This window comes from Fibrobacter sp. UBA4297 (genome assembly GCF_002394865.1).
Taxonomy (GTDB): Bacteria; Fibrobacterota; Fibrobacteria; order Fibrobacterales; family Fibrobacteraceae; genus Fibrobacter.
Genome location: NZ_DGUZ01000014.1, coordinates 1 through 57,671, shown reverse-complemented (window position 1 = coordinate 57,671; position 57,671 = coordinate 1). Strand labels below are relative to the sequence as shown.

Below are 57,671 nucleotides of genomic sequence, written 5' to 3'. Positions count from 1 at the left end.
CTTTCTGTGTTTGAATCCGAAGGCGATGGAGTCCTTAAAAACTTCAATTACGATTTTGAACAACTGCCGGTGGAGGAAGTATGATCCAGCCAAAGAAAGTATTCAGGACAAAAGAGGGCAAGCTCGGTTTTGAATGGAATGACGGCAGCCGAGGCGCTTGCGATGCCCGTACGCTCCGCTTAGCTTGTCCGTGCGCACTTTGTGTGGACGAACATACAGGCGAAAAACTCCTCGACGATTCGACTGTTCCCTTGGATGTAAAGCTTGAACATGTCCAGTCGATAGGCCGTTATGCTGTCGGTCTTTCTTTTAGCGATGGTCATCGTTCGGGTATTTACCCGTATGATAAACTTAAGGAATTGACGAAATCCGCATAAAAAACCATATTTGAAAAAGTCGAAGACGGTTTGTCCGAGATAAGAAGGTGTTGCTTTATGAGTGATTTTAACGAAGCTCTTTATTTTCGTGACTTGAATAGGTATCCTACGCTGACTCCGCAGGAGGAATCGGCGCTGTTGAAAATTATCAAGAACGGTGAAACCGAAGAAATTCGAAAGTCTGCCTTGCAGCGCCTTATCCGTGGCAACTTGCGATTTGTGGTGAGTGTCGCCCGCAAGTACCAGGGGCGCGGCCTCTCGCTTTTGGACCTCATCAACGAGGGTAACCTCGGGCTATTCAAGGCGGCTAAGCGCTTTGACATGGACAAGGACGTGAAGTTCATCAGCTACGCCGTGTGGTGGATCCGTCAGTCCATCCAGAAGGCTTTGTTCGAACAGGTGGGCGCAGTCCGCATTCCGCCTAACAAGCTTGCCTTGGTGAACCGCTTCAAGCGCGCCTTGATGCAGAATGGCGGTGACTACGACAAGACCATCTCGATGGAAGAATTTGCTCCTTACGAACGCGACATCGTCGAAGTTATGGAAAAGATTGTCGATATTTCCCTTGATGCTCCGATTGGCGACGATGCCGGAGTCTCCAGTGCCGATTCTGTGAGTACGCTTATGGATGTGCTCGGCAGCGACGGCAACCAGGACGAGGACATGGAACGCGAAGAGCGCAAGAAGCTCATCCAGGAAACGCTTTCTTCACTCCCGCAGCGTGAAGAAGAAATCCTCCGCATGTTCTACGGCCTCGATACGGTCGAAGACACGACGCTCAAGGATATTGGCGAAGACTTGAAGCTCAGCCGTGAACGCGTCCGCCAGATCAAGAACAAGACGCTCCGTCGCTTGCAGAAGAGCAAGGAACACAAGGAAAAACTGGCCGACTTCCTGGAAATTTAATTGGAACTCTAATGTCGAATCCTTCATCTGCGCCTCGTACTGCCGCGTACCTCTTTTTGATTTTTTTCTTTGGGGCGCTGCTTGCGTATGGCGGATTCAAGCTTTATAAAAAATATGGACCGTCCAAGACGGTCGTAGGGGAAATCCCGTTCGGGCTTGATGCGGGGACCTCTGTGCCGAATGGCGATGCACCGAATTTCAAGGCCGATGTCGAAAGGCTGCCGGTGCAGGCTCAGGCCGAATTCCGCCGTGCAGGCGAACTCTCGCGTAGCGGGGCGATTAAGGCCGCTTATGAGATTTACGATGCGCTTGTGCTTTTGTACCCGAATGTGGATGCCGCAGTCTGGGGCGAAGTCAATACTTTATTCCACATGGATTCCGTAACGGAAGTGATGCGTGACCGCGCTGAACTCTTGATCGGGCGCCTCATGGCGCGTTACCCGAATACGGGCATCAGCTTTTACTTGGACAGCCGTAAGTCGCTCCTTGCAGGGAACTTGACTGTAGCCGTTGAACTTGCAAAGATGGCAAGCTCGCGTGCTCCATCCATTTATGAAATCAGACTTTGGTATGCGGAGCTCCTGCTCAAGAATTCGAACATGAAGGATGCTGCAAACGAATGCCGTGCCGCTATCAGCCTTTCTTCGGGCGATTCGCAACGTGCGTTTGAGCTTTTGGCGAAGGTTTACCATGACGAAGGTGTGTTGGATAGTGCCGCGCTCGTGATTGATTACGCTTTGACGCAGTTTCCGCTCTCTTCGGAGCTGATGCTTTTGCGCGGTTACCTGGCCGAATACAATGGCAAGTTTGACGTTGCCGAAAAGACGTACCAGCGCATACTCGCTTTCCGTCCGGATTACGAAAAGGCGCGCCGTGCGATGGCGACGATTGGCGAAAAGACCGCCCCTGGCAAGAACGGCCATTATGCGGGATCTTCTCGTGACCGCGCCCAGGTCGCTTGCGATATTCTCGCGCCGCTGGTGGAACGTTATCCTGAAAACTTGCCGCTCCGCGAAGCTTTGGGCACCGCCTATATCAAGGCCCACATGTTTGACATGGCCCGCCGCGAGTTCAACTACATCCTCAAGAACGACCCGGAATATCCGGACATCAAGTCCCGACTGAACGAGCTCGAACAAGTGCGCAAGGCTGCCATTGAGGAATACAACAACGGCTTGACTGCGAACCTGAACCGCGCCGTTGATAGCCTCCGCGGCACGATGATGCCCGAAAAGAAACACGACTTTTCGACTAAATTAGGTCATTATCTTGTTCGCTATGGCGCCTCTTCGCAGGAATTCTTTAGAAAGTATTCCATGGCTAATTTTAAACAAGTGAAACGATTTGTCTGGCAGGAATCATTCTATGAAAATCCTTACCATCACACTTACACGGTCGTCTTTGATTCGCTGAACCGATTTAAGGAAGTCCATGTGGTCGTTTTTGATTCCGCTTCGAATTCGAACCATCTCGGCGTTGCCCCTGAAATCTTTACGCGACTCTTGAAGCAAAATTCCAGAATTTCTGGCATTAGCAATAACACGGGCGAGACGGATTGTGGCGATGGCGTTATCATGGATGCTGCCGTCTGGGAAACTCGCGACAACTTTGAAATTCTCGCCCGCATCGTCGGAAAGCCTGCCGAAGTGCGCATGGTTCGCCTCGATCGCAAGACTTTGCCGCCTTCGGGCCTCAAACTTTGCGATTATCTGCCTCTTCTTATGGAATTTTAGCTCGTAAATATCTATTTTATAGCTATATGTTCCGTGCTCGTTTTTTAGCTTTAGTTCTGTTGGCTGCATTGTTGGAAGGCTGCACTTGCTGCGCCTACCTGAATCACATGTTCAATGCAGAACGCCTCTATGACGAAGCGACTGAACTGCGTACCGCACGCCTGGACAGTGTCCCGGATGAAATGCAGTCTTATGCCAGCGGTGAAGAAGCGCAGAAATACGAAAAAATCATCGAAAAGGGCTCCCGCGTGCTGGAACGCTTCCCGAAAAACAAGAAGCGCACTGCCGAAGCCGTTTTCCTCATTGCGGAATCTTACAGGCACAAAGCGGACTGGCCAAAAGCCATTACCAAGTACGACGAATACGAACGTTACTTTGCCGATAACGATTCCATGCGCGCCGTGGAATACCAGCGTGCCTATTGCCTCTATCGCAACCAGGAATTCAACATCAGCCGCTTTGCGTTGGAACCGGTAATTGCTGATAAAAATCACCCTTACTATTTCCAGGGACTCAATCTTCTCTCACTTTTGGACGAAAAGTCCGAGGCTCCGGAACAGGCTATTGCCGCCCTTGAAGCCGTGCTTGCCGATACGAGTGGAACCCCCTACCTGAAGGGCAAGGCTCACTTCCGCCTTGCAGGTCTCTATTACAAGATTGAAAATTGGGACAAGGCGCACGAACATTACAATGCCAAGGAAATTGAAAACCTGAACGAACGCGAACGCCAGACGGCGGGCGAGCAGTCGGCGGAATGCCTTGTGAACAAGAAGGAATACCTCAAGGCCGCAGACGAATTCAAGGCTCTCTACAAGGTCGAGGCTTACGAAAAGGACCGCTCCAAGTATCTGGTCCGCATTGGCGAAACGACTCTTTTGGCGGGCCGCAATGCCGATGCTTACGTGATTTTCAACAAGGTGAACACGGAGTATCCGAAGACCGAACAGTCCTCGCGTAGCTACTTCGACATGGGCGACTACGAACAGACCAAGACCATGAATTACGAGCTTGCCATGTCGTATTACGATAGCAGCTACATCGCAAGGTCTATCAGCGAGTATGGCCAGAAGGCTCGTGACCGCCGCACGGCATTGAGGCGCCTGGTCTCGATGCGCGACCGCAGCGAAGAAATTCTCGCAAGCAAGGATTCCGTCCCCAACATGAAGGCGTTTTTCAAGAATGAATTCATGATTGCCGAGTTGTTCCTGCTTAGACTCTCCGAAGCGGACAGCGCTATTGCTAGGCTTACGAACGTGATTGAAAAATCCGATGATACGGCTAGCGTCATGCGAGCCTCTTATGCAAGGGCTTTTATTTATGACGAGTTTTTGCACGACCCGGATACTGCAGAGGAACTTTATAAGGAAGTTATCGAAAAATATCCGAATACCGATTACGCCAAGCAGGCCCAGGCGAATATCGGCATGCGTGTGACGATGAAGACTCGTGAAGACGAGGCGCGCGAACGTTATATGGCCGCAGAAAGTTTGTGGACAATTGCTTCTGAAATGCCGGTGAGCAAGATGGATCAGGTGGATTCCGCATACGCGAATGCCTTTGTCGCATTTGACAGCGTCTATAAGGATTATCCACAGACGCAGTCGGGGGTGCAGGCACTTTATATGAAAGCGATTTATTTCCAGATGTCGCCGGAACGTCAGGACAGCGCTATTGCAATTTACCGAACACTTCGTGACCGGCATGGACAAACGGCGTGGGGTAAGCGCGCCGCCTATGTGCTCAATACACGACTTACGATGACCGAAGATGATTTGGCCAGGTTGCGCACTCGTACGGCAAAGACCATCGAAAACTTGGAAAAAAATTCTGCAAGGTATTACGAAGAATTACGCGCGAAGCCCGAAGAAAAGAAGGCTGAAATCATCAGTAAAGAAGACGAAGTTCTCGAAAATACGTACAACAGTATGTACGACTTTGAATAAGCGTATGAAATCTCGTTTTTGGGCTGTTGCGTTTTTGGGAATCCTGCTGGCTTGTTCCGGATGTTCTGGGGCTACGCACCGCAAGGGCTATGTCCGCGTGACGAAGGCAACGCGCGTGCAAAAGAAAGCGGAAATTGGCTACACGTTTACGGGAGACGCAAGTTATTACGGTAAGGGGTTTGACGGCAAGAAAACTGCCAGCGGAGAAATCTTTGACCGCGATGCTTTTACATGTGCGCATCGGTCGCTTCCGTTTGGGACAAAGCTCAAGGTGACTCGCATAAAGACGGGCGCCTCTGTCATTGTACGTGTAAATGACCGCGGCCCTTATGCGAAAAGGCGCGTACTAGACTTGAGCGAAGCGGCTGGCAAAAAACTCGGGCTTGATAAGGCGGGGCATGCCGAAGTCAAGGCGACTGTTGTAGAATAGTTGTTGCGAGCGTAAATGCCGCGACTTGTCATGCCTGCCTCTGAGCAGGCATCACCTTTTTTTTACGACATTTCTTAAAATGTCATCTTCTGACATTTGACGATTCTATATTAGTGCTCGTAAGAACACTAAGTCCCAAAGGTAAAAAATGAATCGCAAAGTAAAGGTGAATAAGCATGTAGTCGAAATTCCGGAACAGTCCCAGTGGGATCCGTCTCCGTGGGATTCCGGCTTTTCCATTTTTAAGCGTCGCATTGGGGAACTGATGCAATTAAGCGGTAACAACGATAGTGCCATCGATGACGATGACTTGATTCCGTATTACCGCATGGGTGAAAGCGAAACGTTCGTGCTCTCTGCCCTCGGCTGCGCTGTGTGCTAAAACACGGCTAGAGCTGCGGGAATCTCCGTTGCTGTCATTCCCCACTTGATGGGGAATCTCCAATGTTGTCGCTACTTTGCTTTGTAGCTTACAAAACGGACGTTGTTGCAGAAGTCCTTGTGGATTCCCGTGAATTCGAGCCACGGATACTTTTCGGCTTCGGCTTTGAGCATTGCACCCTGTTCCGACCCGATTTCGAGCAAGATAGATGCGCCCGGCTTGAGCTTGCCTTCTGTCTGTTGCAAAAGTTTGCGTACAAGGTCAAGTCCATCGGCACCGCCGAACAGTGCGAGTGCGGGGTCGTATTTTGCGACTTCAGGCTGGAGCTTGTCCTTTTCGCTATCCGGAATGTAGGGGAGGTTTGCAATAAGGCAGTCAATTTGCGGATTGGCTAAGGTCGCTGAGTTCCTGTCCTCGCTTGATGAGGATGCCGAAGCGCCGACGACATTTGCAATAACATCTGCGGTGACTGCGTTCAGCAAGTCGCCCTGTGCGAATGTCAATGTGCTGGAGTTGCTTGTAGCGCCTGTCGAAGCGCCCGATTCGGTTTGTGAGCTTGTCGAAGGGGCCGAAGCGGTAGAGGCTGTCGAGGTAGCTGCGCTTTGTTCTCCAGAATTCCCTGCGAGGTTGTTCGCTTCTGCGTTTGTACGTGCTAGTGCAAGTGCGTCTTCGGAAATATCAGTGGCGAGAACGCGTGCTCCCTTGATTTCCTTAGCGCAAGCAATCGAGATGGCGCCTGTGCCAGTGCCGATTTCGACGATGAAGGGGTTGTCGATGCCCTTGAGGCAGTCTGCCGCCATGTCCACGAGCGATTCTGTTTCCGGGCGCGGGATAAGTGCACGGCGGTCGCACTTGATGATGAATCCTCGGAAGCTTGTATCGCCGATGATGTGCTGCAGCGGCTCACGCGTTGCACGGCGTGCAACCATCGTGCGAAGCACGTCCAGCTCCGCTGGCGTGAGCGGCTTCTCGAAGTTCAGGTACAAGTCCATGCGGTTCTTCATCTTGAGACCGTAGCTGATGATGTACTCGGCATCGAGACGTGCGTCGGGAATGCCCTTCTTTTCAAAGAAGACCTTGGTACGGTTCAAAATTTCAAGAACGGTCATCTGCGGTTGTGGCATTGGACTTACCTGACCCCTTACGCGTTGAACTTTCCGAGCTTTTCCTGGGCGTTTGCCATCTGGAGACCGTTGATGATTTCATCAAGATCGCCTGTGACAACCTTGTCCAAGTTGTAAACGGTGAGGCCAATGCGGTGGTCTGTCACGCGGTTCTGCGGATAGTTGTAAGTGCGGATCTTGGCAGAACGGTCACCAGTACCCACGAGGGCCTTGCGGTTTGCCGCTTCTTCCTTTTCCTTCTTCGCGATGACGGCGTCAAGAATCTTGGAACGCAACATTTCCATAGCGTGGAGTCTGTTCTGCAACTGGCTACGTTCGGTCTGGCAGCTCACCACCACACCCGTCGGGATATGCGTCAAACGCACGGCGGAGTCCGTCTTGTTGATGTACTGACCGCCAGCGCCCGAAGAACGGTAGGTGTCCATGTGGATGTCTGCTTCGCGAATTTCCACGTCGACTTCTTCAGCTTCCGGGAGAATAGCCACCGTTGCTGCAGACGTATGCACGCGGCCCTGCGTTTCCGTTTCCGGCACGCGCTGCACTCGGTGAACGCCACTTTCGAACTTGAGCGTTCCATAGACGCTGTCGCCTTCGATGAACACGCGGATTTCCTTGTAGCCACCCACCGTGCCTTCGCTCAAGTCTTGGATAGTCATCTTCCAGCCCATCTTGTCGCAGTAGCCGCGATACATGCGGAACAAGTCGCCTGCGAAAAGTGCTGATTCGTCGCCACCCGTGCCGCCGCGAATTTCGAGAGTCGCATTGCGGTAGTCCCACGGATCCTTCGGCACCATCAAAATCTGGAGTTCGTCCGTCACTTCGGGGAGCTTCTTTTCGATTTCCGAAATTTCGGCCTTGGCCATCGCGACCATTTCCGGGTCGGAATCGCCGAGAGCGGCCTTGTATTCGTCAAGGTCGTCCATCATTTGCAGGTATTCCTTGGCTTTTAAAACAGCCTTTTCGATACCCTTGTACTGCTTGTGAATCTTGTTGTAACGAGCCTGGTCGCCGAGAACATCCGGGTTGCCGAGTTCCGATTCCAGTTCTTCGTACTTTTCAATGAGTTTTTTAGCTTTATCTTTCATCGTGCGCAAATTTAGAAAATTTCAAGATAATCATACTGTTTGCAAGGCTTCAAGAGCCGATATTGCAGGTGAAGTTCCCTTGCTCTATGGAGAACGCAAATGGAAGAATTTGCTCTTGTTTTGTTGATTTTTCAATCCAGCTTTTTTATATTAACGTGTTATCGGGTATGGCGCTTTTGGGCTGCAAGAGAGGATTGTAAATGTTTAAGTTTGGTGTTTTTGCCGGATTTGCCGCATTTTTGAGCATGTCAGTCTTGGGGTGCTCCGAGGATTCGCCTACTCAATCTAAGGATAACTATAGCGAGCAAGCGGAAAATCATCTGTCATCTTCAAAAGAGGAATCGCCAGATTCCGTGGATTCGCAATCTTCAGATTCTAAAGAATTGTTGGAAGTAGAAGCTGTAACCACCTCTAGTTCCTCTTCTCGCATGTCGCAAGATAAAATTGAGAGCTCGTCTTCGCGTACATCGCAAAATAACGTTGTAAGTTCTTCTTCTCGTAATGCCTCTAGTTCTTCATCGAGCCGTGCTGCAAGTTCATCGAGTTCTAGTGTTGATGACAAATCCTACAGCTTGTATGGCGGAGCTTCGTATAAAAGAGTGAATGTGGTTGCTTCCAATGCCGATGAATTGGAATGTGATGACAAAACGAAAATTGAAGATTTGAAAGGCTTTGACGTTGCGTACGAATTTAATTCGCCCTATGACTTGGGACGTGATTATCTTGGCGACAACAACGCATACCAGGACGATAAGGTGTCGGCGATATCGGCAGAATGTGGAAGCATTGTTTTCGATGGGTCCAATGGTTTGCATATCCCTTTAAGTGAAACTTTTGAAAGTAGCAGCTTTGTTGTCGAAGTGCGTTTTATGCCGACTAAAGCCGGAAACATGGCGAATATCTTTGTTGCTGAACCACCGGGAAGAGAAAAGGACGGCTGGCAGTTGCGTTTGGATGGTTCTGATATTTATTTCCATATTCGCGATGTCGAAATTCGTGATACTTGGGAAGAGATGAAGGTTGGCGCCGTTTCCATGGATGAATGGCATGTTGTTCGCGTTCGGTTTTTCCCGACAATGTCGGCTGTAACGAAAAAGACGGTTTACTCGTTGAATGTCGCTCTTGATGGCAAAACTCGTATTGCAACAGAAATCAAGAGCAAGATGGATATTGGATATGGCCTTGGTATTGGCTATGATTCCATGTATCAGGACTTGCATGCCGACCGATTCTTTACCGGAAAAATAGACTACATCCGGTATGGAAGGATAGCTGAAGGCAAGTAATTGCAATGACTCCTATCGGTACGTTTTACGGCGATGCCGTTTACAAGTATGATGCTCCTCGCCAGGGGCGTCTTTTTGCTGGGCATCCGGGCCGTATTGAACTTTCTTCGGGGCGAAATTTTGAGATGGCGCTCCGCGACTTGGAAGGCTTTGAACGCATCTGGGTGATTTTCTTGTTCCACGAAAATGAGGGCTGGCGTCCAACAACACGCCCGCCTGTACCGCCCAAGGGCAAAGACCGCGTAGGCACTTTTGCAAGCCGCAGCCCTTACCGCCCGAATCCGATTGGACTGAGCTGTGTGAGACTCCTCAAAATTGATGGACTTACGTTGTTTGTAGATGAAGCCGACCTTTTGAATGGAACGCCCGTGCTCGATATCAAGCCGTACATCCCGATGGCCGATGCGTTCCCGAAGGCAAAGGCGGGGTGGGTTGAAGAACAAGTGGGGGAGTTGTGGACGGTTGAAATGTCAGCTGAGTTTGCTGAACAAAATCGTTGGATTGCAGAGCATAGTGCATTTGATTTGGAAAGCTTTGCTCAGGTGCAGTTATCTCGCGGAAATTTCTCCAAAGATGTCTTTGACAGCTCCCGCCGTCGCTTGGCTGTTGATGAAAATTCTAAAACGGGTGTGCTTGCCTACCGCACGTTCCGCATTCACTTTAGCTATGATGAAACGGCACGCAAGGTTTTGCTTTTGCGTGTTTCAAGCGGTTATTCCGAAGCTGATTTAGCTCCCGGTGCTGAAGATAAGTACGGTGACAAACAACTTCACCGAGACTTTATTGCGAAATTTTAATCGTGATGTCATTCCCGCCCCCTTGTCATTCCGGACTCCGTTCCGGGAGGAATTTCCGTCTTATTGAATTTGTTATATTTAGCTCAAACTAAACGTTTTTTATAAGAAATATGAAGAATAAACTTATTGCACTCTTTATTTTGTGCGTTGCTGTAATTGCAAACGCTCAGTCTGTCCCTACAATCGGCAAATCCGCCCCGCGTGAACACCGTGGGTTCTACAATAGCACGTCTTTTGGCATTGCCTATAACTGGTTTGACAATAGCCTTGACGATACAGATAAATACCAAAATCGTCAGCGTCATGATGTTGAAATCTATGAGTACAATGGATATTCTTTTGCGCTCGGTGAATTCAAGTTCGGTGTCGCCATTGCTGATTTGGTTGCTTTCCATACCGTTTTTAATGTTGGGCTCTTTATGGGAACTGTGGATTACAGCAATGAAAGGTATCAAGAATACTGCACTGAAGCCGGGTGCGTCAATATGGCTCAAATAGATGGTATAGATGATCCGACTTCTAACGATGCATACAACTTTAGAACGTATTTTGGCTTTGGTGCGACCTTCTATCCGTTCCGTGACAAGAATTCTCCGATGAACGGATTCTTTGTCGGCGCCTCGTTGGGGTATACTTTATTTGTGGCTGTGATCAATGGTGGCAATGATAGTGCTACCGGTAATGGCGGCTTTGGCTTTGAATTGGAAGCGGGCAAGGAATGGTGGATCAATGACCATTATGCGATTGGCTTTGGAGTTGGCTTTGCCCATAGTAGCTTGGTTTGGGAAACCGTCAAATCCCATAAGTCCGATAATGTACTGTCGCTTTCTTTCCGTATGACGCGTGGATAATTGACGATGAAAATGTTTAAAGTATTAATCGTTGCATTAATTGCCGCGTCGGTGGCTTGGGCTCAAATGTCTGAAGTAAATAAGCCCGCGGTTCCTTGCGAACATCGCGGTAGCTTTTTCAGCGTTGGCCTTGGCTTATCTTATATGAGTTTGTCCAAAGATGAATATGTTTCGCATCGTAGTGAAGATGGAGATTGGGATAATCCTTCGCATAGATATGTTGTAAAAAGTGTTAAATATTGGGGACCTAAAAGACATTGGGAATTTAGCGGCGCTGAAGCTCCTTCGCTAGATTTAAGGTTTGGCGGAACAATTGGAAATGTCGTCGCCTTGTATTTTACTTTTATGGGTGGTCTTTATAGGGGTACAGCGGTACGTGAAGAAAATAATATTGAACAATATTATCTCCCCGATGCAAATGGCAATTTGATTTTTCAGTCGGAGAATAGCAAATCTTATTACAGGCGTGAATTTGATGCGATAGCCGCTTATGGCTGGTTTGGTGTCGGTTTCTCCGTTTATCCGTTCCGCGATCCATCTTCGCCGTTGAGAGGACTTTATTTTGGATTCTCCGGTGGTCTTGATGCTTTAGGTGTTCGTGTAGAAGACAATTATGATGACGTGGCGACGGAAAGTTATTTCTTACGCTATGAAGTCGGGAAGGATTGGTGGGTGAGCGAAACGTGGTCGATTGGCGTTGCGCTCTCATTTACGAATGTTGTCGGATTTGAAGACGACTACTATGGTAGCGATGGCGGCGGCCGCAAGGCGGTTACGCTTTTGTTCCGCTTAACTCGTGGATAAACCCTGTATCTACGCCGTTCACAAGCAGGTTCGTAATAGCCTCGTCGCTCCCCATCTTGCTTTTGTCTGTGATATTGCGACCAAAAGTCTTGTGCCAGTCGAAACTGTCGGGGACGAGCCTGTCGAAAGCGGGCCAAGGCTTGATGAACCCTGGCGGGAGGAGCTTGTAAAGCTTGCTCGAATCAATGCTGATGTCGCCGACGCGCGGAGGCATCGGGCCTCCTTCGATGCGCGGCACTCCGTGGAGGAGTTCGGCTGGGTAGCCTCCGACGGCGTTCACGATTTGCCCGACATTGTAAAGCGAAACGCGACGCGGACCGCCGCAGTTGTAAATGCCTGCGGGGAATTTGTGCTCCAGAATGTATTGTACGGTGCGACAAAGGTCCGGACCCGAAAGCGGGTTGCGGTATTCGTCGGTGAACAAGGTCGCCGGGCGGCCGGGGCGGAATCGGTACGTAATCCAGTCGATGGCGCCGGCGCATCCGCCGGGAGCGTAATCCATCGGGAGCGGCACGCGGAGAATCACCGCGTCTGGCTTGATGGCGGTAATTGCATCTTCGGCTTCGGCCTGGTGCTTGCCGTAATTGTGGATGGGGTCTTTCGGGTCGGTCTCGACGTAAGGGCGGCTCGGTTTCGTCTTTTCGTCGCCGCTAAAGACCATGTCGGCAGAAATGCGGATGAGGGTCGCGTTGTAGCGGGCAGCGAACGTGGCTGCATCGACGCCTTGGCTGTAGTTCAAAAGGCGGCTGCGGGCGGGGTCGCATTCGCAGGCCTTCAGGGCGCAGTTGCCACTCGCGTCAATGACTGTGCCGAAGTGGAACCGTTCAAAAAGTTCGCCCAATCGTTCTGTTTCTTCGGCATCTACGCCAAAGACGTTTTCGCCAAAAACGCAGGGATGCTTGATAGGGCGAACGCCGATAACGCCCGGCACATTCTCGCGAACGGTCACGCTGCCGTACAGTTTGTTGAAGTGCCTAAAAAGCGCAAAGCCGGGAACGCCGTTTAGCCCGAGGATTAAAATCGGGAGGCGGATTGCGATAATTTCCACTTGAAGTAGCCTGCAATTTGAAGCGGGTGATTGAACGTGCCGTCGGCGACTTTTGCCTGAAATTCTTCGTCCGTGTACAGGAACGTCTCGATGTCTTCCGTATCGTCAAAGCTCGTTTTGCCCAAGCGTTCCACGCCATCGATAAACACCACATGAAACTTCCCGCGATGCCTATCCGGATTCACAGGAAACGAACCGATATAAGTTACAGAATTTGCTGTGTCATTCTGAGCGGAACGTAGTGGAGTCGAAGAATCTAGACTCGTTCGACTCCGCATCTTCGGTGCTTCGCTCAGGGTGACACTCTCGTCTCTCGTCTGTAGCCGCATTGCGGCGTTCTCTCGTCTCTCGTCTAAAACATACCCGCATTCCTCTTGCAGTTCCCTGACTGCAGCTTCTTCCGGCGTTTCGCCTTTGTCTATAATCCCCGCCGGAAACTCTAGCGCAATTCTACCCGTTCCGTGGCGGTACTGCTCTGTCATGACCCACTTGCCTTCCTTTGTGCGAGCAAGAATCAAAACCCAGTCGGGTTGCCACAACGTATAAAAGTCTTCGATGACCTTGCCGTTCGGCAGTTCGCACGTTTCTTTAGCGACCTTCAGCCACGGCGCATTTACTAAAAATTCCGAATCCAGCAGTTTCCACGGTTTCATACCCTCAAATTTAGAAAAAGCATTGTCATTCCCGCCAGAGCCTGTGCTGCCTGCACTGAGTTTAATCGAAGTGAGCGCAGTCGAAGTAAGCGGGCACCTCCTTTTCGTTATACACTGTCATGCCCGCCACTGAGCGGGCACCTCCTTCTCGTTATACACTGTCATTCCCCGCTTGACGGGGAATCTCCTTCTCATATTACATCAGGATTTTATCAAAAAACAGTTGACTGATAGCCACTAACCAGAAACTATGGCCATCCGCCAGTGATTCATCTGTAATTATAAGTGATTCATTAAATTTTAAAAATTTTTGAAATTTGCAAAATTTGCATATTTCTGTGAAAAATCGAAATTTTTGTATCATTTTACCTATTGCGTGGTACTGATAAATGACGTATATTTGAGTTTGTAAGGAGGTTAAAACATGAAACCGATAACAGAATATCAAGATTACCGAAAGTACATGCTTGATTATTTTGACTGGCGAAAAAGAAGTTCTGCGTTCTCATGGCGCGAATTTTCCAAGATCGCCGGATTCTCGTCGCCATCATACTTAAAACTTGTATGTGATGGCAAGAGCTCGCTGAGCCGTGTGGGCGTCCCGCTTGTGGCTGCCGCGATGGGCCTGAATGAATTTGAACAGGAGTATTTCAGGCTCATGGTCGAATTCACGAATGCCAAGGACGATGACAAGAAAAAAGAGGCGTTTCTCAAAATGAAGGGGCTTGCAAACGAACAGCGCGCTAGAGTGTTGGATGCTGATGCGTTTGACTATTACGAATCGGCGGTGAATTCCGTTGTTCGTGAACTCGCTCCGCTGATGCCGGGGGCGCTCCCGGGTGAACTTGCCAAGAAGATTAAGCATACGTTTACGGCGCAACAAGTCCGCGATTCGTTAAAACTCTTGGTAAAGCTCAACATTCTCAAGGCGATTGGCGAGAACGTCTACGAACAGACAGACAAAGTCATTACTGGTTCGGGCGATGCGCTTAAGCTTGCGCTCCGCTCCATGAATGGTCAGATGATTGACCTTGCTCGCGAAGCCATCGAAAAAATTGCTCCGGGTGAACGCAACATCTCGGGCGTGACGATTGGCGTTGACGAAGCTACGGTAATACGCATCTCTGAAGAAGTGGACCGTTTTCGCAAACAAGTTATTGCTATCGCTAGCGAATCCAAGAAGATCAACCAAGTTTATCGTTTAAATTTACAGCTTTTCCCGCTGACGGAAAAAGTGTAGGGAGGAAACCTATGAATATCAAAAAAATCATTCCGCTTTCGTTCACTGCGTTGAGCGTGATGGGGGCCTTTACCGCTTGCTCCGATAATAAAGTGGTTGGGGCTGACGAACAAGCTAACACAATGGCAGAACTTTCTAGTTCGTCTGTAGAGTCGGGCTCGTCGAGCTCGAGTATTGAACCGGGTTCTAATACTGATATAGATATTGCTGCTAGATTAAAGGCTATTTACAGACCGAATCTTGCTGCGGCTGTAATCGTATCCAATGAAAAAGTTATTGAAGATACCATTAATGCGCATGAAACATTTGAAAAAGCAATCCAATCCATAATTGATGATGATTCGTATAAAGCGACGATTGCTGATACTGCAGAGTGGAAAAAATTTGAAGATTTTGATGGCAAAACATCGTATTACAAGATGGATGATGTGAATGCAATGGTGGATGAAAATGGTATAGTTCATGGTCCGTTGCATCGTTATGTTCATGCTTACCCTCCTGAAGGTAGAGCTCATAAGTATATTGGCTGTTCTTCATCGGGTATAATTTCTCCCTCTAATTATCAAATGAGTGCTAGCGATGAAGAAAGATGGTCGCTTTTTGAATCTACAGATTCTGTTGCCCTTGAACAATTTAGACAAGATTGTGCTGCGGAAAATGGCGTTATGCAAGAAGGTGTTGGTGCAGGAAAATATGGAGACATTGCCTTTTCTTTTACGGGTATTGGTTGCAGTATTTTCAAATCTCCTGGCGATACAACGCGTGTTGATCGAGATCCTTATTGGAAAAAGTATGCAACGATTATTGTTGAAAGTTGTGTAACAACTGAAGATTTCGATGAATTGTTTGGTTTAGGCGACTAAATATATAAAAGGTTATATCTTTAAAAACTTTATATAAAGGAAAAGATTATGAACTTCAAAAAAATCATTCCGCTTTCGTTTGCTGCCATGAGCGTGGTGGGCGCCTTTACCGCTTGCTCCGATGATAAAGTGGTGGGGGCTGACGAACAGGCTAATACGATGGCTGAACGTTCTAGTTCGTCTGTAGAGTTGGGCTCGTTGAGCTCAAGTAGCTCTTTGCAAGGTTGGAAAATTGATCGAGAAGGCGCTTTAGCAGCTCTTAGAAGTGTACGTAAAGAAACGGCGATTGCTTATACTTATCTGGCCGGAGATTCTGCTGAACAAATAGATTCAGTTAATGCTTATGAATCTTTTGACAGAATTGTTCAAATAATCTTCAATAAAGATGGTTCTATAATCTTTGATGAGAATGCTAGAGGGTATGATGATAATTATCGGACTTATGCGGTGATGAAGGACGAAGAGGGCTTTGTTCATGGAGGATTATTGTTTGAACATGGGTTTAAAAACGTAGAACCTGGTTCGTCTCTCGAATTGACATGCACCGGATTGAATAATTGGTATCATGTATACTTTAGATTCGTAGATGTTTATGGAGTCCCGGACTCTGCTGCTATTAAATATTTCAGATCCACAGATTCTACGATGAGGGAACAGTTTAGACAGGATTGTGCTCTTGAAAATGGCGAATTGGGGGATTATCCTAAATTTTATCCTGATTTAGGCTGTAGAATTACACCCAAACTAGTAGATGGTGTCCTGACGTATAAAGATCCCTATTGGAAAAAGTATGCTACGCATATTGTCGAAAGTTGTGTATCGCCCAAAGAACTGTCTTATTATGAATTCTAATGTAAATAAATACCTTTAACAAGAAGCCCGCTCCAATCGGAGCGGGCTTTCCCTAAACCACAAACTTTTTTAGAACTACTTGATCTTCAAAGACCAGGCTTTATTGCCGATTTTTACCACGTATACACCCTTGGCGCCGGTGTAAACTTTCTGTTCGAAGCCGAGGCCTTTGGTTGTGCGGACAACGTTACCAAGGCTGTTGAACACGGTGATGTTCATGCCTTGTGCACCCTGAACGACGATGTATCCACTTGCGTCTACGTAGGCGGCGAGGTGGCGACCGTCAAATGCTTGCGTTGGGAGCGCTGTTGTGCTGCTCGAAGATCCGGCGACTTCGCTAGAACTGGACTGCGGCGGTTCTGCGCTGCTAGAAGATTCCGGGGCTGCGTCGGCGTTCTTCACGACAATCTTGCCTGCGTTCGGGACTGCATCAAAGTAAATGTAACCGCCGTCGACCTTGGATTCGAGCTTTGCGCCGTCCTGCGTGACTTCGACCTTCTTCCAGTCGCTCTTTACGCGAATAGAAAGCGGATAATCGTACTTGGAAATGTTGTCTGCGATGCTGTGCTTGAGTTCAAAAGCCATCGTGTTTGCAGCCCCACCGTCCTGCGGTTCGATTTTAGAGGCCTTGCGTTCCTTGATGTACATGGCGACGTAGCCCATCGGAGCAACCCAAATGTCCTTATCTTTCTGCTGAGCATACTGGAGGGAGCTTTCCATTCCTTTCGCATCGGTCGGAGAGTAATTCGCAAAGCCATTTGATCCCGTTGTAAATCCATGCGTCAAGAATGCAACCCAACCGCCTTGATTAACAGCCTTATCCATATTGCCCTTGAAGTCGCTGGTGCCCTGATTGCCCGTCATCATGGCGGCAACTGCAGCCCAGTTATTTGGACCGTCCTTGCCCATAATGTCGGATCCGCCGCTCCAACTTGCGTTGCAAATTCGTCCGACAACATAGTTCTTCAAAACTTGGGCGTCACCGGGAGTATTGCAGTTCGGGTAAGCGAGAGTGATGACACCGTATTTCTGTTGAACCTTTTGGTTGAGCGTTCCCTTGGACGAAGCGATCTCGCTAGATGGCATAGCGCCGTTTTGGGGGTGGCTGTCGCTATGGCTTGCAATTTCGTGACCAGAGGAGGCTAATTTTTTCACTCCATCCCAGTTGAGCATTCCACTGTTACCACCGTTAGCCCAATTGGTGACGATATTGAAGGTCGCCTTATAGCCGTACTTGTCGAACATGGGCAAGGCGATATCGACATCGCTTTGCGGGCCATCGTCAAAAGTGAAGGAAACCGCCGCCTTGCGGAAACCCGACCAGGTGGCAATTTCTGCATTCTGAGCGAAAGCAGCGCCTGCGGCAAACATTCCAACTGCGACAGAGGCAATAGAAATTTTTTTGTAGTTCATTATCCACACCTTGTTAATATTACGCAAAAATAATTTACCCCCATATATAAAGAACCGTCCCATGTTAAATTTCTTTTTGTTGTATAGTAGTGCAACAGTACGCATTGTCATTCCCTGCCACTGACACTGTCATTCCCCACTTGATGGGGAATCCCCCTCACGCTGTCATTCCCCACTTGATGGGGGATCTCCTCTTGTTCCGAATTCTGCACTGTCATTCCCCACTTGATGGGGAATCTCCTTCTTGTAACATTTATTTATCAATAAATCTTGATCAATATCTCTGAAAAAAGCGTGTTAAATAAGTAGACATTAGGAGAAACAATGAACGACAACTATTACGTTTACATATTGACGAATAAATACAAGACCGTCTTTTATACAGGTGTAACAAATAATTTGTATAGAAAAACACTTGAACATAAAATGAAGCTGAATGAAGGCTTCTCTGAAAAGTATAATGCCGACCGCCTTGTTTACTATGAGCTTTTCTTCAATATTGCAGATGCTATAAAGCGAGAAGAAAGACTAAAGCGTTGGAAACGTAAATGGAAGATTGAATTGATTGAAAATTTTAATCCGCAGTGGAAAGACTTGTTTGGCGAAATAGGAGATGCCTGCTCGGAGGCAGGCATGACAGTCTCAACACCTAAATCCTAATAACTAAACATCTACCAGCCCGCATCAACTCGCTAACTTCTACCAACAAACATCTACCAGCCTGCATCAGCTAGCTAACTTCTACCAACAAGCATTTACTAGCCTACATCAACCGACTAAGTTCTAATATTCTACATTTCACCTCATGGATTTACAGTCGATTCTCTCTTCCGTCCTAGACGAAGTTTACGAAAAGAATGAATACCCCGCACTTGCGGCGCTCGAAAGCGAATGGACGCATACCCACCCGTTCGATGGCTTACGCGTGCTGGTGGCGACTCCGATTTACCGCAATACGATGACCGAATATCGAGCTCTTTTGGCGGGCGGTGCCGACCTTCTCGTGGGTTTTTCGGGAATGAACGACCCTGATGTTGTCGATTTTTTGAAGGATTGGGGCATTCCCGTTGTGACGCCTGCCGAAATGCTCGAAGCCGAATCCCGTGGCGAATTTGTGGACTTGGTGCTCGACTGTGCGGGGCCTTTTGCGGTGCTTCATCCGAAAATTGGCTTTGTGGAACTCACGCGTTCGGGTGTACACTATTATAAAAATGCCGAAAAACCGGTTTACGTTGCCGATAGCGGTATCGTCAAGCGAATTGAAACCTCCTTGGGCACGGGCGATGGCTATTTCCGCGCTCTCGAAAAGCTGGGCTTTGGTGGCGATTTCGAAGGCAAGAAGTTATTGGTTTTTGGTAGTGGCAAAGTCGGTTCGGGAATTGCGCTCCAGGGCGTGCGCCGAGGCTGCAATGTGACCGTTGTGACGGACTTGAAACGCGGGCAGTCTCAAACAGCGAATTCCGAAAATGCTGAACATTCCGCGGCTCCTGAAACAATGCCCGCAGGCGATTTTTCTGCCGTCCTTGAGCAAAATGACGTGGCTGTCGTGGATTGCCATGACTATGCAACTGTCGCCTCCTTGATTGAAAATTCCGATTTTGTGGTGACGGCGACGGGTGTCAAAAATGCCCTTGCTGCCCCGGAATTGACGGAAGCACTTCTCTCGACCCAGGCAAATCTTGCCAATATGGGGGTCGAAGATGAATATGGCGAAGCTGTTCCTGCTGAAAAAGTGCTCAACGATAAAGGCCCGCTGAACTTCATTCTTGAGGAGCCTACGCACTTAAAGTACATCGATACGTCGCTCGCGCTCCATGCCGCCCTTGCCGAACGCTTGGTTCAAGAAGCCGCGACTCTTGAAAACTCTTCCGATGCTGCTTCTGCTGAAAATTCCGCCGGACTTCGCTTTCCGCCGCAAGAAATTGAGCAGCGCTTGCTCACCATCGCTATCCAAAATGGCGTTATCGGTCCTGAAATCTGCGGAATGCTCGGCTTTTCGCCATCGGAGATTGAATAAGTAAACCTTCTGAGCGCCTTGACGCGACATCATAGCCCATACCTGAAAATATGTCCCCAGAAAATTTCAAAAAGGTCGTCGACCTCTGCAATCAAGTTTCGAACATCACCTACGAGAACTTGACGAAAATCATCCGTCTGGAACAGACGGGGAGCGCCACCGGCGCCCGCAAGCTTGACGATAGCGATCAGAACGATATCGACTCCTGGATGGGCGGCGGCACCTGCTTCAGCATGACGTGGCACCTGTACCAGGCGCTCACGGATATGGGTTTCAAGCCGCACCTTGTGATGGGCCACAAACGCAAAGAGCGCAACATCCACTGCGCCCTCATCTTGCCGGACCCCGATTCTAATGTCACTCTGGAGGCACATAGTGCCGATAGAGCCCATAATGGATCCTATCGGTCGTTACACTCCCTCCAGGATGACAAAAGCAACCTTTTTTCCCGGTCTGTCTCCCCGGCCTCCGTGCCGGGGTCGGTTCTCTCGTCTAATTCCTACCTTCTTGACCCGGGTTACTTGATTTTTGACCCGCTTCAGATGCCGCTCCCGCAGCCGATTGGCACTGGCGAAGCGTTTTTCCCGCTTTCTCCGAACTGCGTGCGTCTCGTACGCCCGACGCTCGAATCGATGGAACTCTGGACAGGTGGCGCAGGCGCGCCAATGAAGCTCCGCTTCGAGTACCCCGTCGAAGGCGTCTCTGTCGAAGAATTCAAGCACCACTGGAACGAAAGCTTTTATCGCGAAATGATGACTTACCCCGTGCTGAACCGCCTTGACCGCGAAAAAGGCATCCAGTATTACTACCAGAAGGGAAACCTCGTCGTTCGTAGCAGCACAGGCTCGCAAATGAAGCGCATTGAGCCCGCCGACCGCGTGCAGACCCTCAGCGATATCTTCAAGCTTTCGCCTTCCATCATCGAGCAGGCCCTCCAGATTCTTGAGAAAAAGCACTAGGCTTTTGCTGACCTTGTCATTCCCGGCTTGACCGGGAATCTCCTTTAGAGGAATGGAGGTGCCCGCTCATTGGCGGGCATGACAGCTAAGAGGTGTTTTAATATTCAAATTAAAAACTTGGCAATTGCCCCCAAATTTTCTATCTTTGCGCCCGAAAATTGAGGTTTTTACGAAGTTTTCCGCATTTTGCGGTTATTTTGAGCGGCTCCGCGCATCTAGTCCAACCATTTGCGTCTTGCGGGCCTCACGGGTGTGTTTATGGAAGATGTAATAAACAATAAAAAACTTAACGCGATGGGGACGGCGAGTATCCCGAAGATTGTCATGCAGTTTTCGGTCCCTGCCATCATCAGCATGCTGGTTGAAGCGCTCTACAACATCGTGGACCGCTATTTCGTGGGTCAGGGCGTCGGTAGCCTTGGTATCGGCGGCATCACCATCTGCTTCCCGATAGCCCTTTTCATTATGGCGATGTCCATGATGATTGGCGTGGGCGGCAACACGCTTTTTGCCATCCGCCTCGGCGAACGCAAGTACCAGCAGGCGGCCATCATCCTCAACAACTCCTTTGTGTTGCTCATCATGATGGCGGTGAGTTCCTTTACGCTCGGCCAGATTTTCATGGAACCGCTCCTCAAGCTCTTTGGCGCAAGCGACCAGCTTTTGCCTGTGGCGTCTAGCTACATGCGCATTATCTTGTGCGGTGCGATTTTCCAGACGATTGTCCCCGGCATGAACCACTTTATCCGCAGCATGGGCCACCCGAAAACGGCCATGACCCGCGTGATGATTGGCGCCGGCAGTAACGTGATTCTAGACTGGCTTTTCATCATGAAGTTCAACTGGGGCATTGAAGGTGCCGCCTGGGCGACTGTCTTGAGCCAGTTCATCGGCGGCCTTGCCGTGATGCAGTTCTTCGTGAAAAAGACGACGCCTATCAAGGTCAACCGCCGTTACATGAAGCTCCGCCTCCCGTACGTGCGCAAAATCTTTATTCTTGGGCTCCCGCCGAGCATTATGCAGATTAGCAACAGCCTCCTGAATGCCATTCTTGCACGCAGCCTCACGGCGTATGGCACTCGTGACTTGCCGGTCGTAAACGGCATGGACGGTGGCGACCAGGCTATTGCCGCATTCGGAATCCTGATGAGTATCGTCTCCATGATTGTTTTGCCACTCATGGGCTTTGTGACGGGCTCTCAACCGATTATCGGGTACAATTACGGTGCCAAGTACAACAACCGTGTCCGTGACGCGCTCAAGTTCACCATGCTTTATGCAACGGCGTTCATCGTGATTGCATGGCTACTCGTGATGACGAATACGCTTGCCTTTGTGAAGCCGTTTGTCCCGAACGACCAGAATATGCAACAGCTCACGTGCAAGGCGCTCCGCACGTTCATTTGCATGATGCCGTTTGTGCCGCTAGGAATGGTGTCGGGTAACTTTTTCCAGGGGACGGGTAAGGCCTGGCGTTCTATGTTCCTGAACGCTTGCCGTCAGCTCATCTTGCTGATTCCGTTTTTGCTGATTATGCCACGCTTTTTCGGACTCCGTGGCGTGTTCATGGCGCAGCCCATCGCAGACTTTGTGACGGCCGTTATCGCCATAATCATGCTCCGCGCCGAACTCAAGAACATCCCGCGCATCTAGCTCTGTCATTCCCCTAACAGGGCTTGACTTGTTCGTCTCGGATATAGAAACATGCAAGCATGTTTCTGCATCACTCGGCTCCTTTGTCATTCCCCTACGGGGCTTGACTGCTGCGGGTATCAAATGCGAGTTCACAAGTGACCTCTCGCTTGATACCCTTGCATGTCATTCCCGCCTCCGAGCGGGAATCTCCATCTCGCCGCATTTACCCCGCAGTATTGAGCAGTCCATCGCTTTCGGCGATGAGCTCTTTCGTCTGCGTGACTTCAACGCCCTGTCGCGACACAAGTCCAATGGAAATTGTCACCGGGATTCTCGAATCCATCCACGAGAATATGTGGCGTTCAATGACCAAGCGCATTTTCTCGGCGCGCTTTTTCGCATCTTCGGGCGAAATCCCGTTCATGAGGAGCAGGAACTTTTCTCCGTCATAGTGCGCAAGCAAGTCGCAGTCGCGCTTCTCGTCGCTCAATAGCCTTGCAACTTCCTTCAAAATCAGGTCGCCGCACATCTCGCCACAAGATTCCACCCAACGCTTGAATTCATCGACACGGATCATTGCTACATGGACAAATGCGCCTGCACGACGTGCGCAGACAAGCTCTCCTGCCGAGCGGTCCAAGAACGTCTGAAAGTTCAGAATCCCCGTCAGCGGATCTATCGTCGCCGCCTCGTACAGTTCGCGGCTAAAAGCCTCTTCGTTTTGATTCTTGTAGGCGACCTTTAGCACCATCTTGCCAATCTGGAGCCTGTTGTCCGTGTTGAGAATCTGCTTATGTATATAGTTACCGTCAACGAACGTTCCGTTCGTACTGCCGAGGTCTTCGACCGTCACGCTCTGGCCGTCAAACGTGAGTGCACAATGCCTGCGGCTTACCAGCTCGTCTTCAAAGCGGATGTCGGCGTCTTGCCCGCGACCGAGCACCACGGTCCCTAATTCGAGCGGGAGCTCCGCGAACTCGCTTTGCGGGTACAGCACAATCAGGTGCGGATGAACGGCCATTGGTTTTAAAATTTCCATAGAATCCCTCGTATGCGATAAAATATAGAACTCTAATGGAGGGACTAACTCAATCTCCATTCTGCTTGCGGGGTATCCATGAATCCGCAAAAACTTTGTTTCTGTCGCCCCAAGCATGCGCTTTATAATACGCTCATGATACAGTTGTGTTTGTAATTGAAATTTTACTTTTTTGAAGCGGTTCGCAAAATTGTTTATTTGGTGTTAAAAAAGTGTGATTATACTCAAGATTTTCCCAACATAAATTTTTTTTCACATATCTTTAACAGAAAAAATTTCCTTTTTTCAATTAAAAAAGTAGATTTCACACGGTGTAGTCTATCAAGGAGGCTGGTCTTCTTGATATTCAACGCGGTCAGAGAGAACCGAAATGGAAAGAAATACAATGAAGAACAGAATCAAATCCTTAAAGTTGTGGGTGTTGAGCTGTGCTATGCTCATTGCCGGTGTCCAAAGCGCATCGGCTTCATTGACTGGGTGTGAGGGAACCGTTTATCTCAAACTTCCTGAAGGCTGGAAAACTGCATATACTGTAGCCGGCGGCCAGTTCGTTGCTTTTAAAAAGAGTACTTCGTTCCCCGACTGGTATGAAACTTCCTCAACAGCCATTGGCGGCACGAATGGTGCAACTGAGTTCTTCATCTCTGTAGCCGAAAACGATTATGGTCAAACTGGTGGCATTACTAAGGCTGCAATTGGTAAGCAAATTCAGTTTGCTCAAGGTAGTGGCTTCTCTTGTGCCGATTTTGGGAAAACGACCAACGAGCTTTGGATTCAGCCCAGCTTTGAAGATGCTGCCAAGCCTTTAGTGCAGGGTGAACCGCCTGACGTCAAGTATCTCTACGTATTCTTGCCGGATGACAAGATTTGGAAGAGCTCTATTCCGATGATTAACGAAGACGGAGTAGATCGTGAAATGGATTTCGATGGTGAAAACTGTGGCTGGTATTTCAGACGTTATGTAAACCAGGCGCTCCCCTCTAAGGTCTATATCCACCGTGATGACGATACCGAACTCAAGTATGCTATCGGCATGGGTGGTCAGGAAGCTTATGAAAATGGCGAAGCTCCCGAAATGATTGATTTGGCCGGTATGTTCGATATCTATTCCACAGAAGCCGCTTTTGCTGGTTCTCTCTACTTTGTGGCTGATAAGAAAAAGGCTGCAGATCTCCCCAGCACCATGCTTGGCTGGTATGTAGAAAGGCCGAACATTCAGGGTAACTGCTCTTACAACCTCGCTGCTTTTATTTATGATACCGATGCAAGCTTGCATCCCTCTTTCTCTTGCTATGGTGGACCGAGCGATTCAAAACCGCACGATCCGAATCCTGACCATGATGCTTGTCAGTTTGTTAACCAGACGAATGCGGCTAGCGGAGCAAACAAGGCTGAAGCCCTTAAGGCAATTTATGCATGTATCGGTGTGACTCCGGGAATTGTCGAAAGCACTTTGGATAAGGCTACCAAGAAGCCTAAACTCACTGCTGCTGGTAAAAAGTGCTTCATTGACGACAAGTATTTCAATATGCTCTTCAACTACACTCCAGGTGTGAACGAATTGACTTGCTTTGACATGCCGTTCCATCGTTCAGATGATGGCAAGTGGGAATTTGACTCTGACTTCTATATAAGCCCGGGTCTTACAGTTCAGGGTGGATTCTACCCGGTTGAAGCTACGGACGCAACTAAGCTTGAAGAAGCTAAGCCTGGTCAGACTGCACTTCTGGCAGCTCGTACCAAACGTGACGCAGAAGGTCCTGTGTTCTATGGTCCGCAGTTGCGCGAACTTGACCCTGTCGAAAAAATCCCGCAAATTGACGTGCTCTGCAATGGCCCCGGTTGGAAGGGCGGTCACGATTGCACCGATCTCTTTGCCGATGGTGAAGGTACGGAAACTTTCTATAGGGATTTAAGTCTCGCCAATGCGCAGGCATGTGTGTTTGGTTGGAGCTGCCCGGATAAGGCTCCTGCTGGTTGGGCTTTCTTTGTGGATGGTACTGAAACGCCTGCTAAACCTAATGCACAAGGTCAGGTTCAAGGCTCTCCGCGTTGGTCCTCTAAGGAAGAAAACGGGGGGGTTGGCCGTAACCAGCACTTCTGCTTCGAATCCCATGCAAACTTCCGCTTTAAGAAAGGCCTGAAGTTCAACTTCCGTGGTGACGATGACATTTGGGTCTATATCGACAATAAGCTTGCTGTGGACCTTGGTGGTACTCACCTTGCTGCCCCGGGCTATGTGGACTTGGACAAGTTTATGCCCAATGCTAAGCCGGATTCCACTTATGATATTGATATCTTCTTCTGCGACCGTCGTACAACGATGAGTAACGTCCGTATCAAGACGAACATGTTCATTGAACAGAACAACGATGCTGACTATGAACCTGAAGGTACTGATGTCGAAGGTGCTACAGAATACGTCCTCAAGTATGCAGAATCCGGTGGTGGTAGCTGCGCCGCTAAGGTGAATGGTGGTGCCAAAGTCCTAGTAGGCGATGAAATTCCTGCTGCTGGTAAAAAGATTACTTTCCAGTTTACAAGAAATGACCCGACCGGTTCTCTCCCTGGTTCGATGATTATTTCTCCGGAAGAATTCGAATTGGAACCGGTTCAGTTGAATGGCGTTATTGATGTAACGCATCCGGGTCGTCCGATTGTCAACGAAAAGCTTTTGCGTGAAACCTTGACGCAGGGTAAGTACTATCTGCGCATTAAGATTGAAGGTAGAATTACTGACATTGACTGGACTATTAAGGGTAACGTTGGCATTTCTGCTCGCGATGCCGTGATTGAAACTCCTGCTGGCCAAAGCCCTGTTATTCCGTTCAAGTCCTCTATCATGGGTACGGACAAGAATCCGACCGTTGACCAGATGATTCGTCTTATTGTCGCTCCGGTTGTTGACCCTTGCGGTGGCACCGCTTGCACGACTCCGCTTAAGTTCACGCCGGGCTTGAACGATGAATACTCCTTGGTCTCCTCCAATGGAAAGGCTGTGTTCTACGAAATGAAGAATGGCGAATTGAACCAGTTTGATCCGTCTAGAACGCGTAATGTTGGCACGGATGGTATCGATACCATTTATGTGACGGTTCCGTTTGCTGAATTCGATGCCTCCGAAGTCGAAAAGGTGACTGTCAATGTCAAGCAGAGCTCTCTTAAGGCTGAACTCCAGTTCTTTGCCCCGAAGATTGTCTTTGTGAAGTCTGAAACTTCCTTGGAAACTGCCGATGTGTCTAAGGATCTTGAACATGACAAGATGGAAATGGTGGACTTCTACGTTCTCGCCCTCAATCCGGACAACACTCCGTGCACGGATTGCAACTTCAGTCTTAGCCGTGGTTCTCAGACCTCTCCGGGCATTGTCTTTGTTGCCGGTGCAGATAATACGATTAACGTTGTGAATGGCCGTGCAACCGTTACCCTTTACTCTACTCAGAAATATGATAGAGAAACGACGGGTACGACAGCAACGCTTCACTTGACCGGCCCGGCCGTGACGCTGATGCAGGCGGTCTATCCGAACCTCATCTTTAGAGAACCGCCGGTTCCGACGCCGATGCTTGCTGATATCTTTGACGTTCATGGAGCTCTCCCGACTTCCGCTATGAATGTTCCGACTCCGTACTTCAGCGAACAGACGGAATATCTTGATGGTATCGCAGACTCCTTGACCATCTACTACGCTCGTCAGTTCCATAAGGACTCCCTCCCGGAAAAGATTGCAGTCTTCTGGGATGAAGACGTTAAGGATTCCGTGCTCTTTGAAAAGGCCGAAGTTCTCGCCGGTTCTGTTTGCGGTGCTGCTGCTGGCATCGATGATACGTTGTGCCTTGCTCGAATCACTCTTGGTGGCAAGCAGCTCTCCAAGAAGGTGAAGACTGGTGGTACTGGCAAGATCAAGTCCTGGGCTACATTTAAGTCCCGTGGCGCAGTGGTCACGCAGGATTACTCTTGCAACATCTTCGATCGCATGGCTCCGGTTATTATCGGTGCAAGAGCGACCAACGAAAACATTGGTGGTGTTGAATATACAAGATTGAAGATTGAATTCTCCGAACCGATTGCAAAGACCACGGAAGGTATTGCTGCCGGTAACGAAGTGTTCTCCTTCTACATCAACAATGGCAAGACGCCTTCTTTCGCCGAAAGCCTCCCGCTTTCTAGAGCATCTTCTGTTCCGGACCAGACACCGGATAAGACCTTGTCCGTGCTCTTCGACAAGACTGGCGTGTTCCCGCAGTCTGGTGACTACATCCACTTCAGATCGCTTGCAGATGCAGGCCTTGTTACGGACCAGTCTGATTACGCTACATTCCCTGGTGCAGATACGCTCCGTCCGGCTAATGACGCAAGCTTCAAGTGGAACGTCGCTACGGGTTACGAAGCTGCCGCAAATGGTCGCTTGCCGTCTCCGTGGGCATTGATTTCTGGTGAAGTGAACGTTTACGCTGCAAGAATCATTCCGGAAGCAATGGGTGGCATTCCGAAGACTCCGGGTGAAGCCGCAAACCTCGATCCGTTCGAAATTATTGCTTATGACGCCAACAAGACCGAAGACGATTTCAGAAAGGATATTCGCGCAGGTCAGGGTGAATTTGACAAGTATTCATTCATTCCGCACGGCTGGTTTGTCAAGAGCGATATGGGTGCATTGATTGAATCTAAGGAAGAATTCGTCAATGCAAACAAGAAGAACGTGTTCTTCGATTACGATCTCACCTTCTTCACGAACTTGGGCTCGCATGTAGCTCACTTGAAGGGCCGCGTATTCTGCGATGACGACAAGAATATGGAAGTCAACAAGAAGTATTACTTCGGTGGCGCTGGTCACAACTGCGTTGAAAACCGTAGGAACTTCTTCATCCTCTGGAATATGAAATCTGACAAGAACCGCCTCGTGGGTTCTGGCGCCTACATTACCAAGTTCAAGGCTTATGTACAGCTTGACAACTTCGGTAAGAAGAACAAGGTCGAAAAGACTGAAGTTTGGGGTGTCCGTCATGCTGCCAAGACCAAGGGAAGTTTCCCGATTACGATTAAGCAGTAATCCGCTTCTGTAGAAATTTAAGAGCCTCCCTTCGGGGAGGCTTTTTTATCTCCTGTAGGAGAGTGGTTTCACAATCCTTTTTCTATATTTTACGACATGCGAAAGTTTATAATTGCAGCTTCTTTATGCGCTATGGCTTGGGCCGGAACGCCAACTGATATGGATTCTCTTTTCCGCGGAAACGAGTACAAGCCGACGCTTAGTGCTTCTCTCCGTGACACGACTAGCAATTCTGCTGTGCCTGCCAAGGTTTCGGGCAAGAGTGAAAAGTCCGATGGATTCTATATGCTTCAGTTCGAGGCTGTCGGTGATTTTGACGCCGCTCAAAGACGCAAGGCGCAGCTTTCGGCAAGCACGGGCTACACGATTCAGGTGGTGTTTGACCCGCCGTTCTACAAGCTCCGCGGTGGTGGATGGAACAAGCGCAAGACTGCCGAAGACAAGGCTCGCGAGCTCTCCGCGTATAACATCAACGCGTTTGTCGTCAAGCTTCGATAAGCGCGTAAAAGACTGCCTTTTTACAATGTCACCCCGGCCTTGTGCCGGGGTTAGTTGTTATAAACGTTTATGGAAGTTCAATCTCGTGAATAGTATTAATGCTGAATGGGTTGATTTGTCCGAAAAGATTGGCATTACAAGAGATATGATTGAAAATGCCAAAGTGCATGCACAGAATGCCGACCCCGGAACGGAGTCCGGGGAGACAGATTGCAAATAGAGATTATAGCTGAGGCGCCTACAGCACGCCGAGAATTTGCTTGATGCTGTGATCGTCAAGTTTCAGAAGGGCGCGTTCTTCGGGTGGCACGTATGCCATCTTGCGTTCGCTGTCGGGCCTTTTGGAACGGTCGCGAAGCACTACGTTCTTATTCGTGTGCGAGTAGAAGAATGGCCCTGTCTTGACGAAAAGTTTTTGGTGTAGCGCTTGCTTAATAGCTTCGCTCAAGATGGTATTAATCTTTGCGCTTGTGCGCTCATGGTGGTGCAGTTCGAGGAGTCTCTGCAACAGGACGTCTCCGTGGATGGGAGATTCGCTGTCTACGTAGAACTTCAGCTGTTCGATGAGCGTATCCATCGCGATATCTGTAATCGGCTTGTCGCTTTCGGCATGGGCCGGGTGCTTTACGCTGTACGGTTCCGTTTTGGCTTCGGAGCCTTGCTCTGCATCGTCAAGAGGGATGTCCTCTTGCGGTGGCGGTGCGACACTTTGCTCAATGGCGATTGTCGTGATGAGGTTTTCTTTTTCGTCTGCGTTGGAGATGTTCCAAAGCGGGAGCCACATGTTGATGACTTTCCAATCGCGCCTGGAGAGTGCACTTGGGCGCACGTATTCGCGGTCTTCGACGGATTCCTTATACAGGCTGTAGCCACAATCGCTTTCGATGACGGCAATTGAACGCTTGCTGTTGTTGGCGTCGATGATGACTGGACCTAGTGGAATGCCCCCCTGCGTTGTGCTGTCTTTATACGTAATCAATTCGCTTTTGAGGAACTCTTTAATTTGTTCGCTGAATGCGGATTCCGTTGCGTCAGTGGATCCCTTGACCCCAGTGAAATTTATCCATTCCTGGAACAGATTCGGCTTGGCGGCGGCAAGTTTATCTTTGTCTTCGTCCGTGATAAAGATACAAACGCTTTGCTTGGCAAGCGTAGTGCAAATCGAAAGTCTGCGTGTTGCGTTAACGCCCGAAATGCTGTCTATATCGGGAACCTCAAAAATGACGTCTCGGTACAGGTCTACGGCTCGTTCAGGGGTCTTTATATAGAATTTATTTAAAATATTCCCTTGCGTGAAAAATTTTGCGATGCTTGAAGCGCTGGAATTCTTTTCGAGCAAATCTTGGATTGCGGTTTCTATTTCGCAGCAGATCGTATGGCTCGAGGCTATGATTCCAAGTGTTTTGCCAGGATTCTTGGTGGCGTGCTGTATGGCCTTTTCAGCGACGGACTGGATCTTGTTGCGGACAACTTTTAGCGTTTGCGGTTTTCCGGAGGTCACTGTGGAATTCGGGAACTGCGCCATTTCGTTATTGTAGATTTTGCAATTTGCAAAACTGAACAGCGTGGGGTCGGCGTATTGTGTTGTGTAACCGATGATTCGCGTCGGAATTCCCTTGCGGAGCGATGCTGAGAGAATGTTGTCCTTAAAAAAGATAAACTGCGATGTCATTTCCATGTTGCAGGCATCCGTCGGGAGCGCTTCTAATGCCGGAGCGCACGGGTTTCCAAAGAGGATGACTTTTCGGGACCTTAAAATGACGGGCATGGCTTCGGCAATGGTGATGCAGTCAGCATCTAGAATTAGCGTTGTATCGAATAAATCTGAATCAGGAAGGTAGGATTGCGATAAACTAATGCTTTGGAGCAAGGACGGGGCTTTTTCGACGGTCTCGTGTGCCATGCGGAAGTTCGCGTTCGAGAACTGGTCTAGAAGTGTCCTAAATTGCTTACCCTGTTGCTTTCGATTCTTTGCTGTTGGACTGAATAGTTCCGGGCAATCGGCAGTCGCCGTCTGCATTTGTGCGTTTGTCCAGGCACGGGTAAATGCAACAGCGATATCCTTGTTGGCGTTCTGTACGTTGCTTATGAACTGTGCAAGATTCTCACATGGCGAATCGCTTATGTTGTCCATGTGCTCGCGGAGTTGCAGATAAATGTCCTGCTCGCTCCAGAATGCATTCCATTGCTCAATTTTGTCTATCCACAAGTCAACGTTTTGCACGTCCAGGGGTTCATCCAGATTGAGCGACTTGCTGATGCTTTCAAGCTTCTTTTGCAAATCTTCGATGCTTGCAAGGATGTTTTCCAAGTTCTCGGCGAGAGGCTTGAACAAATGCCACTTGGCTAAGAGCTGGAGCAAGTAATCGGACTGGTTATTATCCTTGATGCGGGCGCGGAATACGTAGTAATGGTGGATTTTTTCCGACAAAAGTTTCCAATCGGTCTTTTCGTATTTCCAGTCTTTGCCGAATAAATGCGAGGCGAGCACCGATGAATCCTTGTACTTACGCCTGTATTCCTGTATTTCAATGAGTTTGTCGATTTGTTCCAAAAGCATTTCGTCAGACGTGATGCTCTTGGGATTCTTAAAGGCGCTGAGCAAAATGCGTTTGGGCCTGCGGTAATGATCCGAGAGGGCTTTGAGTGTAGAACTCATGCTCTCGTTAAATTCCTTACGGACATCAAGCACGTTCATGTCGATGGCTTCGTCGGTGAAAATATCGGAGCCTTTGCGTCGGTAGCTCGACCAGCGCGTGCCTGCATTGGGCAAGTCGTATAAATCGTCTTGGTAGGCGATCCAGCCGTTTGAATGGAGGTCCCAGTCTTCGAAACCCGGCATGTCGTCAAAGTTTTTCTTGAAAATATTGGCAAGGTCAAGCGCATCTGAAAGTTTGAATCCGTCAAGATAAAACTTGGACTTGTTCATGCTTTCGATGAACGGTCTGATGGTTTCGACTAAAGTCTTAGCCTGTTCGAGTTCTTCGCCGATTTGTGCTTTGCGGTCCTGCGAAACGGCGGGTAGCGTGATTCCCTGGAAGGCGTTGTAAATCTTGACGCCGTTTTCGTTGAAGAGCAACTGCGTCAACTGTTCAAGGCTTGATTGCATGGACTTGAACTTTGGGTAACGCAAATTTTCGACGTTGTTGAAAATGTCATCTGCAAACTTTGTCTTGACTGGCTTTAGCTTTGCAATTTCGTCGAGCAGTTCTGTGAGCTTTGCGCCACTTGGCTTGAGCGGAAAATTGACCGCGTCGTAATAGGAGACGAGTTTTGCACGGGTCTCGCTTAATTGCGCTTTTACAGTGTCGCGTTCGGGGCCTTGGAACGAACGGAACTGCGGTTTCCAGGCGTTTTCAAAGTTGTACTTGGTGATGGCGCGGCGGCTCACGACGCAGACTTTTTTCTTTTGCTCGATGAGGTCGGCGACGATATTGACGGCTGCTTTAGCCTTGTCGCTTCCGGGGAGTGCTTGTATGGCAAATGCTGTGCATTTCTCGTTTAGCGCGTCGATTACCGCTTTGTTTGTCTGCGAATCGGTCGTGTACGGGAAGTAGTGTTCCGCAGGGCTGTACACGTGGTCGTAAGGAATTTCGTCAAAAAGCGATGGCTGTGGCATGAAGCCTTCATTGCCAATGGTCGCAATGAAAAATTCGTTGTTTGCGGCTTTGGCTGTTGCCCAATGGTCGCTTGCGAGCGTCTTTTTAAGGCCGAGCCTGTTTGTGCTGTAGAAGGTGATGCAGTAGCCGTTACGTGTAAATTTCCAATCGGCTTTGGACGCTATCTTTTTTTCGAGGGCGTCAAAAAATTTCTGGATGGCAAAAGTCCCGTTCTTGAAAAAGTCAAGTGCTACAGGGAACTTGATTTCTTTATCAAGTGTCGAAAGAGCAATATTTTCTATTGGGGCGCGAGCAGAAATTGCAACTGTATCGTGCTCGGCATCGTAATCGAGCGGGATAAGGATGGCGGGCGCGAGGCTTTTTTCGCCCCACTTGATAAAGCCCGTTGCCATGTACAAATCCTGGTTGCAAAAGTCTTCGGCTTTGTACTTGAGGACCTTGCGGAACTTGTCGAGGTCGGCGGCTTGCTTTTCCTCATCGTATTTTGCAGAAATGGGGAAAAATTGCGAAAGTGCGCGCGGCTTGGACTCGGTTTGCCAAGCTTCGAAAAACTGGTCACCATTGCCTAAAAGGAGCGGCGACTGGAACTTGTTCTTTTGAGAAAAACTGAGCAAGCGGTCTTTGCTGTCAAAGACGGATGCCTCTTCACGAATTTTTTCAATAGTTGCGGACACGGACGTTGATGCCATGCCGTGAATATAAATTTTTTTAACCAAGAAAACGCTAGAGAACGCCCATAATTATGGATATCGCGTCAAAGAGGGATATCGGCGAGTCGCTTGCCGTCAGGTGCGCCTTGTGGCAAACGCGTCCAAAGAGCATTTCGGGCGTGATGCCCGCCTCTTTGTCTTGGCGCAGGCTGTGGGCGAGTTCTCGCTTGGAAAGCTTCTTGTTGTTATCATCTACGATGAGTGGGTGGTGCAGATAGACGGGACGTTCCGTGCGGCCTAGCGCTTCCATGAGCGCAATCTGGCGGGCGGTGGAATTGCGGATGTCTTCGCCACGGACGATGTGCGTGATTTGCTCGTCGATGTCATCTACGCAGACGGCGAACTGGTATGTCCATTGGTTGTCGCGGTCGCGGATGGGGAAGTCCCCGCATTGGAGTTTCGGGTTTTCGTGAAAGTCCCCTAGACGCAGGTCGTGCCAGTTGATGAATTTGTCAGGAACGATAAAACGAAGGTTATGCGGAGCAGAATTGCTATTCAAGACTTCACTGGGTCCTTCGCTTTCGCTCAGGATGACAAGATTTTTGCATTTGCCCTGATAAACGATTTCACCGGTTTCGCTTTGCGGGTTTTCGGCGAGGAGTTGCTTGCGGCTGCAATAGCACGGGTAAACTAAAGATTTTTCATTTAACTTTTGGAGGGCCGCTTCGTAGACTTGTCCGCGTGCACTTTGTATGCTCTCAGAATCGTACTTGAATCCAAGCCAAGCCAGGTCTTCTCGGATGCCAGCGATGTAGGCGGGACGCGCACGGCTCTGGTCATGGTCTTCAATCCGCAGGTGGATCTTTAAGTTCCATTTTTTTGCCGCTGCCCACACATAAAGTGCCGAAAGCAAGTGGCCTTCGTGGAGGTAGCCTGTGGGGCTTGGAGCAAATCGAATTTTTCCGGACATGGTGCAAATTTAGGTTACAAAACAAATATAAGTTGTAAAAATGTTATTTAACGCACATTTTTTGTATGAAAAAACATAAATATTTTGTTTTTTTCGTAAAACGCGAATTTGTTATATATATTAATTCATGATATGGGATGTGTTATAAAAACGGAGTACTTATGGGTGGAATGAAACTTTCTAGAGCCTGCGTGGCTCTATTCTTTGCGTTTGCAGCAAATGTGTTTGCTGAAGACGTGGTCGCAATGGCCTCGAATGGCTCAACGGTTATCTTGCATGACAATGGCCGTTGGGAATATCACCAGAATAACAGTAGAATCCGTGATGTGCGTGAAAGCGCCATCCCTGAAGATGCCAAGTTCAACGTGATGGTGGAATACGAATCTCCGGATCGCGTGCGTAAGAACGTTCGCCTTGCTATGGAAGCGGAATTCGCCACCGAACAAGAAATTCTTGACAGCTTGAGGGCTGTTCCGAAGGGCGGTTACATCTATTTCCAGGTGAAGACATCCCAAATCAAGAAAGGATACCCACGTAAGTTGACGTACTCGTTGTACGATGGCGGTAAGAAACCTATATTTACGAAAACAGCTTACGATACCGAAGCGGTTCCGAGTGAACAGAGCGGCATTTCTAATTTGCTCGTCGTCCCTGTTTACGGGCACCCGAAGTCGAACGTGATGCTTGCGCGTGTGCAGGCTCGCAATGGGATGGAGACGCTCGATATCGATATCCCCGTTAGGTAATTTGCATTGCTAAAATTTGCGGTAGTCGATCTCGAAACGACCGGCGGACATGGTGAAGATAATCGTATAATGGAAATCGGAATCGCCCTGATGGACGGTTCCGAAATTGTTGAAACGTACCACGCGCTTGTGGACCCAGGAAAGCCGATTACGCCGTTTGTGCGAGAGCTCACAGGCATCACTGACGAGATGGTATGTGGACAACCGCAATTTGGCGTGATTGCCGAACATGTGGCGGCTTTATTGCAAGACCGCATTTTTGTAGCGCACAACGTGCAGTTTGACTGCAAGTATATGACGGCGGAGCTGAAACGCTGTTGCATCAAGTTCAACCCGGCAAGACTTTGTACGGTAAAGCTTTCGCGACGTGTGTTCCCGGGGCAGCCGAGCTACAGTTTGCACAAGCTTACGGAATCGCTTGGACTCCCGGACTTTAACCATCACCGCGCTTTGGACGATACGCTTGCGGCGGCTGCCATTTTGCAGTCAGCGCTGGAGAAGGTCGGCGAGGCAGGCGTGATGAAAAACGTCGTGAATATCTCCGTCGCCAAGAAGCAGGCTTTTAGTAAGTAGTCATTAGTCAATAGTCTTGATTTGTCATTCCCGCCTACCTGTCCTCGCGCCTGTCCTCGCTTGACGGGGATGACGGGGACGAGCGGGAATCTCCATTTTATAGAACTAGAAGGAGAAGCCCTATCAAGTAGGGCTTGACAAAATGTGTTCGCGCACGACTCGCGGAATTCTATAACTTCAAAATCCCGGCTTTGTATTTGAGCTTCAAAACGCGGGCAGCGGATTCTTCGATGCGCTTCTTGTATTTTGAGCTTTTGTCGCAAAGCTCCATCATGATGTTAATCATGTCCTTGGCTTTAGATGTGTACGAAATCATCATGATGTCATTACCTGCGTCGATGATGGCTGTGATGAGGCGCTTGAAGTCTTTGTCCGGGTAGGTCTTGCGAGGAGCGATTTGCGTTTTGCCACTGGCCCAGGTGCGTAACGAGGTGCCCCAAAGGTCGTCGGTAAGCATGACCATGTCGGGGGCGTATTGTCGGACCATCTTGACGATGTTCTTGTCGAAAACGGCGGGGCGGTTGGAAATTCGTATAAATTGCACGCTGGACATCATGGTGACGGGAATGTCCTGGGCGAGTGTCTTGAAAAAAAGCACGTTTTTTTGAATGGTTTCTTTGGGCGATGCGCTAATAGCTATTTGCAAGTCGCTGTTGGTCCAGGAATCGTAACCGGGAAAGTGCTTTGAAACGCAGATGATGCCGTTGTCGTGCATGCCGTTGACGAATGCTCTTACTTTGTAAGCATTTGATGTGTCGTTACCCCACGAGCGGCGGCTTTCTTCCATGAACGAATTGGTGCCGCGGTGGTCCTTGGATGGGTCAAGCACTGGCGCCAGGTTCATGTTTATTTTTAGGTCTTTGAGCGCGCGCCCGATTTTCTTGGCGAGCTTGTGGATTTGCGTGGTGTCCATGCGGCGCATTTCAAGGGCGCTGGGGGTGTGTCGCCAATTGTCGGAAAATGATGCCAAACGGTTGACGATGCCGCCTTCTTGGTCGCTGGCGGTGAATACTGGAATTTTTAGGCTCGAATTGATTTCGTCGATTTTGCGTATGGTTTCTTTTGATTCGCGGAGATGCTTCCCGGCGATGAGTAGACCTCCGATTTCGTTTTCAATTACAAATTGCGTGGTCGTGAGGAACACCATGATCATTTGGCCTGCCTTTTGGCGCATGGACATGGAATTCCACAAAGGCATAAGTTCGTCGGGCAAGTTGTACGGATTAGGCTCGTTTGCTGCGCTTGATGAGGACATCATCAAGCACATCGAAACTTCGGAAGAACTCGATTCCGGTATATATCGGTCGATTTGATAATCTTGCGCAAAGAGAGAACAAGTCGCGAAAAGAGCTAGTGTAAGTAGAAATCTTAAAGGCATGGGTATGAAACTTAGAGCTTAGAACTTAGAACTTAGAACTTAGAGCTTAGAACACTCACTTTTATCTAAAAGAAAATAACTAAGTTCTAAGAGCGGAGCGGGCTAAGTTCTGCTAACTAATTACTCTTCACTCTTTTTCTTCGCTCCGAATCGGCGGGGCTTGAATTCACGCGGCGGAAATTCGAACTTGAGCTTGCCCTTCACGAGCGTGAGGTACGCGTCGAACAGGCGGCGAGTCTTATTGCTGCGGAAACCCTTGATAAGCGAAGTCTTTTCGCCGGCGAGCAATTTCTTGATGTCATCAAGCGGAATTTCCTTGCCGAGGAGAATCTTCGGGAGCGAAAGCCCACTCGGTTCCTTCTTCACGTAGCTTTCGGAGACGTAGCCCGTGAGCGTTTCGTAAACGTCGGAGCCGTCTACCGGAGACTTGCCGATAACTTCACCGAGTTCGATTTCTTCGGGCTTTTCTTCAAAGACAAATTCAACTTTGTTCTGGTCATTGATGATGAGGCCTGCTGAAAATTCAGCGCCCTTCTTGCTGCGGAAACCGGTCAATGGGCCAATCTTGCGCTTGGTCAAGAGCTCTACGATTTCACTTTCGGACAAGTGCTTGCCGCCCACAATCTTGCGGATGACGATGCCATCTTCGGTGGTGTAGCGGCTGACCGTTTCGAAAACTTTCTTGCCGTTCACGGGGCTGAAGCTTGCTTCGTCAGTCGTGCTTTCTTCCTTGAAACCCTTGATGTTTTTTACCATCGTCTTTGTCATTTCGACGATGCCGTTCATGAACGCTTCGCGAGATTCCTTGCCCTTCGAGATGAGGTCCATCTTGTATTCCCATTCTCCGGTGAGTTCCGGGCTGGTGAGGGCTTCGCAGTTCATGGCGGAGAGGACCTTGATGAGGTCAAAAGCCTTTGCGGTCGGGATCATTTCCTTGCCGTCGCGGACAACGTACTTGTCGCTCACGAGCTTTTCAATGATGGCGGCGCGTGTGGCAGGCGTTCCGAGACCGCGTTCCTTCATGGCGTCACGCAGTTCGTCGTCTTCCACAAGTTTACCTGCACTTTCCATCATCGACAAAAGCGTGCTTTCGGTGTAGTGTGCAGGCGGCTTGGTAAAGTCTTCTTTAGCGTCAATTTCGAGCGTTTTGGCGGTGTTGCCGTTTAGTTTCGGGATGTTCGATTCTTCATCGGATTCCTTGCCGTAAATCGCCTTGAAACCCGGGTCCACGAGAATCTTACCTTCGGTGATGAAGGTCTCGTTTTCGACGGTCGTGATGCGGGTCGTGTTCAAGTACTGCGCTGGCGGGAAGAACACCGCGATAAAGCGCTGGCAAATCATCGTGTAGATTTTTTCTTCGGCTTCGGAGAGTCCCTTCGGCACGACGCCTGTCGGGATGATGGCGAAGTGGTCCGAAATCTTCGAGTTGTCAAAGACCTTCGGCGTGCGCTTCACGTAGTTCTTGTCCAAAGCTTCTTGAGCGAACTTGGCGAGCGGACCTTCAATCTTGCCGAGGGTGGTTTTCACCGGAGCGACGTAATCTTCGGGCAAGCAACGGCTATCGGTACGCGGGTATGTGGTTGCCTTGTAATGTTCGTAAAGCGATTGGGCTATGGAAAGCGTCGTCTTGGCGCTGAATCCAAAGCGGTTGTTCGCTTCGCGCTGGAGCGTGGTGAGGTCATAGAGCTGGCCGCATTTTTGCTGGCTAGGAGCGGTGGTCTCTTCGATGGAGCCTGTTTTGCCCTTGCACTTGGCGAGAATTTCTTGAGCGCGAGCTTCGTCAAAAATCTGCTTGACGCGGTCCTTGTTATTTTCTTTATCGACGGTGAACCACTTGCCTTGGTAACCGGCTCCGGAGTTGTCGAACGAGGCTTCGATGGTCCAGAACTTTTGCGGCACAAAGCGGTTGCGTTCTTCTTCGCGCTTCACGATAATGGCAAGCGTCGGGGTCTGCACGCGTCCGCACGGCGTAATCTGGAAGCCGCCCATCGAGCTGTTGTAGGCGGTAAGTCCGCGGCTGCCGTTCATGCCTACGAGCCAGTCGGCTTCGCTGCGGCAGAGGGCGGCGTTCCTCAAGTTCACCATGTCTTCTTCGGTACGGAGGTGTTCAAAGGCGTCCTTGATGGCGGCAGGCGTCATACTCTGCATCCAAAGTCTCTTGAACGTCTTGCCTTTGAAGTTCCCCTTGAGGATGTAGTCCACGATGTAATAGAAAATCAGTTCACCTTCGCGGCCCGCATCGCACGCGTTTATAATCGTCGTCACGTCCTTGCGCTTGATGAGCTTGCCGAGGGCGGAAAGATGGGCTTTAGTGGTCGGGAGGGCAACGAGCGGGAACTTTTCCGGGAGCATGGGGAGCGTCTTCATGTCCCATGCCTTGTAGCGTTCGTCAATATCCTTCGGGTCAGCGATACCAACGAGGTGGCCAATCGCATGGCTTACGATGGTCGTGTCGCTTTCGTAATAGGCGGTTTCTTTCTTGAAGGACTTTGCACCGAGCACTTTGACGAGGTCGGCTGCCACGCTGGGTTTTTCCGCGATGATGAGCGTCTTGCCTTCGACTGCCGCCTTAGTCGTCTTTGTTGCTTTTGCGGCGGTTTTTGTTGCTGTGGTTTTAGTCGCCTTAGTTGTAGTTTTTGTCGTTGCCATTTTTATTTCCACTTAAAACGTCCGAACAGTCCGAATAGTACGGCCAGTACGGTAAAGGGGGCGTGGATGAACTCAACCGGGATGCACCACTTGAGGAGGTGTTCCTGCTTGAATATTTTGAGCCCGCGAATAATGAGAACCATGTCGCCTACGCTCTTGCACAAGAACGCTATCAATGTGGCGACGAATATTTTAAAGCTGAATATCGAGAACACTGCGGTAATGCAGAGCATCGTGAGGAACAGGAATACCATCGAGAGCACAAAGACGATTTTTGGGGTATAGTAGATGGTCTTTGATGCCCAGCGTTTGCGCTGTTCCCAGAGGGCCTTGAGTGTTTCCTTGCCGCTTGTGGTGACGAACGTGGCGGGCGTGATGCAGTAGCGCATGGCCCATGGGCGGTCGGCTGCCAGTTTTTGCATCAGGAGGTCATCGTCTCCGCTCTGGATCTTGATGACGCCCGTAAAGCCGTTCACGCTCTGGAAGAAGCTTTTGCGGTAGGCGAGGTTGTTGCCTGTGCTTGTGAGCGGGAGGTGCATGGCGAGGCCTGCTGTGCCTGCGATGCGGTATATCAGCGTTTCGACCGCCTGCATGCAGATGATGAACGGCGAACTCTTGTCGGTCGGAATGTACGAATGCCCGGCGACAAGTTCAATCCCCGGTTCAAATTCCTTGACGAGGAACTTGATCCAGGACGGCTGTACGATGCAGTCGGCGTCTGTGAGGCAGAGAATTTCGCCGTTGCAGGCGTCAATGAGTTTCGAAAGAGCCTGTTTCTTAGGGCTCACGCCTTCGGGAAGGGAATCAATCGTGAGCACATGGAGGCGTTCAAACTTTGCTTCGTATTCCGCGAGAATCTTCGGGGTGTCGTCCGTGGAGCGGTCGTCGGCTACCCAGACCTCCCATTCGCCCTCGTAATCTTGCGAGAGGACGGAATCGAGTGTTTCGCGGATGCCTTCGGATTCGTTACGCGCTGCAATCAGGATGCTCACCTTCGGGAGCGGTTCTGGATCGGCAAAGCCTTCGCGCACACGTCCGAGCGCACGGTAGAACCGCACTTCTAACCCGAGATAGAAGATGGCGAGTATTGCCAAAAGCCCGATGGCTATGTATGTCAAAACCGTAAGGAACATTGTTCTTCGGCAAAATGTAATAAGGTTTTTTTGAAAGTTTAAAACGCACTCCTAAAATCGCGGGGCATTTTTGCGTATATAATATAATAGTAAGTAACTGAGTGCTGAACGCGTGGGCAGTGACTAGTGCAAGCTCTTGATAAACTCTGGCGCAAAATCTACACCATTTGACCACGTAATTGTGTGGGCTTGCAAGCAGAAATCCTTGAACACGTTTAGGTCTGCGAGTTGCTTCACTATTGCTCGATGGTCTGATTTGATGACTTTCTCAAAATCTGCAACAAAATGATATCCGTCATTGAATGTGACGGATATCTTGTAATTGTCAATATATTTTGCGTCTATCACATGCAGCATTGTTTAAACCAACGGAGCTATTTTTTTATACATCCCCGTTTTTGTTAACGAATTCCAGTTGTCAATCAATTCCTGCTTATGGAGTGTCGCCCACTCAATAACGAGACCTTTGACCCTTGCTGGAAGATTGCCTTCTAGCATTAGAAATGTAGATAATTCGAAGATTCCTTCCAAGTCGTTGTATATTGCATGGAAGTGCGGAGGCATGTGGTCGTTGAAGTACATTTGTATGATGATACCTAAAAAACGGCATAATTCTGGCATTTTGACTCCTTTTCGCAGACAAGCGTGAAACTGCGGAAAATTTTGATTTTTTGGCTCTGTCAAGTCATTTTATACGCCAACCCTGGGTTAGCAAAACTTTCCCAATCCGTCAGCCCATCGAAACCTGCAAATTCACCTCGGAAATGCTGCTTTTAGGCTATTTTGGCCATTTTGACCGCCGCAGCATAACCGTAGCCAGTTCGCAACCATACGGCCAGGCTTGACAGAGCCTGAAAATTGGGCAGGAAAATGTGTTTTTTGCCTGATGTTTGTAGTGGTTTGCTATATATTTAGCATAAAGTCCTATGAGTAAATTTGCTTGTAACGAAAACGGATTGAGCAAAAAGAATCGGCTCCTCTTTGCCCTTGCGGTTGTGGTGTCGCTTTGCTTTGGCTATGGCCACTGCTGGGAGCAGGACCTGATGTTTTCCCTTGGCATAAACGACGACCATCTTGTTATCGGCGCTCGTGGCGGATTTGACCCGAAGGTGTATTATAGGGTTCTCGATTATCCGTATACGGCCCGCTATGCGGCAATCGAGAAGGATTTCGAAGAGGAATCCGGGGCGTGTCCTTTGGGCGGTCCATTATCCGTTCCCCCGTTATTTGTATTCGGCCATGGTCGCAGCACCGGACAGCGTCTATGTTGATGGCAAGGGTGATTTTCTCAGCATGGAGGGGGAGGGCGACTTGGGCATGATTCCGCCGAGGGGCTTGAAATTGCCTGCCGAAGGGGATTCGCTTGCCACACTTTCCCCGAATTCTATGCGAAGGGTTTGGCGGGGAGATGCCGCTATCGCTCCGCTTTCTGCATTTGATGTTATTGTCAGAACCTTGATTCGTTATCGCAAGTGGTATGCTGACAGGTGGGATGTTGACAGAATTTCTTTATACATTGATGGCAGTTTCTTTAGACAGAACAAGTTCCATGAATTGCACCCTTTGATAATTGCGTTGAAGGAAATAGGGTTCAGGTATGTCTGGGTCAATGTCGATGACTCGGATGATGCTTTTCGCCTTCGTTCGATGGAAATGGCCTATCGGGAAATTTACCGGTTGTCCGGTTTGGCGCCTCAAATGGATAATCCCCGCAGTTTTCGAAGGCTGGTTGCGCCCAGTTTGAAGATGGAACAGGCGAGCTTGCACGCGATGAAATTTTTGAAAAAATTCAACAATGATATTGACAAACTTCTTGGGGAAGTAACTGGTTTGTCGAAAGCCGACAGTGACACGCCGTCCGGCAAAGTCTTTATTCCGTGGCGGGCCGATGATATCAAGGTGCGCGGCTCCCGTTCCGCCAAAGATGTCCTGGAAACCATAAGACGTCGCGGGCCGGAATTGTGTGATATCTATAACAATTTCCTGAAGAAGAAATCCGGATTCGATGGCCGCGTTGTTTTGAGATTTGAGATTGCCCCGAGCGGTGAAGTTGTCCGTACGGCCGTCGCGTATTCCTCGACCGGCTACGAGGAGTTCGATAATGCGGTTATGGACTATGTTGGTCGGATGACGTTTGGCGAGGTGGAGTCCGGGAACGCGAAGGTGACGATTCCGCTTACGTTCTATCAGCGGTGATTCGGGGTGAAATGATTTCCGATTTAGCCAAGTTCAGGCGCTCTAGGATGAAGGGCTAATGCGCATATCAGGGCGTTGTCCAAACCATTTTTTTTGCTATTTTTTTAGACAATAGAGTTTTAACTTATAGAAAGAAAAAAGTTCTGACAAAAAAGATGAATAAGACCAACCCTAGGTTAGCAAAACTTTCCCAATCCGTCAGCCCATCGAAACCTGCAAATTCACCTCGGAAATGCTGTTTTTAGGCTAAAAACGCCAATTGGCCCGCCGCAGCATAACCGTAGCAGGTTCGCAAACATACAGCCAAGCTTGACAGAACCGATTTTTTTTGCTCATTTGAGCATCTAAAATATAAACTAGCAAAAGTCGATTGGCAAGAGGTCTTTGCTCAAAAAAATGAATCCGCTAAGTGCGGTGAAATGCTAGCTTACTTTCTCGCGGAAAGTTTTGGCCAGGAATCTTCGGGCTTTTGATTGAGGTAGGTGAGGCGAGTCCAGGAATCGTCGCGGAATGCGCTACCGAGCATGAGCTCGTCTATTTTCCCGTTGAATCCGCCGATTTTAAAGTCTGCAAATTCTCGGTTGCCATCCCAATCGCTGCGGGTTCCTTCGGCTTCAATTTTAACGCCGTTGATAAAGTAGCTTGTTTGCGGTATGGAATGCTTGCTGAATGCAATGAATATCCATTTGCCTGCTTCAATTCCTTTTGTGCCGGACGCCCACGTTTGTTTGTAACTTGCGGTGTCCGTGGCGTAGAACTCTACGACAAAGCCTTGGTCGGGATCGTAGCGGAGAGCGTATTCGTCTGCCTTTTCAAAGATGGTCTGTTGCTTTAGCGTTTCGAGATTGACCCACAGCGAAAAACAGAATTGCTTGCCGTCAAAGGACAAATTAACCTTGCGAGTTGAGTCTACCTTGGCGGAGCTTGTCGCGGTGATTGATGTTGTCGCGTCTAGCGCAATGGATGTGCCGAGAACGCCGTCCGAGTTTTGGCTTCCGGTGTGCGTCTCGAGACCCTCTTCGGCAGAACTTAACTTTCCGTCGAAATAGCCCTTTTCGGCATCGTCCTTGATGTCGGTTCCGCTATCGAAATGGTACACGAGCGAATAGCTGCGGTTGGTCGGGAATACGTCGTGAGCGTAACCTGATTCAAGCGCGTTGTTGAACGAAAGCTCTAGCGAGTCAGAGACGTTTAATGAATCCACGCTTACCCAGAAAATAGCTTCTTTTTCGTCAAAGACTGAATTCACAATCGGGAGCTTTTTGCTACGCTTGCCGTCTTTTGAAATGCGTACAACTTCCCAGCGGCCTTGCAAGCGAGCGAGTGTATCGATGTCGCTGTTTTCTGCGGTCAGGCGGAGCGCAAGCGGAATGTCGCTCACAAAAGACGAGAGCGTGTCTTCGCCTTCGGGGAGTGCAAGCGGGGCGACGAACGTGTATTCGATGTGGGGATAGTTGACGAGCGTCTGGACGGTCGTATCTGATATGACGAAGACATCCCCGTAATCCAACGTGTCGTTTTCTATATAAATTCTGAGACCAAGCGTGTCGGTGGGTAAGCTGTCGATAATGGCTTTTTGCCCGAGGACTGTCACTTTGCATAAAATGGTCGTTCCGGGGATTGTGACCACGGCGGACGTGCCGTCTTCAATGAGGCTGTTGAAAGCGATTTCGACAGAGCCTGGTGCGCGGAGCGTATCGCTAACGGCGATGGAATCGTCTTCGGTGACGCTTACGTTCTGTACGAGGAACCGCTTGCCGGATTCTTCGTGGAATGCTTCGACGGCGTAAGTGCCTGCAGGGATGGAATCGAGGCTGTAGTAGCCTGTGGAATCTGTATCCGTGGAGTAGGCGGCGGGGAGCTCGCCTGAGGCTGCGTCAAAGTCGCTAGGGACGCAATGCACGCGTGCGAATGCGGCGGGCTTGCCGTTATCCAAAAGGAAAATACCGGCGAGTTCCGGAGAACCCGTCTCGGCGCTGTTGCCTGCAATATGGCTGTCGGAGGAGCAACCTCCAAAAATTGCGGCGGACGCAATCGAAACAGCCAATATGTTTTTGCAGAACTTCATTGATACCAATATATATAAGATTTGCTAAAAGCGGGAGGGCTATTAATCGCTATAGTAATCGTTATTGGATATAGTGGCGTAATGTTTTGCCTGTTTTGGAGTATTCAATCACGATGACGTGCGCAGCGGGCATCTTGGCGGGCTTGCTGTTGCCGGAGTACAGCGGGCGTCCTTGAATGTCAAAGATGCGGTAGAAGCCTGCTTCGGCTTCGGTCGCGCGCTGCATGGGGGAGGCGATGCCGATGGTCCCTTCGCTGGAGCTGCTTGCGGGTGTCGCACTGGAGCTAGATTCCGCGACGCTCGATGAAGAAACTTCGCTAGAGCTGGATTCCGCGACTGCTGAGCTGCTTGCGGGAGCCGCACTGGAACTAGATTCTGCCGCGCCTTCGACGGTAAACGTCACGTATTCAGACATCCACGTGAGTCCGGAATTGTCGGTCACGACGGCGACTGCGGAATGTGTGCCCGGCTCGAAACCGCGCGCGTTTACCTGGTAAGGCGCTGCGGTGGCGGTTCCGACGAGCGTGTTGCCGACGTAGAATGCAACGCTTTTCACGGAGCCGTCGTTGTCCTTGGCGTCGGCTTTTAAGGTCACGTCTGCACTTGCAGTGATTTTTGCGCCAGCGGCAGGTGCGGTGAGCGTTACGCTTGCAGCCTTGTTGCTTTGACCGAAGCCTTGGTTGTATTCGGGCATTTTGCCGTAGCGTCCGCCAACGCCCGAGAGGTTCGGGATTTCTTTCGGGAGGTCTGCGACATTGCGCTTTTCAAAACTGTAGCTCGGGTTGAATGTTTCTGCCTGCGGAATGCCTTGCTTCACGGTGCCGTTGTAGCGGTGCTGTTGCTTGGTCCCGTTCCCGAACGTAACTCCGCTAAAGTAAACGTAGCCGTTGTCGCCCCATTCGGCGAGGTAGCCTTGACCATCGCTGATGTAGCTGTTTTCGTAGCGCACGTAAGCCTTGGCGTTTGCGCTGTGACCGTTTGCGCCTGCGATAAAGAAGCGGTTGTAATCGACGTACTGGTTGTACAAATGAACTTGCGAGCCGTTGTTTTCACCGGTGACTTTTGGGACGCGACCGTAAGTGTTGTGCCAGTAGTTGTTTGCATAAGTCAGGTGAGCATCTTCGACAAGCGCCATATAGGGGTCGGTTCCCCAGCAGTTGAACTCGTTCGCGCCGTCAAAATCCAGGTAGCTGATAGTGGCATCATCCACGAATTCCATATCCATGCCGTCACTGATCCATTTATAGCTGATGTGGTCGGCCCAGAATTTGTCTACGTGCTTGCTGGCGGTGCCTACGGTTTCAAGGCCGTCGCCGCCTTCGATCAAGTGCGGGTTCACATCGTAAATCGCGAGGTTGCGGTAGATGTGGTTCCCTGAACCTTCGTTACTGCGCACGGCGATGGATGCTCCGCGGAGGTTGGCACCACGACCCATGCCCACAAGGCTTTTGTTGGGTTTTGTGGTAATCCAGTTGCTCCACGCCTGTAGATTGTCCGATTCCTTCACAATTTCGAGTCCGGATTCGCCGAGGCTCGCGCAACTGTTTTTCTCGAAGGCGATACGGTAGAACTTGTTCGTCTTGCCCGTCACGCGGTTCGTCTCGCCGCAAGTCGTGCGGCACCAAGTACGCCCTTGCTTGTTCGCCTCGGTCACCGCATTGCGCATTTGCCTAAAGTCGTAAGTGCCTTCGGGCACAAGAATCGTCACGGCGTCATTACTCTGCAGGTACTTGCGGATGCTTGCGGAATCGCTTGCAATGACGACTTTGCCTGCGTCGCCACCCGTTGTGGTGACACCGAAGCCCTCGGCTTTCACGTTGAACGTGAAAAGGAGCACTGCTGTCGGGTCAGATTCATCGCTTGTCCAAATCCATTTCGCTTGTGTGTTTGCGGCGAAATTTTCGAGATTGCCTCCGCTCGGGAGCTTGTTGTTTGCGTAAGAAAGCGTTGTGGCGCCTCCCCATTGCGAGAGGTCGCGGCCCTTGTTTTTCCAGGAGTTGTTGCTGACAACGGGCTTTGACTTCCAGCCACTGCCGGAATAGTAAGATTTGTCGAGGTCGTCGATTTGCACGAGAACGCCCGGGGCGCCTTTGCCGTTCACGCTCACGACAGAAATGGCGTTTTCGCCGGGCAGGAATGTCATCGGGATAAAGCGTACTCGGCCTGCCTGGTTATCTTCGGCGAGGAGTGAACCGTTGTGGTAGAGCCTGTAACCGCCATCGGCGACAATCCAAATGCCTGGGCCTTTCCCGGCGTTGTACGTGGCGGCAATCAGCTGTGAACCAACTTTGTCGCCACCGCCGTAAGCGGCGTCGGACGGGAGCGTAACGACTTCAGAGGCTTGAATTTTTGTAGCCGCATCTGCCGCATGTACTGCGGAAATTCCGAAAATTGAGACAACGCTTGCAAGCGCTATTTGACCAAAACCTTTCATACCCATTGTTCCTCACTTTTTTTGCGGTTACCCAACTTTTGGTTTGTTCCATCCCTTTATAGCAATTAAGCCAGGCGTTGCGGGCTGGCGTCTGAAGCCCGCATTGGGGGTAATGGAAGACCGCAAAGCGGGCTGCAATTAGGGGGATTATTCCCCCATACCCATAATCTAAATCTTGCGGCGTGCACTTCAAAGCGCTTTTCTCGTGAAAGCTGATTTCTCGTTGTTTCTGGACAACGCTAAAGTCGCTTTTTTATACCCCGCAAAACATAATTTTCTTACATTTATGGCATGGGCGAAAAGAAACTAGGGAAAAAAATCTTCGAATACCTGGACTACCGGGAGTTTTTGAAGGATTATTATAGCGCAAAGAAGGAGGCGAACCCTGCCTTTTCGCTCCGCGTTTTCTCGGATAAAATCGGGTTTAAGGCCAAAGATTTCATCAGTCGCGTGATGAACGGTGACAAGAATCTTTCGAGCGCGAGCATCCCGAAAGTGGCTTCTGGGCTGCGCCTGGGTAAGCACGAGACCGAGTTTTTTATTGGGCTTGTGAAGTTCAATCAGGCGGATACGATGGAGGGGCGCAATGCTGCGTTTGAAGAAATGCAGGCGGCGCTCAAGGTGGTGCGTTTTTCCGAGAAACAGCATATTCTCGGGCATGCGCAGTACATGGTGTATTCGCATTGGCGGCACCTGATTATTCGCAGTCTTATCGGCATGTTCGGTTTTGACGGCGATTATGAAGCGCTTGCGAAAATGGTCCACCCGCATGTGACGGCGGACGAGGCAAAAAAATCGGTCAGGTTGCTCGAAGACTGTGAACTTATCAAGAAAGGGGATGACGGCAAATACGTGCTCACCGAGAGCGCGATTAGCACGGGGGACCGCACGTCAAAACTTGCGCTGCGCGGTTTCCACCAGCATTGTCTAAAGCTTGCTGCGGATTCTATTGATCGCGACCCGCCGGGTTCGCGTCATGTTTCTGGGCTTACGCTAGGCATTAGCCAGGAAGGTTACGAACGCATCGTGGAGCGCATCAACGCCTTCCGCAAGGAAATTGCGCTCATCGCCGAAGAAGATAAGAATTCAGATAAAGTTTTTCAGTTGCAATTTGCGCTGTTCCCTGTTGGCGGAAAATAATTTTTTCTCTCTATCAAATCCTACAACGAAACACCTCGGCGTTCGCCGAGGTGTTTTGGTTAGGTTGATGAGAATATTTAAAACATTACTCTGTATGGAATTTGCTTTTCGAAGTGACGCCCTTTCAGGTCGTGGAAACCTTGTTTGCGGGGGAACAGACGTAAATCATTGCGGTTTGCCGCTTGTCGATTCATAATTGCGGTAGTTGTTGAATCACCGACTTCTGTGGAGTCTCCTGCAACAATAGTTGATATTGCGAGCTGTTGCGTCACGCCGATGTAGCGGCTAAAGGTGTCGCCAGCGTTGTCCTTGAGCGTAAATTTGATGTAGCCCACGCCACCGAAGTTGTTGGCGAGTTTTACGGTAAGCTTGGAACCGCTCACGGTCGCAGTCACGTCTGTTGGGGTGTTCACGGTATAGAAGCCGTTGTCGTAGCCCTTGGTAAATTGAGCAAGGTCAATGACTTGGGTTTCACCTTTTGCAAAAGTATAGTGGGCGCGGGCCATCCATTCAAGATAACGTTCGAGTTCAGTCCAGCCGTCACCCAATCGGTCTTTGTTTGCGTCGCTAAAGTCACCGCTCTTGGATTTCGGATTGTAACCGTACATATTTTCCCACCAGTCCGGGAGACCATCGAGATCGGAGTCGTAATCGTTTGCCCAGCTTGTGCTCGGATACGGTTCCCAGCCCTTGATATTCGCTGTGTCAATTGCGTCCGTTTCGCGGTCGGGAATTCCTTTGGTTTTGCCGACAGAACCCACGACGCTGTAAGTTCCGTTTTTAGTTTCCCTGATCATGCGCTGGTCATGATTGTCGAGAATGGGCATTGTTTGGCCTACATCGCTCAGCACGTCCTTGTAAGCTGCCGATGCGCTTTGTACGGTGGCGTAAGAGGCGAAGAAAGGTTTGCTGTTCCATGGTTCCCAATCGAGAACTTGCCCGCCGCTCAGTGTGTATTCGCGTCCGCAGTTGTCGTTGTTCCCATTGCAAGTGAATGAACCGTTTGCGGCTTGCAAAATGTTGTTGTGGTAATAGTAAGCTTGCGAACCTTTGCCAGTTCCTTCAAATTGGGCGCGCAACGTATAGCCGTGAAGAGCTGTGCCTGCGCCTTCCTTGTAGTAGTTCCCGACAAAGTTTACTTCGTGCGCTCCGCCATCGGTCACGCGGCTTTTCCAGTTATAGACCACGTTGTTGAAAATGTCCAGGCGACCTGCATAATAGCCGTTACCGTCTAGCCCACCGCCAAGACTCCAGTTGCGCCCTGCGTTGTGCGCCAGCAAGTTGTGGTGGAAACTCCCGATGTCACCGCCGATTGTTGCTGCGTATCCATGTCCTGTTCCTGCTGCGTAGTTCTGGTGGTCTGCAACATCCAAGGCTTCCGAAATCAAAGTGCGTTGTAGCGTCAGGTTTTTGCCGCCGCGACTGCTGAACGCTTCGTCAATTGTCCAGCTGATACTTGCGTGATCAAGAATGCTGTGGTCTCCGCCTGTAAGGCCCATGCCATCGTAAGTTGTGCCGTAACCTAAGCGCACGCGCATAAAGCGGATAACCATATCCTTGCCCGTGAACCCGATGGGGGCGCTCTTGATGGTAATACCCTTGCCGGGAGCCGTCTGCCCAGCAATCGTCACATAGTCCTGATTGCAGACCAGGCGCGATTTCAGCTGGATCATTCCCGACACCTTGAACACGATGGTGCGCGGGCCAATTTCTGCCGTGCATGCCTCGCGCAAGGAGCCCGCACCGTCATCGTTCAGGTTCGTCACGTACACTACCTTGCCGCCGCGCCCGCCGACCGCATTACGACCATAGCCCTCGGCTCCTTCAAACGCCAAACGTCCCGGTTTGAATGACCAGATATTTCCTGCCGTAACCGTTCCGTTCGCATCAACTTCATCTACGCGCCAGTAGTAGGTCTGGAGCGGAGTCGTGTTCGAAACTTTGTATGTCGCTGCCGTCTGCTCGCCTTTGTAAACGTCAGCTGTTGAGGCAGTCGCCTTTAAAACCGCCACAGAATCCGTACCAAAATAGACGCGATGCTTTACGGCCGACTTCGCCGCCGTCCACGAAAGCGTCAGCGCCCCGTTTTCGTGTGGTGCGTGATAATCCAAATCTGCAGGCGAAGGGCCAGTTGCCTGCGCCGCCGCATTGGGCACATTCAGTTCAAAACCATTCAGGGTAATCGTACTCGTGTTTAGCTTTATGGCAGTCGATGCGCCCGTACCGCTTACATTAAAAGTCACGTAGGCAATCGCCGCCTCGCCTGTCGAAAGCGCACGATTCGTGGGCTTGACCGAGGCTTGCTTCGAATTGTTCACATAGACATCAATGCTGTTACTTGCCGCAACGCCATCGACATTGTTCAGGTACAAAAGAAGGCTATGCGTCCCTGCTGCAAGATTCGAAAATGTGAGAGTGATGTTTCCACCACCTTCGACCATCACACCATCGCACACTAGTTTTGCATAGGAAGGTGATTGTACTCCTGCCTTGTACCAGTTCGCCTTGAGATTTCCGCTACCGGCGACCTTGATTTTTACGCCCGAAAGAGTCGTATCTTTGGATGTGACGCCCGAAACCACCCACGGCACATAATTCGGCTCGGTTACTTCGCTTGAATTACGTCCGCTCATGTCAAAATCAACTTTGACGATTGGCGAACCCGCGAAGGCATGCGCAGCGAGTCCCAAAACCAACATTGATTTAAAATATCCCATAACATACTCCCTGTTGCATATAAAAATACCCTCGATTCAACATCGAGGGTAGAGCTATTGAAAATTAAGGTTGTCCGTGGACTACGCTACCTTACTTTTACGGAGGTTCCCGATTCTGTTAAGGGTGCGGAGCAGATTGTAACGGCTTGCAATTCCAAAAAATCCACCAAGGATGTTGCGTCGTTTATTGCGGCGAAAGACTTGGTTCTTTATGTTGGCTTGGATAGTCGTCTAGTTCGCATCCACGGCAAAAACGTGCAAAAGACATTCCGCATCAACAGGGAATAAGCGAAGGTATATTAGAAGCTGGAAAGCCCATTTAAACACCTTTTACACGGAAAATTTCAAGATTCCTTGTTTTAATCAACAAAAAATCTATTTTCCTTTAGAGGTGTTGTTTATGGGATATGTTTGTAACTTTGCGAAGGGCGTTGCCCTTCTTTTCCCGCTATTTCTTTTTGCTTGCGGAAACTCTGAATCGGTGAATTTCATTTCGCCGAACGGATCGCTCGTTTCGTTTGGCGGCGAAGCCCAGAGTTCGTCCAGTGAACTTTTGCAAAGTTCATCTTCTTTGACGATTATACAGTCCTCGTCAATAATCACGCAGTCGTCCTCCTCATCGGTAATCGCGCAATCGTCATCTTCGCGGGTTCCCGTACAATCCTCATCTTCGGTTCTCCCTTCGCCTCCCAATAACGGAGTCCCTTACATTCGTATTATAACTTATGATTCTGCAAATGTCGATAGCGCCTACGCTCTTTGTTCTGTTGAAATTGCTGGGAACGGAATTTATGAGGATTTAGCCCCTGCAAGTGGTAAAATCCGAACTCGTGGAAATTCTACGCGCCTCTGGTACCCTAAAAAGCCTTACCGCGTCAAACTTGATGCAAAGACTTCTGTTCTCGGACTCCCTGCCAATAAAGATTGGGTGTTGCTTGCGAATTATCGCGATCAAAGCAAATTCATGAATGCGGTTGCTTTTGATATGGCGCGTTACATGGGGAGCTTCGCTTTTGTGAACGCCAACCGATTTGTCGAAGTTGAAATCAATGGCGAGTATATGGGCATCTATCAACTTACCGAGCAAATTGAACATGGGGTATCGCGAGTCAATACGGGTAATGGAGGGGTATTGCTGAGTCTTGACAAGGATGATGGACCGGAACTTTCGCCGAGTGCCACGAATAATTTCTATAGCAAAATTTACAAGTTGCCTGTTGCCGTCAAGTACCCTAAAAATGTGACCGCAACGCAAATCGATACCATATCTGCGAACCTTGCAGTTTTGGAACAGGCCATTGCAAATTCCGACTATGACAGCGTTCAAAAACTCATGGATATCAGCAGCTTTATGGATTTTCTAATCTTGCAGGAATTGACGCACAATGTTGAATTAGAAGCCCCGCGCAGTATGTATTTGTATAAGGATTCTTCGGGTTTGTATCACATGGGGCCTGTATGGGATTTTGATGGTGGGTTTGCTTATAGCTGGGATGAAGATACCAAGAAATACTTTGTTGATCAGGACTGGATTTTACATAGAAATCGGGCGGTTTCCGGATTCTTTATAAACTTGTTTGCAAATGAAAATTTCCTGGCTGATTACAAGGCTCGCTGGGGTCAGCTTAAAACAAGTATTCTGGCTGATGTATTTTCAAAGCTAGACGATTATATGTTGCAAACACAAAAGGCTCTTGAAAATGATGCGATAAAATGGACACCTGTCCGCAGTTACATTGACGAAGTTCAAAGCCTCAAAAGCTGGCTTACTGAACGCGTGAACCGTTACGAGTCGGCTTTGCAAAAATACTAGTTAACAAAAGTTCTCCCCTCGACATTCGCCGGGGGGAGGATGGGTTGGGTGTTGGATTAGCTTTCGTTATCTTGTTAGATAAAAACCACGATGTTTACGTTGTTTCACAAGACGTCCTCGCAAATCATAAACGTGTCCAGAACAGTTCAGCAAAGCTCTTTTCGCACTAGGCTTTAGCGAAGTTGTTTTAGCATTCGGATCGTCAATGGTAAATTTCCCGCTGCGGGTTGCTTCGCCGTATTCCGCGTTGCCTCCCTTTGTGGTGATCGTGTAGGTGAATTCTCCGCTGACGGTTGGCGTTCCGCTGAAGTATAGCGAATTTGTCTGTGCGTTCCATTTTGCGCTTACGCCTGCAGGGAGATTTTCAACAGTTGCGCCATCGGCGTTTTGAATTGCGAAAGTGAACGGAACAATTGAATCCCCGAGTGCAATGGCTTGGCTGCTGGAACCTGCGCCCTGCTTGATAATCGCGGCGGGTTTCGGTGTATAATCGCCGACGAGCGTAATGTCAGGCGTCGGGAACTTGTCCTTATTGCCGTATAACCAAAATCCCAAATGCGGAGGTTGATTGTAGGCGGTGTTTTGCCAGCTCATGCCGAGACGGTAAATCGGGTCGTGCGCAAGCGTGTACATTCGATGTTCTGTTGGAATCGTAGTTGTGTAGATGTAGAGCTTGGATGCGCCATCGTGCAAAATGACTTCTTCGCGCCAGTCGCCTAAAATATCACCGCTAAAGTTCGGCGTAGCCTTGGTGGTGTTGCAGCTGTTGCCCTGCATCTGAAAAAGCGTATTGCTTTGTTGTTTGGCATGGTCCCACTTGCTGATAGTCGTGTTGTCCAACAGTTCATCAAGTAAGTCACCGTCCCAATAAATACGGAAGTTATAAGCGGGGCGCTTGTCTGCTTTCCAAATTTTTCCTTTTACGGTATAGGTGTTCCAATTAGCGGCAGACCAAAGTTCGTGTCCACGGTTTAGCGAATCCACATCGCCTGCGACACCGCGCCCGTTATCGCCCGAACTCGTTTCGTTAAAAAGTAGCTTGCCGGTACGGGCATCGTGCAAATCGTAGCCGTAGGGCTTTTCTTCGTGAACTTGCCAAACTTCAAGACCGGGATTATCGGGGTCGAGATCGCTCAAGTGCATGGCATCGCCGTGGCCCTTGCCTGTGCGGTACATGAATTTTCCATCGTGGTCAACGGCGCAACTTCCTTCAATAATTTCATCAAAGCCGTCGCCATCCACGTCGCCTGCGGAAATGTTGTGATTGCCTTGCCCGTAACATTCCTGTCCGCTCGTGGCTGCGTTGTAATACCAGCGTTGTGAAAGTGTCTTGCCATCCCAATCGTAGGCGGTAATTGCCATTCGGGTGTAGTAACCGCGCTGAAATACCATACTCGGCTTTTTACCATCAAGGTACGCATTTGTTGCGAGGAATCTGTCGACACGATTGCCGTAGCTGTCGCCCCAGTTCTTTACCGTACCGCGACCGGGATTGTAATCAACCGTCGCCATTTCCTTACCAGTTTCGCCATTGAAAATGGTAAGCCATTCAGGTCCTGTGAAAATGTAGCCGTTTGAATTCCTGTAATCCTTGCTGTGGTCTGCACCCTTTGCAGAACCGAGTGATAAATAATTGCCGCTGCCGTCTTTTGTTCCGGGAGCGGTCTTTACCGCGAATTCAGCTTTGCCGTCGCTATCATAGTCGCCCACGAGCATCTGCGTGTAATGCGCCCCCGCACGGATGTTTACACCGAGGTCAATGCGCCAAAGTTTTTTGCCACTCATCTTGTAGCAGTCAATGATGACATTGCCTGTTTTCCCCTTCTGCGAATTGTCTTTAGAATTGCTCGGATCCCACTTGAGAATCAGCTCAAATTCTCCATCGCCGTCTACATCGCCTACCGCGATATCGTTCGGGCTGTAGGTGTAATCGCTCCCACCATTCGGACGGTCAAGATTTACAGTCAGATACTGATTACTCCAAACAGAAACTGCAGCGTCAGCCGCTATTTCCTTGCCGCCAACCACTGCTTTCACCGAGTATTTGCTCGATGCTGTTCCTTTCGTATCTGTGTAGTTGCTTGCCTGTGAACCCGTAAAACTGGCGATTTTTTCGCCATCGCGATATAGGTTAAAACCGGTCGTATTACCGTCTGTTCCGAGAACTCGCCAACTGAGGAAAACTCCGTTAGTCGTCTTGACAGCGACCAAACCGCGGTTCAGCCATTCCATCTGGCGAGCCGCCTGCGACATGCCCACTCCAAGTGCGAGCGAAAGTCCAAACATCCACAACTTTTTCATCATCCAATCCTTTTTTTGAATTACAGGTCCCCGCACCACCGGGAACCTGCACCTATAATATATCTCCGGCACTCCAAATAGTACCTTCACCACCACACTTCCGGTTGTCCATAGACAACGGAGACAAGGGAGACAAGTTTCTTCGTGGGCACCTGCGGTGCTGTTGTTACTTCGCAAAAACGGGCTGTCGGGCCTTGCGCAAACGCATTTCCTTTACCCGCGGGCTGTCCGCAGTTCCCAAAAGGCGACCGCGCACATCGTAAACCTTCGCGCCACGCATATCCTGCAGGCTGCGTTCCGTTTCAACGCCCTTGCGAACCGCAAACGACGTGGTCGAAGAATCAGGATCTTCCACCTGGATTTGCGTGCTGTCGCCCGCCACGCTATTCACGGAAACCGAAAGCAGGTCGACCACACTCTTCTCACAAGTAAACCCGAGCGACATCTCGGCAGTTGATGCGCCCCTATTTACCGCCTTGTAGTGATACGCCTTGCCATCTTGCGCCGTGATGCGGGCCGAGTAGGTAACGACATCCTTTTCGCGCGAGACATCCATCACCACTTCGGCGTTGCGCATGATGCCAGCGAAATCGTCCCAGTTCCAGTCAAAATCGTAATCGAACGTTCCCGCGTTATCCATCGCAAAGGCATCGGCACGCAACAGCGTCGTCGCCCCGCCGGCAGTCGCACGCACAATGTAATTGTCCCAGTTGTTTACCTTGTTCGCATCGGTAAGCCCATAGACCGGCTTGTTCCCGTAATTCATAAAGCGGAATGTTGCGCTAAAGTCGCCCGAGACCTTGTATTCAGCCGTCTTCTGCGCATTGAACGCTACATTGTATTCGCCACCGTCGTTTATCGTACCCGCCACGATGCGATTTTCAAGCGCTCCGTAGGCAACGCGGCTCAACTCGAGCGACGCCGCGTCGGCACCGAGCAAGATTTCGTAATCGCCAACCGGTGTCCCCGTAGCCGTAACCGCATACACTAGCGAGTCGGATCCATCCTTCGCCGCACCGCGCAAGAACGCATACACATTTATCAGGTAGCCGTCCTTTTCTGCACGCAGGCGGACTTTTGCACCGTCGTACATCTTCTTGAAGGCATCCCAGTTTTCACCCCAGGCATTCCAGTAGTGCACCGTATTTTCGCCACCGAGCGTTTCCACGGAATAGCCGTCGGCACGCAGGTACCACATGTCGCCACCGTTCCTAAAGACGAGCACCCAGTTGTTCCAGTTTTCGGCTCCGCTCTTTACCTTGTTCCTGAATTCAAATTCCGCGACAAAGTTCCCGCTTACCTTCACGGACTCAAATTCGTCATAGGCATCCCATGCCGTGCTAAAGTCCTTTTTCCCAACGACCTTCACGCTGTCGCCGTAATAGCGGGCATCCTGCAGCACTTCGGTTTTCGGCACACGGTAACCCCAGAAGGCACGGTTCCCCGCCTTGTTCATCGCCGAGAACGTAAGCGTCCGCTTGCTCATATCGTTCTGCAACTGGTCAAGCACCACGCCCTCGTAGACTGTTCCACCTAGAGTAAGCGTCACGTAGCTCCGGCCCTTCGCATAGTCGTAATCCCAGGTTCCCGTGTAGGCGCCTGTCACCGTACCGTCGGCATTGAGCTGCATGTTCTGTTCCTGGTTCACCGCCACGGAATCTTCCCAGGTCTGCGGGTTGTTCCTGGGCGGGTTATGCATAATCACCTTGTACGGGCCCGCGATATCGCTGCGGTCGAGCGCACGCGCCGGTAGCCCGTAACCCTCGTGATACTCGAAAGGTGCCGCCACAATCCAGCCCATCCTGTTAAAGAACAGCTGGTGAGTCTCGACATTGTGCCAACCCGTATGGTTGTTGAACTTGCGGTGATAAACCAGATACATGCCGCCATCGTCGTCGCGCAACAGCGAATTGTGCCCGTCCGCAATTTCGGCACGGTCCTCGGCCCAGAAACTCCAGCGGTAATTCGCGACAATCGGGAATCCGCGGTCGGTATTGCCCCAATAGTTCAGGATAAACTTTTCAAAAATCGCAGGAGTCCCATCCACATCGACATAGGGTCCCTTCACGTCCTTGCTGCGGAACACGCGCATGGTGTAGCCGCCCTCGGGCGAATAGAACCCGTAACTCACGAACAGGTAGTAGTTGCCATTGCCGTCCGCATCCTTGAAATACTGGATGTACGAACCCTCGCCACTCACATAATAACCGCCACCCACGTGGATGCCCATGTAAGGGTCCTCGAGCATCGAAGTCCCGCTCCACTTGGCCGCGCCGTTGTTCCCGTACTTGTACG

General features: G+C 49.8%; 46 protein-coding genes (1 of these 46 running past the window's edge). 28 read left to right on the top strand and 18 right to left on the bottom strand.

The genetic code is table 11. From position 1 onward, the window contains the following. The 7 genes from B3A20_RS07755 to B3A20_RS07725 form a co-directional block, all read left to right on the top strand. Positions 1–84, top strand: the final stretch of a protein-coding gene (locus tag B3A20_RS07755; RefSeq protein ID WP_290763317.1) for an Mrp/NBP35 family ATP-binding protein. Its footprint begins 1,044 nt before the window's first position; 84 of the gene's 1,128 nt are visible here — the last part of the coding sequence; the start codon falls outside the window, past its left edge; the stop codon is at positions 82–84. Continuing rightward, positions 81–377: a DUF971 domain-containing protein gene (locus tag B3A20_RS07750; protein ID WP_097021180.1), complete on the top strand. Its 297-nt coding sequence runs from the start codon at positions 81–83 to the stop codon at positions 375–377. The genes B3A20_RS07755 and B3A20_RS07750 overlap by 4 nt, the downstream gene beginning before the upstream one ends. Positions 378–434: 57 nt before the next feature. Next, complete coding sequence (locus B3A20_RS07745; protein ID WP_072830344.1) at positions 435–1,283, top strand: sigma-70 family RNA polymerase sigma factor; 849 nt, start codon at positions 435–437, stop codon at positions 1,281–1,283. Positions 1,284–1,294: 11 nt separating this feature from the next. Next, the gene (locus B3A20_RS07740) at positions 1,295–3,016 is read left to right on the top strand and encodes a tetratricopeptide repeat protein (protein WP_290763315.1); all 1,722 of its coding nucleotides are present in this window, start codon (positions 1,295–1,297) and stop codon (positions 3,014–3,016) included. A 59-nt stretch (positions 3,017–3,075) separates the two neighbouring features. Then, positions 3,076–4,959 carry a tetratricopeptide repeat protein gene (locus tag B3A20_RS07735; protein WP_290763314.1) on the top strand — a complete coding sequence of 628 codons (1,884 nt, stop codon included), beginning with the start codon at positions 3,076–3,078 and terminating at the stop codon, positions 4,957–4,959. Positions 4,960–4,963: 4 nt separating this feature from the next. Further along, a complete protein-coding gene (locus B3A20_RS07730; RefSeq protein ID WP_290763313.1) occupies positions 4,964–5,389 on the top strand; it encodes a septal ring lytic transglycosylase RlpA family protein in 426 nt (141 codons plus the stop codon). A gap of 148 nt (positions 5,390–5,537) precedes the next feature. Beyond that, entirely contained in the window at positions 5,538–5,771 is a 234-nt protein-coding gene (locus B3A20_RS07725; RefSeq protein ID WP_290763312.1) for a hypothetical protein, read from the top strand. A gap of 71 nt (positions 5,772–5,842) precedes the next feature. Here B3A20_RS07725 and B3A20_RS07720 read toward each other — a convergent pair whose 3' ends face one another. Together B3A20_RS07720 and prfA are read right to left on the bottom strand one after the other, a co-directional pair. Next, complete coding sequence (locus B3A20_RS07720) at positions 5,843–6,895, bottom strand: N5-glutamine methyltransferase family protein (RefSeq protein ID WP_290763311.1); 1,053 nt, start codon at positions 6,893–6,895, stop codon at positions 5,843–5,845. 17 nt (positions 6,896–6,912) lie between these two features. Further along, the gene (prfA, locus tag B3A20_RS07715; protein ID WP_015732162.1) at positions 6,913–7,980 is read right to left on the bottom strand and encodes a peptide chain release factor 1; all 1,068 of its coding nucleotides are present in this window, start codon (positions 7,978–7,980) and stop codon (positions 6,913–6,915) included. A 200-nt stretch (positions 7,981–8,180) separates the two neighbouring features. On the opposite strand from prfA, the gene B3A20_RS07710 reads away from it, so the two are divergent. The 4 genes from B3A20_RS07710 (at position 8,181) to B3A20_RS07695 (ending at position 11,718) form a co-directional block, all read left to right on the top strand. Continuing rightward, on the top strand, positions 8,181–9,266 hold the full coding sequence (locus B3A20_RS07710) for a hypothetical protein (protein ID WP_290763310.1): 1,086 nt from the start codon (positions 8,181–8,183) through the stop codon (positions 9,264–9,266). A gap of 5 nt (positions 9,267–9,271) precedes the next feature. Then, a complete protein-coding gene (gene tsaA, locus B3A20_RS07705; protein ID WP_290763309.1) occupies positions 9,272–10,063 on the top strand; it encodes a tRNA (N6-threonylcarbamoyladenosine(37)-N6)-methyltransferase TrmO in 792 nt (263 codons plus the stop codon). Between the two features lie 110 nt (positions 10,064–10,173). Continuing rightward, the gene (locus B3A20_RS07700) at positions 10,174–10,914 is read left to right on the top strand and encodes a hypothetical protein (protein WP_290763308.1); all 741 of its coding nucleotides are present in this window, start codon (positions 10,174–10,176) and stop codon (positions 10,912–10,914) included. A gap of 6 nt (positions 10,915–10,920) precedes the next feature. Further along, entirely contained in the window at positions 10,921–11,718 is a 798-nt protein-coding gene (locus B3A20_RS07695; RefSeq protein ID WP_290763307.1) for a hypothetical protein, read from the top strand. Here B3A20_RS07695 and B3A20_RS07690 read toward each other — a convergent pair. Both B3A20_RS07690 and B3A20_RS07685 read right to left on the bottom strand, forming a co-directional pair. Then, complete coding sequence (locus B3A20_RS07690) at positions 11,687–12,766, bottom strand: SDR family oxidoreductase (RefSeq protein ID WP_290763306.1); 1,080 nt, start codon at positions 12,764–12,766, stop codon at positions 11,687–11,689. The two genes, B3A20_RS07695 and B3A20_RS07690, sit on opposite strands and share 32 nt — an antisense overlap. Further along, positions 12,733–13,419, bottom strand: coding sequence for an NUDIX hydrolase (locus B3A20_RS07685; protein ID WP_290763305.1), 687 nt, complete (start codon positions 13,417–13,419; stop codon positions 12,733–12,735). Before B3A20_RS07685 ends, B3A20_RS07690 begins: the two co-directional genes overlap by 34 nt. A 424-nt stretch (positions 13,420–13,843) precedes the next feature. On the opposite strand from B3A20_RS07685, the gene B3A20_RS07680 reads away from it, so the two are divergent. Genes B3A20_RS07680 through B3A20_RS07670 form a run of 3 tightly spaced genes read left to right on the top strand, consistent with a single transcriptional unit; the run spans position 13,844 to position 16,374 of the window. Further along, positions 13,844–14,659, top strand: a complete 816-nt coding sequence (locus B3A20_RS07680; RefSeq protein WP_290763304.1) for a TIGR02147 family protein — start codon at positions 13,844–13,846, stop codon at positions 14,657–14,659. An 11-nt stretch (positions 14,660–14,670) separates the two neighbouring features. After that, positions 14,671–15,522 (top strand): hypothetical protein, encoded by an 852-nt coding sequence (locus B3A20_RS07675; protein WP_290763303.1) that lies wholly within the window; start codon positions 14,671–14,673, stop codon positions 15,520–15,522. Between the two features lie 48 nt (positions 15,523–15,570). Further along, a complete protein-coding gene (locus B3A20_RS07670) occupies positions 15,571–16,374 on the top strand; it encodes a hypothetical protein (RefSeq protein WP_290763302.1) in 804 nt (267 codons plus the stop codon). Between the two features lie 75 nt (positions 16,375–16,449). Here the strand turns inward: B3A20_RS07670 and B3A20_RS07665 are convergent, their stop codons facing one another. Beyond that, positions 16,450–17,787, bottom strand: coding sequence for a polysaccharide deacetylase family protein (locus B3A20_RS07665; protein ID WP_290763301.1), 1,338 nt, complete (start codon positions 17,785–17,787; stop codon positions 16,450–16,452). A gap of 324 nt (positions 17,788–18,111) precedes the next feature. Here B3A20_RS07665 and B3A20_RS07660 point away from each other — a divergent pair, with 324 nt between their 5' ends. The 4 genes from B3A20_RS07660 (at position 18,112) to B3A20_RS07645 (ending at position 22,416) form a co-directional block, all read left to right on the top strand. Further along, positions 18,112–18,447, top strand: coding sequence for a GIY-YIG nuclease family protein (locus B3A20_RS07660; RefSeq protein ID WP_290763299.1), 336 nt, complete (start codon positions 18,112–18,114; stop codon positions 18,445–18,447). Between the two features lie 145 nt (positions 18,448–18,592). After that, entirely contained in the window at positions 18,593–19,804 is a 1,212-nt protein-coding gene (locus tag B3A20_RS07655; RefSeq protein WP_290763298.1) for an NAD(P)-dependent oxidoreductase, read from the top strand. 50 nt (positions 19,805–19,854) lie between these two features. After that, positions 19,855–20,763, top strand: a complete 909-nt coding sequence (locus tag B3A20_RS07650) for a hypothetical protein (protein ID WP_290763297.1) — start codon at positions 19,855–19,857, stop codon at positions 20,761–20,763. Positions 20,764–21,021: 258 nt separating this feature from the next. After that, positions 21,022–22,416 (top strand): MATE family efflux transporter, encoded by a 1,395-nt coding sequence (locus tag B3A20_RS07645; RefSeq protein ID WP_290763296.1) that lies wholly within the window; start codon positions 21,022–21,024, stop codon positions 22,414–22,416. A gap of 205 nt (positions 22,417–22,621) precedes the next feature. Here B3A20_RS07645 and B3A20_RS07640 read toward each other — a convergent pair whose 3' ends face one another. Then, on the bottom strand, positions 22,622–23,437 hold the full coding sequence (locus B3A20_RS07640; RefSeq protein ID WP_290763295.1) for a GGDEF domain-containing protein: 816 nt from the start codon (positions 23,435–23,437) through the stop codon (positions 22,622–22,624). A 385-nt stretch (positions 23,438–23,822) separates the two neighbouring features. On the opposite strand from B3A20_RS07640, the gene B3A20_RS07635 reads away from it, so the two are divergent. Further along, entirely contained in the window at positions 23,823–28,490 is a 4,668-nt protein-coding gene (locus B3A20_RS07635; protein ID WP_290763294.1) for a fibro-slime domain-containing protein, read from the top strand. A gap of 159 nt (positions 28,491–28,649) precedes the next feature. Continuing rightward, entirely contained in the window at positions 28,650–28,988 is a 339-nt protein-coding gene (locus B3A20_RS07630; protein ID WP_290763293.1) for an SPOR domain-containing protein, read from the top strand. 238 nt (positions 28,989–29,226) lie between these two features. On the opposite strand, the gene B3A20_RS07625 is transcribed toward B3A20_RS07630, so the two are convergent. Together B3A20_RS07625 and B3A20_RS07620 are read right to left on the bottom strand one after the other, a co-directional pair. Beyond that, a complete protein-coding gene (locus tag B3A20_RS07625) occupies positions 29,227–33,324 on the bottom strand; it encodes a hypothetical protein (protein ID WP_290763292.1) in 4,098 nt (1,365 codons plus the stop codon). Positions 33,325–33,331: 7 nt separating this feature from the next. After that, the gene (locus B3A20_RS07620; RefSeq protein ID WP_290763291.1) at positions 33,332–34,228 is read right to left on the bottom strand and encodes a glutamate--tRNA ligase family protein; all 897 of its coding nucleotides are present in this window, start codon (positions 34,226–34,228) and stop codon (positions 33,332–33,334) included. 161 nt (positions 34,229–34,389) lie between these two features. On the opposite strand from B3A20_RS07620, the gene B3A20_RS07615 reads away from it, so the two are divergent. Then, positions 34,390–34,974, top strand: coding sequence for a hypothetical protein (locus tag B3A20_RS07615; RefSeq protein ID WP_290763290.1), 585 nt, complete (start codon positions 34,390–34,392; stop codon positions 34,972–34,974). Between the two features lie 6 nt (positions 34,975–34,980). Continuing rightward, positions 34,981–35,547, top strand: coding sequence for a 3'-5' exonuclease (locus B3A20_RS07610; RefSeq protein WP_290763289.1), 567 nt, complete (start codon positions 34,981–34,983; stop codon positions 35,545–35,547). A 169-nt stretch (positions 35,548–35,716) separates the two neighbouring features. On the opposite strand, the gene B3A20_RS07605 is transcribed toward B3A20_RS07610, so the two are convergent. Further along, the gene (locus B3A20_RS07605; protein WP_290763288.1) at positions 35,717–36,727 is read right to left on the bottom strand and encodes a glycoside hydrolase family 3 N-terminal domain-containing protein; all 1,011 of its coding nucleotides are present in this window, start codon (positions 36,725–36,727) and stop codon (positions 35,717–35,719) included. Between B3A20_RS07605 and B3A20_RS07600 the strand changes: the two genes are divergently transcribed. After that, complete coding sequence (locus B3A20_RS07600) at positions 36,720–36,860, top strand: hypothetical protein (protein ID WP_290763287.1); 141 nt, start codon at positions 36,720–36,722, stop codon at positions 36,858–36,860. The genes B3A20_RS07605 and B3A20_RS07600 overlap by 8 nt on opposite strands. Positions 36,861–37,045: 185 nt before the next feature. Here the strand turns inward: B3A20_RS07600 and B3A20_RS07595 are convergent, their stop codons facing one another. From B3A20_RS07595 to B3A20_RS07580, 4 genes are all read right to left on the bottom strand, one after another. Next, on the bottom strand, positions 37,046–39,574 hold the full coding sequence (locus B3A20_RS07595; RefSeq protein WP_290763286.1) for a DNA topoisomerase III: 2,529 nt from the start codon (positions 39,572–39,574) through the stop codon (positions 37,046–37,048). 2 nt (positions 39,575–39,576) lie between these two features. Beyond that, positions 39,577–40,707 (bottom strand): glycosyltransferase, encoded by a 1,131-nt coding sequence (locus B3A20_RS07590; protein ID WP_290763285.1) that lies wholly within the window; start codon positions 40,705–40,707, stop codon positions 39,577–39,579. A 123-nt stretch (positions 40,708–40,830) separates the two neighbouring features. Next, positions 40,831–41,064 (bottom strand): DUF2442 domain-containing protein, encoded by a 234-nt coding sequence (locus B3A20_RS07585; RefSeq protein ID WP_014546645.1) that lies wholly within the window; start codon positions 41,062–41,064, stop codon positions 40,831–40,833. 3 nt (positions 41,065–41,067) lie between these two features. Next, complete coding sequence (locus B3A20_RS07580; protein WP_290763284.1) at positions 41,068–41,328, bottom strand: DUF4160 domain-containing protein; 261 nt, start codon at positions 41,326–41,328, stop codon at positions 41,068–41,070. Between the two features lie 305 nt (positions 41,329–41,633). On the opposite strand from B3A20_RS07580, the gene B3A20_RS07575 reads away from it, so the two are divergent. Further along, complete coding sequence (locus tag B3A20_RS07575; protein WP_290763283.1) at positions 41,634–41,978, top strand: hypothetical protein; 345 nt, start codon at positions 41,634–41,636, stop codon at positions 41,976–41,978. Beyond that, positions 41,947–42,903 carry a TonB family protein gene (locus tag B3A20_RS07570; RefSeq protein WP_290763282.1) on the top strand — a complete coding sequence of 319 codons (957 nt, stop codon included), beginning with the start codon at positions 41,947–41,949 and terminating at the stop codon, positions 42,901–42,903. The genes B3A20_RS07575 and B3A20_RS07570 overlap by 32 nt, the downstream gene beginning before the upstream one ends. Before the next feature lie 427 nt (positions 42,904–43,330). Here the strand turns inward: B3A20_RS07570 and B3A20_RS07565 are convergent, their stop codons facing one another. Together B3A20_RS07565 and B3A20_RS07560 are read right to left on the bottom strand one after the other, a co-directional pair. After that, entirely contained in the window at positions 43,331–44,971 is a 1,641-nt protein-coding gene (locus B3A20_RS07565; protein ID WP_290763281.1) for a LamG-like jellyroll fold domain-containing protein, read from the bottom strand. Between the two features lie 61 nt (positions 44,972–45,032). Next, complete coding sequence (locus B3A20_RS07560; protein WP_290763280.1) at positions 45,033–47,405, bottom strand: Ig-like domain-containing protein; 2,373 nt, start codon at positions 47,403–47,405, stop codon at positions 45,033–45,035. A gap of 291 nt (positions 47,406–47,696) precedes the next feature. Here B3A20_RS07560 and B3A20_RS07555 point away from each other — a divergent pair, with 291 nt between their 5' ends. After that, entirely contained in the window at positions 47,697–48,545 is an 849-nt protein-coding gene (locus B3A20_RS07555; protein ID WP_290763279.1) for a TIGR02147 family protein, read from the top strand. 77 nt (positions 48,546–48,622) lie between these two features. On the opposite strand, the gene B3A20_RS07550 is transcribed toward B3A20_RS07555, so the two are convergent. Further along, a complete protein-coding gene (locus tag B3A20_RS07550) occupies positions 48,623–51,262 on the bottom strand; it encodes a hypothetical protein (RefSeq protein WP_290763278.1) in 2,640 nt (879 codons plus the stop codon). 57 nt (positions 51,263–51,319) lie between these two features. Between B3A20_RS07550 and B3A20_RS07545 the strand changes: the two genes are divergently transcribed. Further along, entirely contained in the window at positions 51,320–51,550 is a 231-nt protein-coding gene (locus B3A20_RS07545; protein ID WP_290763276.1) for a hypothetical protein, read from the top strand. 112 nt (positions 51,551–51,662) lie between these two features. After that, complete coding sequence (locus B3A20_RS07540; protein ID WP_290763274.1) at positions 51,663–53,075, top strand: CotH kinase family protein; 1,413 nt, start codon at positions 51,663–51,665, stop codon at positions 53,073–53,075. Between the two features lie 66 nt (positions 53,076–53,141). Here B3A20_RS07540 and B3A20_RS07535 read toward each other — a convergent pair whose 3' ends face one another. Then, positions 53,142–55,379, bottom strand: a complete 2,238-nt coding sequence (locus tag B3A20_RS07535) for a rhamnogalacturonan lyase (protein WP_290763273.1) — start codon at positions 55,377–55,379, stop codon at positions 53,142–53,144. Positions 55,380–55,542: 163 nt separating this feature from the next. Next, positions 55,543–57,671 (bottom strand): glycoside hydrolase family 43 protein (locus B3A20_RS07530; protein ID WP_290763271.1); only part of this gene is annotated, 2,129 nt, incomplete at its 5' end.

What these genes read in the sequence shown, in the direction of transcription:
- B3A20_RS07750 (WP_097021180.1), top strand. Translation starts at nt 81, where the DNA reads ATGATCCAGCCAAAGAAAGTATTCAGGACAAAAGAGGGCAAGCTCGGT.
- B3A20_RS07745 (WP_072830344.1), top strand. Translation starts at nt 435, where the DNA reads ATGAGTGATTTTAACGAAGCTCTTTATTTTCGTGACTTGAATAGGTAT.
- B3A20_RS07740 (WP_290763315.1), top strand. Translation starts at nt 1,295, where the DNA reads ATGTCGAATCCTTCATCTGCGCCTCGTACTGCCGCGTACCTCTTTTTG.
- B3A20_RS07730 (WP_290763313.1), top strand. Translation starts at nt 4,964, where the DNA reads ATGAAATCTCGTTTTTGGGCTGTTGCGTTTTTGGGAATCCTGCTGGCT.
- B3A20_RS07725 (WP_290763312.1), top strand. Translation starts at nt 5,538, where the DNA reads ATGAATCGCAAAGTAAAGGTGAATAAGCATGTAGTCGAAATTCCGGAA.
- B3A20_RS07720 (WP_290763311.1), bottom strand. Translation starts at nt 6,895, where the DNA reads ATGCCACAACCGCAGATGACCGTTCTTGAAATTTTGAACCGTACCAAG.
- prfA (WP_015732162.1), bottom strand. Translation starts at nt 7,980, where the DNA reads ATGAAAGATAAAGCTAAAAAACTCATTGAAAAGTACGAAGAACTGGAA.
- B3A20_RS07710 (WP_290763310.1), top strand. Translation starts at nt 8,181, where the DNA reads ATGTTTAAGTTTGGTGTTTTTGCCGGATTTGCCGCATTTTTGAGCATG.
- tsaA (WP_290763309.1), top strand. Translation starts at nt 9,272, where the DNA reads ATGACTCCTATCGGTACGTTTTACGGCGATGCCGTTTACAAGTATGAT.
- B3A20_RS07700 (WP_290763308.1), top strand. Translation starts at nt 10,174, where the DNA reads ATGAAGAATAAACTTATTGCACTCTTTATTTTGTGCGTTGCTGTAATT.
- B3A20_RS07695 (WP_290763307.1), top strand. Translation starts at nt 10,921, where the DNA reads ATGAAAATGTTTAAAGTATTAATCGTTGCATTAATTGCCGCGTCGGTG.
- B3A20_RS07685 (WP_290763305.1), bottom strand. Translation starts at nt 13,419, where the DNA reads ATGAAACCGTGGAAACTGCTGGATTCGGAATTTTTAGTAAATGCGCCG.
- B3A20_RS07680 (WP_290763304.1), top strand. Translation starts at nt 13,844, where the DNA reads ATGAAACCGATAACAGAATATCAAGATTACCGAAAGTACATGCTTGAT.
- B3A20_RS07675 (WP_290763303.1), top strand. Translation starts at nt 14,671, where the DNA reads ATGAATATCAAAAAAATCATTCCGCTTTCGTTCACTGCGTTGAGCGTG.
- B3A20_RS07670 (WP_290763302.1), top strand. Translation starts at nt 15,571, where the DNA reads ATGAACTTCAAAAAAATCATTCCGCTTTCGTTTGCTGCCATGAGCGTG.
- B3A20_RS07665 (WP_290763301.1), bottom strand. Translation starts at nt 17,787, where the DNA reads ATGAACTACAAAAAAATTTCTATTGCCTCTGTCGCAGTTGGAATGTTT.
- B3A20_RS07660 (WP_290763299.1), top strand. Translation starts at nt 18,112, where the DNA reads ATGAACGACAACTATTACGTTTACATATTGACGAATAAATACAAGACC.
- B3A20_RS07655 (WP_290763298.1), top strand. Translation starts at nt 18,593, where the DNA reads ATGGATTTACAGTCGATTCTCTCTTCCGTCCTAGACGAAGTTTACGAA.
- B3A20_RS07650 (WP_290763297.1), top strand. Translation starts at nt 19,855, where the DNA reads ATGTCCCCAGAAAATTTCAAAAAGGTCGTCGACCTCTGCAATCAAGTT.
- B3A20_RS07645 (WP_290763296.1), top strand. Translation starts at nt 21,022, where the DNA reads ATGGAAGATGTAATAAACAATAAAAAACTTAACGCGATGGGGACGGCG.
- B3A20_RS07640 (WP_290763295.1), bottom strand. Translation starts at nt 23,437, where the DNA reads ATGGAAATTTTAAAACCAATGGCCGTTCATCCGCACCTGATTGTGCTG.
- B3A20_RS07635 (WP_290763294.1), top strand. Translation starts at nt 23,823, where the DNA reads ATGAAGAACAGAATCAAATCCTTAAAGTTGTGGGTGTTGAGCTGTGCT.
- B3A20_RS07630 (WP_290763293.1), top strand. Translation starts at nt 28,650, where the DNA reads ATGGATTCTCTTTTCCGCGGAAACGAGTACAAGCCGACGCTTAGTGCT.
- B3A20_RS07620 (WP_290763291.1), bottom strand. Translation starts at nt 34,228, where the DNA reads ATGTCCGGAAAAATTCGATTTGCTCCAAGCCCCACAGGCTACCTCCAC.
- B3A20_RS07615 (WP_290763290.1), top strand. Translation starts at nt 34,390, where the DNA reads ATGGGTGGAATGAAACTTTCTAGAGCCTGCGTGGCTCTATTCTTTGCG.
- B3A20_RS07600 (WP_290763287.1), top strand. Translation starts at nt 36,720, where the DNA reads ATGGACATGGAATTCCACAAAGGCATAAGTTCGTCGGGCAAGTTGTAC.
- B3A20_RS07605 (WP_290763288.1), bottom strand. Translation starts at nt 36,727, where the DNA reads ATGTCCATGCGCCAAAAGGCAGGCCAAATGATCATGGTGTTCCTCACG.
- B3A20_RS07595 (WP_290763286.1), bottom strand. Translation starts at nt 39,574, where the DNA reads ATGGCAACGACAAAAACTACAACTAAGGCGACTAAAACCACAGCAACA.
- B3A20_RS07590 (WP_290763285.1), bottom strand. Translation starts at nt 40,707, where the DNA reads ATGTTCCTTACGGTTTTGACATACATAGCCATCGGGCTTTTGGCAATA.
- B3A20_RS07585 (WP_014546645.1), bottom strand. Translation starts at nt 41,064, where the DNA reads ATGCTGCATGTGATAGACGCAAAATATATTGACAATTACAAGATATCC.
- B3A20_RS07580 (WP_290763284.1), bottom strand. Translation starts at nt 41,328, where the DNA reads ATGCCAGAATTATGCCGTTTTTTAGGTATCATCATACAAATGTACTTC.
- B3A20_RS07575 (WP_290763283.1), top strand. Translation starts at nt 41,634, where the DNA reads ATGAGTAAATTTGCTTGTAACGAAAACGGATTGAGCAAAAAGAATCGG.
- B3A20_RS07570 (WP_290763282.1), top strand. Translation starts at nt 41,947, where the DNA reads ATGGTCGCAGCACCGGACAGCGTCTATGTTGATGGCAAGGGTGATTTT.
- B3A20_RS07565 (WP_290763281.1), bottom strand. Translation starts at nt 44,971, where the DNA reads ATGAAGTTCTGCAAAAACATATTGGCTGTTTCGATTGCGTCCGCCGCA.
- B3A20_RS07560 (WP_290763280.1), bottom strand. Translation starts at nt 47,405, where the DNA reads ATGAAAGGTTTTGGTCAAATAGCGCTTGCAAGCGTTGTCTCAATTTTC.
- B3A20_RS07555 (WP_290763279.1), top strand. Translation starts at nt 47,697, where the DNA reads ATGGGCGAAAAGAAACTAGGGAAAAAAATCTTCGAATACCTGGACTAC.
- B3A20_RS07550 (WP_290763278.1), bottom strand. Translation starts at nt 51,262, where the DNA reads ATGGGATATTTTAAATCAATGTTGGTTTTGGGACTCGCTGCGCATGCC.
- B3A20_RS07540 (WP_290763274.1), top strand. Translation starts at nt 51,663, where the DNA reads ATGGGATATGTTTGTAACTTTGCGAAGGGCGTTGCCCTTCTTTTCCCG.
- B3A20_RS07535 (WP_290763273.1), bottom strand. Translation starts at nt 55,379, where the DNA reads ATGATGAAAAAGTTGTGGATGTTTGGACTTTCGCTCGCACTTGGAGTG.